General features: G+C 62.3%; 41 protein-coding genes (1 of these 41 cut by a window edge). 22 read left to right on the top strand and 19 right to left on the bottom strand.

The annotated features are described in order from the left end of the window. Nucleotides 1-276 carry the final stretch of an XrtA/PEP-CTERM system TPR-repeat protein PrsT gene (gene prsT, locus AC1RRC_RS03680; RefSeq protein WP_493053896.1) on the top strand. 2,511 nt of this gene lie to the left of the window's left edge, so only the last 276 of its 2,787 coding nucleotides appear in the window; its start codon lies beyond the left edge, outside the window; the stop codon is at nt 274-276. A gap of 4 nt (nt 277-280) precedes the next feature. On the opposite strand, the gene AC1RRC_RS03685 is transcribed toward prsT, so the two are convergent. Both AC1RRC_RS03685 and AC1RRC_RS03690 read right to left on the bottom strand, forming a co-directional pair. Beyond that, nucleotides 281-1,921: an FAD-binding oxidoreductase gene (locus AC1RRC_RS03685; RefSeq protein WP_493053897.1), complete on the bottom strand. Its 1,641-nt coding sequence runs from the start codon at nt 1,919-1,921 to the stop codon at nt 281-283. Next, a complete protein-coding gene (locus AC1RRC_RS03690) occupies nt 1,918-2,658 on the bottom strand; it encodes an N-acyl amino acid synthase FeeM domain-containing protein (protein WP_493053898.1) in 741 nt (246 codons plus the stop codon). The genes AC1RRC_RS03685 and AC1RRC_RS03690 overlap by 4 nt, the downstream gene beginning before the upstream one ends. 225 nt (nt 2,659-2,883) lie before the next feature. Here AC1RRC_RS03690 and AC1RRC_RS03695 point away from each other — a divergent pair, with 225 nt between their 5' ends. The 4 genes from AC1RRC_RS03695 to AC1RRC_RS03710 all read left to right on the top strand — a co-directional run bounded on the left by AC1RRC_RS03695 (nt 2,884) and on the right by AC1RRC_RS03710 (nt 7,403). After that, nucleotides 2,884-3,798 carry an EDSAP-1 family PEP-CTERM protein gene (locus AC1RRC_RS03695; RefSeq protein ID WP_493053899.1) on the top strand — a complete coding sequence of 305 codons (915 nt, stop codon included), beginning with the start codon at nt 2,884-2,886 and terminating at the stop codon, nt 3,796-3,798. Nucleotides 3,799-3,931: 133 nt separating this feature from the next. Next, nucleotides 3,932-5,509, top strand: coding sequence for an XrtA system polysaccharide chain length determinant (locus AC1RRC_RS03700; protein WP_493053900.1), 1,578 nt, complete (start codon nt 3,932-3,934; stop codon nt 5,507-5,509). 16 nt (nt 5,510-5,525) lie between these two features. Continuing rightward, complete coding sequence (locus AC1RRC_RS03705) at nt 5,526-6,230, top strand: XrtA-associated tyrosine autokinase (RefSeq protein ID WP_493053901.1); 705 nt, start codon at nt 5,526-5,528, stop codon at nt 6,228-6,230. A 30-nt stretch (nt 6,231-6,260) separates the two neighbouring features. Further along, complete coding sequence (locus tag AC1RRC_RS03710; protein ID WP_493053902.1) at nt 6,261-7,403, top strand: glycosyltransferase; 1,143 nt, start codon at nt 6,261-6,263, stop codon at nt 7,401-7,403. Nucleotides 7,404-7,494: 91 nt separating this feature from the next. Here AC1RRC_RS03710 and prsR read toward each other — a convergent pair whose 3' ends face one another. Continuing rightward, entirely contained in the window at nt 7,495-8,841 is a 1,347-nt protein-coding gene (prsR, locus tag AC1RRC_RS03715) for a PEP-CTERM-box response regulator transcription factor (RefSeq protein ID WP_493053947.1), read from the bottom strand. A 201-nt stretch (nt 8,842-9,042) separates the two neighbouring features. Here prsR and nadB point away from each other — a divergent pair, with 201 nt between their 5' ends. Next, nucleotides 9,043-10,656, top strand: a complete 1,614-nt coding sequence (nadB, locus tag AC1RRC_RS03720) for an L-aspartate oxidase (protein WP_493053903.1) — start codon at nt 9,043-9,045, stop codon at nt 10,654-10,656. 143 nt (nt 10,657-10,799) lie between these two features. Here nadB and AC1RRC_RS03725 read toward each other — a convergent pair whose 3' ends face one another. From AC1RRC_RS03725 to AC1RRC_RS03735, 3 genes are all read right to left on the bottom strand, one after another. Further along, on the bottom strand, nt 10,800-11,582 hold the full coding sequence (locus AC1RRC_RS03725; protein WP_493053904.1) for a substrate-binding periplasmic protein: 783 nt from the start codon (nt 11,580-11,582) through the stop codon (nt 10,800-10,802). Then, on the bottom strand, nt 11,563-12,312 hold the full coding sequence (locus AC1RRC_RS03730; protein WP_493053905.1) for a substrate-binding periplasmic protein: 750 nt from the start codon (nt 12,310-12,312) through the stop codon (nt 11,563-11,565). Before AC1RRC_RS03730 ends, AC1RRC_RS03725 begins: the two co-directional genes overlap by 20 nt. A gap of 87 nt (nt 12,313-12,399) precedes the next feature. Further along, the gene (locus AC1RRC_RS03735) at nt 12,400-14,487 is read right to left on the bottom strand and encodes a 3-hydroxyacyl-CoA dehydrogenase NAD-binding domain-containing protein (protein WP_493053906.1); all 2,088 of its coding nucleotides are present in this window, start codon (nt 14,485-14,487) and stop codon (nt 12,400-12,402) included. A gap of 126 nt (nt 14,488-14,613) precedes the next feature. Here AC1RRC_RS03735 and AC1RRC_RS03740 point away from each other — a divergent pair, with 126 nt between their 5' ends. Continuing rightward, nucleotides 14,614-15,123, top strand: a complete 510-nt coding sequence (locus tag AC1RRC_RS03740; protein ID WP_493053907.1) for a chemotaxis protein CheD — start codon at nt 14,614-14,616, stop codon at nt 15,121-15,123. 5 nt (nt 15,124-15,128) lie between these two features. Here AC1RRC_RS03740 and AC1RRC_RS03745 read toward each other — a convergent pair whose 3' ends face one another. The 6 genes from AC1RRC_RS03745 to AC1RRC_RS03770 form a co-directional block, all read right to left on the bottom strand. Further along, nucleotides 15,129-15,824, bottom strand: coding sequence for an ABC transporter ATP-binding protein (locus AC1RRC_RS03745; RefSeq protein ID WP_493053908.1), 696 nt, complete (start codon nt 15,822-15,824; stop codon nt 15,129-15,131). Next, nucleotides 15,824-16,591: an ABC transporter ATP-binding protein gene (locus AC1RRC_RS03750; protein WP_493053909.1), complete on the bottom strand. Its 768-nt coding sequence runs from the start codon at nt 16,589-16,591 to the stop codon at nt 15,824-15,826. Before AC1RRC_RS03750 ends, AC1RRC_RS03745 begins: the two co-directional genes overlap by 1 nt. After that, nucleotides 16,588-17,892, bottom strand: a complete 1,305-nt coding sequence (locus AC1RRC_RS03755; protein WP_493053910.1) for a branched-chain amino acid ABC transporter permease — start codon at nt 17,890-17,892, stop codon at nt 16,588-16,590. Before AC1RRC_RS03755 ends, AC1RRC_RS03750 begins: the two co-directional genes overlap by 4 nt. Before the next feature lie 35 nt (nt 17,893-17,927). Further along, nucleotides 17,928-18,869 carry a branched-chain amino acid ABC transporter permease gene (locus AC1RRC_RS03760; RefSeq protein WP_493053911.1) on the bottom strand — a complete coding sequence of 314 codons (942 nt, stop codon included), beginning with the start codon at nt 18,867-18,869 and terminating at the stop codon, nt 17,928-17,930. Nucleotides 18,870-18,995: 126 nt separating this feature from the next. Next, the gene (locus tag AC1RRC_RS03765) at nt 18,996-20,231 is read right to left on the bottom strand and encodes a branched-chain amino acid ABC transporter substrate-binding protein (protein WP_493053912.1); all 1,236 of its coding nucleotides are present in this window, start codon (nt 20,229-20,231) and stop codon (nt 18,996-18,998) included. Nucleotides 20,232-20,308: 77 nt separating this feature from the next. Next, entirely contained in the window at nt 20,309-21,949 is a 1,641-nt protein-coding gene (locus AC1RRC_RS03770; RefSeq protein ID WP_493053913.1) for a 3-(methylthio)propionyl-CoA ligase, read from the bottom strand. A 188-nt stretch (nt 21,950-22,137) separates the two neighbouring features. On the opposite strand from AC1RRC_RS03770, the gene AC1RRC_RS03775 reads away from it, so the two are divergent. The 10 genes from AC1RRC_RS03775 (at nt 22,138) to AC1RRC_RS03820 (ending at nt 29,757) form a co-directional block, all read left to right on the top strand. Further along, entirely contained in the window at nt 22,138-23,646 is a 1,509-nt protein-coding gene (locus tag AC1RRC_RS03775) for a protein adenylyltransferase SelO (RefSeq protein ID WP_493053948.1), read from the top strand. A 15-nt stretch (nt 23,647-23,661) separates the two neighbouring features. Beyond that, nucleotides 23,662-24,060, top strand: coding sequence for a peptide-methionine (R)-S-oxide reductase MsrB (gene msrB, locus AC1RRC_RS03780; RefSeq protein WP_493053914.1), 399 nt, complete (start codon nt 23,662-23,664; stop codon nt 24,058-24,060). Between the two features lie 13 nt (nt 24,061-24,073). Then, a complete protein-coding gene (locus tag AC1RRC_RS03785) occupies nt 24,074-24,709 on the top strand; it encodes a septation protein A (RefSeq protein WP_493053915.1) in 636 nt (211 codons plus the stop codon). Continuing rightward, nucleotides 24,709-24,978, top strand: a complete 270-nt coding sequence (locus AC1RRC_RS03790) for a BolA family protein (RefSeq protein WP_493053916.1) — start codon at nt 24,709-24,711, stop codon at nt 24,976-24,978. Before AC1RRC_RS03785 ends, AC1RRC_RS03790 begins: the two co-directional genes overlap by 1 nt. A 90-nt stretch (nt 24,979-25,068) precedes the next feature. Continuing rightward, nucleotides 25,069-25,848: a peptidylprolyl isomerase gene (locus AC1RRC_RS03795; RefSeq protein ID WP_493053917.1), complete on the top strand. Its 780-nt coding sequence runs from the start codon at nt 25,069-25,071 to the stop codon at nt 25,846-25,848. A 66-nt stretch (nt 25,849-25,914) separates the two neighbouring features. Next, nucleotides 25,915-26,682 (top strand): peptidylprolyl isomerase, encoded by a 768-nt coding sequence (locus tag AC1RRC_RS03800; RefSeq protein WP_493053918.1) that lies wholly within the window; start codon nt 25,915-25,917, stop codon nt 26,680-26,682. Between the two features lie 103 nt (nt 26,683-26,785). Further along, nucleotides 26,786-27,472, top strand: a complete 687-nt coding sequence (locus tag AC1RRC_RS03805; RefSeq protein ID WP_493053919.1) for a DNA alkylation repair protein — start codon at nt 26,786-26,788, stop codon at nt 27,470-27,472. A gap of 69 nt (nt 27,473-27,541) precedes the next feature. Continuing rightward, nucleotides 27,542-28,615 carry an MORN repeat-containing protein gene (locus AC1RRC_RS03810; RefSeq protein ID WP_493053920.1) on the top strand — a complete coding sequence of 358 codons (1,074 nt, stop codon included), beginning with the start codon at nt 27,542-27,544 and terminating at the stop codon, nt 28,613-28,615. Nucleotides 28,616-28,748: 133 nt separating this feature from the next. Continuing rightward, nucleotides 28,749-29,537 (top strand): class II aldolase/adducin family protein, encoded by a 789-nt coding sequence (locus AC1RRC_RS03815; RefSeq protein ID WP_493053921.1) that lies wholly within the window; start codon nt 28,749-28,751, stop codon nt 29,535-29,537. Further along, the gene (locus AC1RRC_RS03820; RefSeq protein ID WP_493053922.1) at nt 29,509-29,757 is read left to right on the top strand and encodes a 4-oxalocrotonate tautomerase; all 249 of its coding nucleotides are present in this window, start codon (nt 29,509-29,511) and stop codon (nt 29,755-29,757) included. The genes AC1RRC_RS03815 and AC1RRC_RS03820 overlap by 29 nt, the downstream gene beginning before the upstream one ends. 117 nt (nt 29,758-29,874) lie before the next feature. On the opposite strand, the gene lplT is transcribed toward AC1RRC_RS03820, so the two are convergent. Together lplT and purL are read right to left on the bottom strand one after the other, a co-directional pair. Beyond that, nucleotides 29,875-31,137, bottom strand: a complete 1,263-nt coding sequence (lplT, locus tag AC1RRC_RS03825; RefSeq protein ID WP_493053923.1) for a lysophospholipid transporter LplT — start codon at nt 31,135-31,137, stop codon at nt 29,875-29,877. A gap of 134 nt (nt 31,138-31,271) precedes the next feature. Continuing rightward, a complete protein-coding gene (purL, locus tag AC1RRC_RS03830; protein ID WP_493053924.1) occupies nt 31,272-35,312 on the bottom strand; it encodes a phosphoribosylformylglycinamidine synthase in 4,041 nt (1,346 codons plus the stop codon). A gap of 326 nt (nt 35,313-35,638) precedes the next feature. Between purL and AC1RRC_RS03835 the strand changes: the two genes are divergently transcribed. Then, entirely contained in the window at nt 35,639-37,312 is a 1,674-nt protein-coding gene (locus AC1RRC_RS03835; protein WP_493053925.1) for a response regulator, read from the top strand. After that, entirely contained in the window at nt 37,312-38,949 is a 1,638-nt protein-coding gene (locus AC1RRC_RS03840; protein ID WP_493053926.1) for a response regulator, read from the top strand. Before AC1RRC_RS03835 ends, AC1RRC_RS03840 begins: the two co-directional genes overlap by 1 nt. Before the next feature lie 394 nt (nt 38,950-39,343). Here the strand turns inward: AC1RRC_RS03840 and AC1RRC_RS03845 are convergent, their stop codons facing one another. The 3 genes from AC1RRC_RS03845 to AC1RRC_RS03855 form a co-directional block, all read right to left on the bottom strand. Further along, nucleotides 39,344-40,066: a hypothetical protein gene (locus AC1RRC_RS03845; protein WP_493053927.1), complete on the bottom strand. Its 723-nt coding sequence runs from the start codon at nt 40,064-40,066 to the stop codon at nt 39,344-39,346. A gap of 15 nt (nt 40,067-40,081) precedes the next feature. Continuing rightward, complete coding sequence (locus AC1RRC_RS03850; RefSeq protein ID WP_493053928.1) at nt 40,082-40,465, bottom strand: hypothetical protein; 384 nt, start codon at nt 40,463-40,465, stop codon at nt 40,082-40,084. A 202-nt stretch (nt 40,466-40,667) separates the two neighbouring features. Beyond that, nucleotides 40,668-44,282, bottom strand: coding sequence for a hydantoinase B/oxoprolinase family protein (locus tag AC1RRC_RS03855; protein WP_493053929.1), 3,615 nt, complete (start codon nt 44,280-44,282; stop codon nt 40,668-40,670). A gap of 105 nt (nt 44,283-44,387) precedes the next feature. Here AC1RRC_RS03855 and AC1RRC_RS03860 point away from each other — a divergent pair, with 105 nt between their 5' ends. Next, on the top strand, nt 44,388-45,914 hold the full coding sequence (locus tag AC1RRC_RS03860) for an NAD(P)H-hydrate dehydratase (protein ID WP_493053930.1): 1,527 nt from the start codon (nt 44,388-44,390) through the stop codon (nt 45,912-45,914). Between the two features lie 16 nt (nt 45,915-45,930). Here AC1RRC_RS03860 and AC1RRC_RS03865 read toward each other — a convergent pair whose 3' ends face one another. Further along, nucleotides 45,931-46,629, bottom strand: a complete 699-nt coding sequence (locus tag AC1RRC_RS03865; RefSeq protein ID WP_493053949.1) for an ABC transporter ATP-binding protein — start codon at nt 46,627-46,629, stop codon at nt 45,931-45,933. Nucleotides 46,630-46,636: 7 nt separating this feature from the next. Here AC1RRC_RS03865 and AC1RRC_RS03870 point away from each other — a divergent pair, with 7 nt between their 5' ends. Beyond that, nucleotides 46,637-47,284: an arylesterase gene (locus AC1RRC_RS03870; protein ID WP_493053931.1), complete on the top strand. Its 648-nt coding sequence runs from the start codon at nt 46,637-46,639 to the stop codon at nt 47,282-47,284. 8 nt (nt 47,285-47,292) lie between these two features. Next, nucleotides 47,293-48,348, top strand: a complete 1,056-nt coding sequence (gene mnmH, locus AC1RRC_RS03875; protein WP_493053932.1) for a tRNA 2-selenouridine(34) synthase MnmH — start codon at nt 47,293-47,295, stop codon at nt 48,346-48,348. Nucleotides 48,349-48,696: 348 nt separating this feature from the next. Here the strand turns inward: mnmH and AC1RRC_RS03880 are convergent, their stop codons facing one another. Further along, a complete protein-coding gene (locus tag AC1RRC_RS03880) occupies nt 48,697-50,634 on the bottom strand; it encodes a SurA N-terminal domain-containing protein (RefSeq protein ID WP_493053933.1) in 1,938 nt (645 codons plus the stop codon). Nucleotides 50,635-50,879: the final 245 nt, after the last annotated feature.

Below are 50,879 nucleotides of genomic sequence, written 5' to 3' on the forward strand. Positions count from 1 at the left end.
GCGGAAAAAGCCCATGCGCTGGCGCCGGCCAATCCCGCCATTGCCGATACGCTGGGCTGGATCCTGACGCAGCAAGGCCAGTCCGGACGCGCCGTGCCATTACTCAAAAAAGCCACGGACAGCGCACCGGAGGCGGGCGACATCCGCTTCCATTACGCCAGCGCCCTGCTGCGCGCCGGCGAACGCAACGAAGCCAAGCGCCAGTTGCAGCGCCTGCAGTCCGACAGCAGCTACCGGCAGCAGGCGGAAGTGCGCGCCCTGCTGGCCGGCCTATAGCGGCCTATGGCGGCCGCACAGCACCGGGCGGCGGCAGATAGCGGCCCGGCGCAATGAGATTATCCGGGTCCAGCGCGGCCTTGATACGGCGCACGGTGCGCCAATAGCCATCACCGGCCGGATCCAGCGCCGCCATCGACTGCAATCCGACCCGGTATGGCAAATACCCCGCCGCCATCAAGGCGTCGAACAGCGCATGGTAGCAAGCCTGGGCATCGACGCATTCCTGCGCATTGTCCTTGTCATAGGCCACCGTCAGTACGCCGCCCAGCGCGCGCTCGGTGATCATGCTGAAGGTGGCAAACAAGTCAAAGCCATGGCGGACGAACAGCGGTTCGGCCAGCGCCATGACCGCTTGCAAGTCCGCGCCCCGCATCGGCAGCACCGGCGACAGCCACAGCAAACCGCAATTGTCGCGCGCGGGATCGGCGCCGACGGGAAAGTCGGGCGGCAAGCCGCCCTGGCGCCGCCAATAGGCGCCGGCAAGGAAACGACCGTCCGGCACACCCCGGTTCATATTGAACAGCGAACGCCCCAGCGCCACGCGGCCCGCCAGCTTGCGGCCGGCCGGCGTCGCCCCCAGCAGGCGCGCCGCCGCGCCGGCCAGCGCCAGCCGCCGTTCGTCGATGAAGCGCGGCGCCAGTCGCAACGGCGCCAGCGCCTGGCGCAGCGCATGGCGCGCCGCCGCCACCTGGCGTGCGCTGCCATACAGTGCGCCGGACACCGTCCACGCAGGAATACCGGCCGCGTGGCAGAGCGACGCGCGCACGTCCGACGGCAATGGCCGAGTGGCGATGTCGCGCGGATATGTCATGCCGCCCGACAGCACCCGCAAGTCATTGCCAATATGGATCACCGAACGCAGCGTGCCATCCATGCGCAGCGGGCGCAGCGCATCGACCACCACCGCCGCCCCGTCATGGCGCGGCACACTGCACAGGAAGTGCGCCAGCGCCGCGGACTGCGGCATCAGCCACAAACCAAGACTGGTGACAATGCCCAGCCCGGACTGGGTGAACAAGCCGTCAATCCACGGCCCCAGCCCATACGGGAATGCACGGGCGGCGCGCGCATGCGGGTAATGCGTGTAGCCGGTCGCGGCAATGTCGCCGTCCGCCAGCACCACTTCCATGCCGCACACTTGCTGCACCCGGTTGCCATACGGCGAGTGGCCGAAACCGCGCTCCAGGATATTGCCCACCAGGCTGGTATCGGGGCCGGCCCCGGTGCAATCGAGCCAGTACGGCAAGCCTTGCGCGGCAAGGAACTGCGACAACTGGCCCTGGGTGACACCGGGTTCGATCACCACATAGCCCAGTTCCGCATTGGCTTCGAGAATGCGGCGCATGCCGGATAAATCGACGATCACCTGGCCGGGCAACACCGCGCACGCATCGCCATATCCCCAGTTGCGGCCGGTACTGACCGGATACAGCGCGGTGCGGTGCCTTGTGGCGATGCGGACCGTGTCCACCACCTGGGCGCGGCTTTGCGGCAGCACCACCGCGGCCGGCCGCGCTGGCCACGATGCGGTGCTGCTGGCGTACGCGTCCAGGGTGGCGGAATCCGATCGCACTTGCGTCTCACCCAGCAGCGCGCGCCACTGCGCCAGCGCCTCCGCCAACCGGCCGGCAGCCGTACTCATCCCTGCCCCCGCATCAGCCGCGCGGTGATTCCCGCCTCGTCGCTGGCCGGGAAGAAATACGGATAAAAGGAACGTTCATCGCCATGCTTTTCCATCAGGCCGCCATAACGCTGGATTTGATCGCCCATATGGTCCAGGTCCAGCCGCAACAGCACGGCAGGCGCCCCCACCCGTGAACAGTTGCGCTGCGTGCCGCAAGGGCTGAAGCCCAGCATGCGGCGGTAAAACATCACGTGGCGCGGATTGACTTCGATCACATAATCCGTATGGCCGTGGATGTGGCGCGCATACAGGTAAGAGATGTGGATCAGGCCGGCAAAGACGCGCCGCGACGCGCCCTTGTCGATCGCCAGCCGCGATGGTTCACACAGCCGCCGGCCCTGGCCACGCAAGTGGTCCAGTTCGTGCCGGAAATTTTCGTCGGCGGGCAATCCCAGCACCGGATCATCCAGGCACAGCGACATGGTGCCCACCGTCGCGCCGCCGGCTTCCGCGTACAGCGTAATGCGGTTGGGGCCATGCACCGCGTGCGGATCCACGTCATAGCCGCGCCAGCCATACATTTTTTTCAGCAACACACTGGCCGCCTCCCGTTCCCGGCGTGAATTCGCCAGGCGCAAATGAAATACCTGGCGGTCGATTTCATGGTCTTCCGCCGGGTCGTGGGCGGCCTCGCCGATGACCATCTCGCGCATGCCGGGGCTGTCTTCAAAAGAAATAATCGTGTCGTTGTCCACAGTACCTCCCTTTGGTTTTGGGCACTTGGACCGGCCTCCGGCAAAAAAGTTCCCGCCGCCGGCACGATAGGCGCGGCAGTGTCGCCTTTCTTCACAATCCACCGCACCCGCCGCGCAGCGCAGCGCCAAGCCACTGTTTTACAGGCCTTTTCAACGCAGGCACGGATGCTGCTGTACAGGGATAACCGCAAGCCATGCGGCCAACCATGAAAGGAACAGCACACCATGAAAACCACGAAACTCTTGCTGGCGGCGGCCGCCGCCCTCGCCGTGGCCGGTCCTGCCAGCGCCTCGACCTTTGCTTCCGCCATCCTGGACATCACGGATTTCAAATTGCTGCATGCATCCGGCGCCGATTACGCTGTCGGCAATTTTGCCAATCTGGCCGGCACCAATGACGCCCACGCCACCGCGCAATTGAACGGCGTATTCGCCAACGCCGCCGACTCCCGTTCCATCCTGGCCGCCGTGCCGCCCAACGTCGCTCAGCAATGCCTGGGCGCCTGCATGCCGATCGCGGCCGACACCTTTACGCCGATTGCCGGTCTGCCCCCCATCATCAGCACCTATGGCCACGCGGACCAAAAACTGACCGGCTCATCCATCATGATCGGCGCCACGCCGGCCGGCGCCCACGCCTCGACGCGGGCTGACGCATCCACCGCGGTCAATGCGGTGGCGTCCGGCAATTCCGACGTCGGCACCTCGACCACCTTCCGCTTTGTGATGGGGACGTCCGACACCATGACCGTCTCATTCATGGGCAATCCCTACACGCGGGCGCTGGTCACGCCCGGCTCGGGTCCGGTCTCCAACGCCAATGCCCGGCTGTCCTGGTCGATCAATATTCTCAACGTCACCACCGGCGCCACTGAACTGGCCTATGCGCCGAATGCGCTGAACGCCGGCAGTATCCGCAGCGCCACCCACGCGGCGCCGGCCGACCTGATCTATGCCCCGGGCGCCAGCGCGTTTTCCGCCACCACCGGCATGCTGATGGCCGGCAATGAATACCAGATCACCATCAACCACAACTCACTGGCCAACACCCTGCAGGCCGTACCTGAACCCGCCTCGTTGGCATTGCTGGCAACGGGCTTGCTGGGCATGGGATTCCTGGGCCGCCGGCGCCGCGGCTGAGCGCTGCGTTCCCCCCTGGAGTTGCCTTGATGCCGCTCAATCCCCGTGGAAACTCGGGCCGGGCGGCACGGCGCCCTTCCTATAATCGATCCACAGGCCGCCACGGGCGCTGCCCATCTTGCTGGGACGATTTATGGAAGAGTTAATACAGCAACTGCAGACCGCCGCCCACTGTGTCTGGAAGTACCGCTGGCTCACCACCGCGGTTGCTTGGCTTTGCGCCCTGGCCGGCTGGACCGGCGTCGCCATGCTCCCGAATGCTTACCAAACCTCGGCCCGCGTGTTTGTCGACACGCAAGGCATCTTGAAACCATTGTTGTCCGGCATGACCAGTGTTCCCAACGTCGAACAGCAAGTGGCGATCATGAGCCGCACGTTGCTCAGCCGTCCCAACATCGAGCGCGTCATGCGCATGGTGGACCTGGACGTGCGGCAGACCACGGCGCGCGATCATGAAATCCGGATGGAAGAATTGTTGAGCCGCATCCGCATCGCGGGGACCGGCAGTTACGACATATACACCATCACCTACATCGACCGCGATCCGCGCCTGGTGCGCGATGTCGTCCAGTCGCTGCTGGCGATCTTCGTGGAAGGAAGTTTCAGGGGAAAAAAAGGGGAATCGGAAAAAGCCGTGCAATTCATCGATGAGCAGATCAGCACCTACGAAGCCAAATTGCAGGCGGCCGAGGAGTCCGTCAAAGACTTCAAACTGCGGCATAACGCGCTGTTGCCGCGCCCAGGCCAGGACTATGGCGCGCAAGTACAACAATCGGCCGATGCCCTCAATACCGCGCGCCTGGAATTGCTGGAAGCGGAACAGGCGCGCGATGCGATCCGCCAGCAAGTGCCGGCCATGGCGTTGCATGCGGCAGCGCCCGTGGCACGGCCCGCCGGAGGGCCGCCGGCCATCGATGAAGCCGAACTTGAGGTGCGCATTGCCGCGATCTACAAGACGCTCGACGCACTGCAGTTGCAGTACACCGAACAGCATCCCGATGTCATTGCCGCGCGCCGCCTGCTGGCGCAACTGGAACAGCGCAGGGCGGACCACGCACTGGAACCGCCGCCCACCGACGATCCGGGCCGCCGCTACAGTCCCATGCTGCAGCAAATCAAGGTGGCGCTGACGGACGCGGATGCGAAGGCCGCCGCCTTGCGGGCCCGTGTCCGGGAACTGACCGTGCGCCACACGCGCCTGGAAGGCCAGAGCAAGGCTGTCCCGGAACTGGAATCGCAACTGGCGCAATTGAACCGCGACTACCAGATCAACAAGGAAAACTACGAAAAGCTCATCAGCAAGCGCGAAGCGGCCAAATTATCCGGCAACCTCAGTTCAACGCAAGAAATGATGAACTTCCGCATTATCGACCCACCCACCCTGCCGGCGCGCCCGGTCAGCCCGAATCGCCTCCTGCTCAACAGTGGCGTGCTGGCGCTGGCGCTGGCCGCCGGCCTGCTTGCCGCGCTGGCGGCCAGCCGCAGCCGGCCGAATTTCGACAGCTTGCGTGAATTACGCAATTTCAGCCACCTGCAGGTGATCGGCATGATCGCCATGCACTGGACACCCGCCCAGCTGCAAATGCGCCAGCGCAGCCGGGCCGGATTTGCGGCGTTGCTCGGTGGCTTGTTGCTGTCCTATGGCGCGTTGATGGCGTACACCGTCGCCAGCAATGGTATGGCGGGCGTCACTGGATGGCCCGCGCGCTGACCGGAAGGTACTTATCATGCGCATCGGCAACTTCCCCCGCCCGGCCCCGGCCAACGCCACGGTTCCGACCGTGCCGGTCCATGCCGTGGTGGCGGAAGAATTCAGGATCATCAAACGTCCCTTGCTCAGGAAGCTGCGGGATGGCGATGGCGCCCGGTGCAACCTGATTGCCGTCACCAGTGCCGCGCATGGCGAGGGAAAGAGCTTTTGCGCACTGAACCTCGCGCTGAGCATGGCCATGGAACGGGATACCACCGTCTTGCTGGTCGATGCCCACATGGCCTCGCCTTCACTGCCGGCCATGCTGGGCATACCGGATGGGCCGGGCATGATGGAACTGTTGATGGATGACACGCTCAACGCCGCCGACGTGATTGTCCGATCGAGCCTGCCGACCTTGAGCGTCCTTCCCGCTGGCAAGACCCACCACCATGCCGCCGAGCTGCTGGCCAGCCGCGACATGGAACGGTTACTGGCCGAACTGGCCTCGCGCTATGCGGACCGCATCATCCTCTTCGACACCGCGCCCTTGCTGGTGACGACGCAAGCCAGTGTGCTGGCGGCGCAAATGGGCCAGGTGGTGCTGGTCGTCGATGCCGAAACCACCACCCATGCGGCGCTGGCCGAAGCGCTGCGCCACCTCGAGCCCTGTCCGCATATCCACCTGGTTTATAACAAGGCCCGTGTCAAGCCGGCACTGCCGGCTTCCCGCACGCGGTAACTCCTACCGTAACCGCAAGGAGCAGATGCGATGGCAATGCCCACCACCACCACGCCACTTGCCCGTCAGGCGGACTCAGCCTGCGTCCCCCTGGTTGTCCATATCACCGATACGCTCGACAGCGGCGCCGATGAAAGCCTGCTATGCCTGCTGCATCAAATGCCGCCCGGGCGCTACCGCCATCTCATCATCGGCTGGCGCCATGGGGCGATGTGGGAGTTGCGCCATAGCGGCCACGTGGCCCAAGTCGTGCAGGTGCCCGCCTCAAGCCGTGACATGGCGCCGGACAGCGGCGCCCGGCTGGTCTGGCTGTTCCAGCGCTTGCGTCATTTGCGTCCGGCACTGATCCATACCCGCAGCACAGCGCTGCAATGGCTGGCAGCGGCGGCCGGTGTCCCGGTCCGCTTGCATGGCGCCAGCGCCAGCGGACACGCGCCATCCCGCCACGGCTTGCGCAGCTGGCTGCGCAAGCTGCTGTCGCCGGCCATGCCGCCGCTTGCCCATCTGGCGGTCGATTGCGCGCAATTCCACCCCCGGCTGAGTCCAGCGGCCGCATTGGGCCCGGCCGGATTCCTGTGCGACGGCGCATGTGTGATCGGCAGCGCCGGGCCGATGGATCGCGCCCATGGGCATGTGCGGCTGGTGCAGGCATTCCTGCAGTTGCTGGCGGACCATGGCACGGCCGTGCCGTTGCGGCTGCTGATCATCGGCGACGGTCCCGAACGCGCGGTCTGTAAAGATTTGCTGGCGGCGGCCGGCGCCAGTCACCTGGCCTGGCTGCCCGGCCAGCGCGACGACCTCGCCCGCCTGATGCGTATCATGGATGTCTATGCGGCCCCGGAGTGCGCGCCGGATTCGGGCCTGCACCTGCTGCAGGCGATGGCCAGCGGCTTGCCGGTGGTCGCCTGCCAGGGCGGCGCGCACAGCCGGCTGGTGCAAACCGGCTGGAGCGGTGCGCTGGTACCGCACGGCGACGCCGCCATGCTGGCCGATTCCCTGGCCGATTACGCCAGGGTCGCGGGACTGGCGCGGCGCCATGGTTTGCGCGGCAGGCGCCAGGTGTTAAGCCATCACAGCCTGGCAACCGTGGCGCAGCACTACACGCAGCTGTATGACAGCCTGATACCGCGCCCGGAACCTGCCACATGGGAACACTGGGCACGGCTTAAATAGCCGGGCCCGGCCTAAAAACCAGCCGATGGGCCAGCCTGGCGAAACAAGCGCCCATCCCCCGGCCGGCATCGCACGATGCCGGCCATGATGTTCACCGTATGCCGTGATGGCTCATCAAGTCGTACAGCGTGGGCCGGCTAACGCCCAGCAATTCCGCCGCACGCAGGATATTGCCGTCCACCCGGCCCAGGGCCTTGACCATCACGCGGTATTCGGCCGCATCGCGCGCCTGGCGCAAATTGATATTGTCGTCCACCTCGGTGCCAGCTTCCGGCAAACCCAGGTCTTCCAGCAGGATCACCGGTCCTTCGGCCATGATGACGGCGCGCCGGATGCAATTTTCCAGTTCCCGCACATTACCGGGCCACGGGTGCGCTTCGATGGCGGCCAGCGCTTGCGGATGGAATTGCAAATGGCGCCGGGCACTCGCGCAGCAGCGGTTTTTCACATGGTGCGCCAGCAACAGCGCATCGCCGCAGCGATCGCGCAGCGGCGGGATCGCCAGCACGATTTCACTGAGGCGGTAATACAAATCTTCGCGGAACGCGCCCTGCGCGACTTGCGCCTGCAAATTGTGGTGGGTGGCGCAGACCACCCGCACGTCGACCGGGATTTCATGCCGCCCGCCGACCCGCTCAATCACCCGTTCCTGCAGGAAGCGCAGCAATTTGCCCTGCAGCGCCACCGCCATATCGCCGATTTCGTCGAGAAAGAAAGTGCCGCCGTGGGCCAGTTCGATCTTGCCCTGCATTTGGCGGGCGGCGCCGGTAAACGCGCCTTTTTCATGGCCGAATAATTCGCTTTCCAGTAATTGCTCGGGAATCGCGGCGCAATTAATCGCAACGAAGGCGCGGCGCCGGCGCGGACTGAGCTGGTGTATACCCCGCGCCAGCACTTCCTTGCCGCAGCCCGATTCACCCAGCAACATCACACTGGCCGATGTCGGCGCGACCTTTTCCACGTCGCGGCACAGCTTGAGCATGCCGGCATCGCGCGAGATCAGGCCGGCCAGCGGAGAATCCTGCTCGATCTGCAGCATGCGCTTGTGTTCCACCTGCACCGCATGCAGGAAAAACGCCCGTTGCACCATCAGTTGCAACACATCGAGTTCCACCGGCTTTTGCTGGAAGTCGTAAGCCCCCATGGCGATGGCTTTCAAGACGTTGGCGCGGTCCTGGTTGCCGGACAGGATAATGACTTTGGTTTCCGGCGCCGCCGCCAGCATGTCCGCCAACAGCGCCAACCCCACCGTGGCGCTGTCGGGCTCCGGCGGCAGTCCCAGGTCCATGGTGACAACGGCTGGCTGGTGGCGCCGCAAATGCGCCATCGCCTGTTCCGGATTGCCAGCCACCAGCACGTCATAATCGTCCAGGCCCCACCGCAGCTGGCGCTGCAAACCCGGATCGTCTTCCACTAAAAGCAGTTTTTTCCTGGTCATCATTTGCCTCCCAACGGTGGATGCACCACCGGCTTAACGGTGGCTTAGCCATCATCCGCCCGGCGCGTGGCGCAGTTTTGCGCCGCCGCAAACCAGCCTGCGGCGCGCCGTGCGCCGGCCGAAAATGACCGTTCCATGACAGGGAAGCGGCAAATCGCTTATAGTCTTACTTCTCTCGAGCAAACTTGACGATTTAATTCAATGAAATTCGATGTCGCTATCGTCGGCAGCGGGCTGGCCGGCTTGTCGGTGGCCTTGCACCTGGCGGAAACCCGCAAAGTCGCAATCATTTCCAAACGCCAGTTACTGGATGGCGCCAGCAATTGGGCCCAGGGTGGCATTGCCGCCGTGCTCGACTCCGGCGACAGCCATGACCAGCACATCACCGATACGCTGGTGGCGGGCGGCGGCCTGTGCGACGAAGCGGCGACCCGCTTTATCGTGGAAAACGGCCGCGCGGCGATTGAATGGCTGATCGAACAAGGGGTGCCGTTCACCCGCGACGACAGTGCGGAAATGGGTTTCCACCTGACCCGCGAAGGGGGCCACAGTCAGCGCCGGATCATACACGCGGCCGACGCCACCGGCCACGCCGTGCAAGTGACCCTGGAACAGAAAGTGCGCGCGCATCCGAACATCAGCCTGTTCGAACACCATTGCGCCATCGATTTGATTACCTCCGACAAGCTGGGCCCGAAATCGGCGCCGCACAGCGCGCAGCCGCATTGCCATGGCTTGTATGTCCAGGATGTGAATACCGGCGACGTGCACACGGTGGCCGCCGAGCATACCGTGATGGCGACCGGCGGCGCCGGCAAGGTCTACCTGTACACCACCAATCCGGACACCGCCAGTGGCGACGGCATCGCCATGGCGTGGCGCGCCGGCTGCCGCGTGGCCAACATGGAATTCATCCAGTTCCATCCGACCTGCCTGTACCACCCTTACGCGAAATCGTTCCTGATCACGGAAGCCATCCGTGGCGAAGGCGGCTTGCTGAAATTGCCGCCGGAAGCCGGCGCCGCCGCCGGCAGCCGCTTCATGCTGGCGCACGATGAGCGCGCCGAACTGGCGCCGCGCGATGTGGTGGCGCGCGCGATCGACTTTGAAATCAAGAAGCGCGGCCTGGATTATGTCCACCTCGACATCAGCCACAAGCCAGCCGAGTGGCTGATGGAACATTTCCCGACGATTTATGCGCGCTGCCTGGAGCTGGGCATCGACATCACGAAGGAACCAATTCCCATCGTGCCGGCGGCGCACTATACGTGCGGCGGTGTGGTGACGGATTTGTCCGGCCGCACCGACTTGCCGGGCCTGTATGCCGTCGGCGAAACCGCCTACACCGGCCTGCATGGGGCCAACCGCCTGGCTTCGAATTCGCTGCTGGAATGTGTCGTGATCGGCCGCGCGTGCGCGCAGGACATCGAAGCCAAGGAACGCACCGGTACGCCCTACCTGCCGGACTGGGATGAAAGCCGTGTCACGGATGCCGATGAAGAAGTGGTGATTTCCCATAACTGGGATGAATTGCGCCGCTCGATGTGGAATTACGTCGGCATCGTGCGCACCACGAAACGCCTGGAACGGGCGCAGCACCGGATTGCGCTGCTGAAAGAGGAAATCGACGAGTATTACCGCAATTTCCGCATCACCAGCGATTTGCTGGAATTGCGCAACCTGGTGGACGTCGCCAGCCTGATCGTCAACAGTGCCTTGCAGCGCCGTGAAAGCCGCGGCCTGCACTTCAGCCGCGATTATCCCGAGACCCTGCCGAAGGCATTGCCGAGCGTACTGACGCCGGACCGCCGCTGAGGCCACACCAGGATTGTGCCGGGACAGCCCTCAGGGCTGGTTAGGGCTGGTTTTAGGGCCGGTTTTAGGGCTGGTTGGGGTCTGGTTTTCGGGCCGGATTCAGGGCTGAACCACGGCTGAATCATGGCTGAACCGCAGCTGAATCATGGCTGATCAAGGCCATGGCGCAGCAACAGCTTGCGCCATTCGCCGCTGTCGACCAGGCGCTGGAATTGCGTGTCGAAGCCGCGCCGCAATCCATCGTGGCTGCCGCCCGGCGGGAAGGCAAAATATGCATCCTGCACGTCGATCGGCGGAGGCAAACCGGCCACCACGCCCACCAATCCCAGGCGGCTCAGCACCATTTCCGTATCGCGCCGGGTGCTGGCAAACAGTTGTACGTGGCGGTGCGCCACCATGCGCAGGCCGCTTTCCACGCTGTTGGTCACGCTGATCCGCAATGCCGGCCGCGCCTGGTCAAACGCCGCGCCATACACCCAGCCGTTCAGGACCGCGACCCGCTGGTTCGCCAGCGCGGCATAGTCGCCCTGCCACGTGGCCGCACGATCGGTGCGCGCATAAAATACCAGGCGGTCCTGGAAAAACGGCAACCGTGAAAAGGCCATGACACGCTGGCGCTCCGCTGTCCGGTAGGGCGCCGCCAGGATATCGGCCTGGCCATTGGCGACCAAGGCCTGGGCCCGCGCCCATGGATACAATTCAAAGCGGACCGTGTGTCCCAGTTCGTGCGCAATCTGGCGCACGATTTCCGGCCCGATGCCGACGATCACGCCTTCCGCATCGCGCTCATAGACTTTTTCAAAATGCGTGCTAACCACCAGCAATTCGCGCGCCCACAGCCATCCCGGACCGCACAGGGCGCACGCCAGTGCGCACCAGCGCAGCAGGCCGGCCAGGCGAACGCGGCTACGGGACGATGACTTCATGGCGCTGCCCCAGTTTCCGCAACTCGCCACTGTCGGCCATGCGCTGGAACGCGGCATCGAAGTCGCGCCGCAAGGCGTCGAACTGGGGCTCGCGCGGGAAGGCAAAATAGCCTTCCTGCACATCGATCACCTTGGGCAGCATGGCGATCTGGCCCGCCAATCCCAGCCGGCCCAGCACGGGTTCCGTGTTGCGGCGGTTGCTGGCGAACAGGTTGACGTGCTGGTGCACCAGCATTTTCAAGCCGCTGTCCACGCTGTTGGCCACGCTTAGCCGCAACTGCGGCCGCGCCTGGTCAAAGGCGTTGCCATAGGCCCAGCCATTGAGCACGACAATGCGCTGCTCGCCCAGGGTCGCCAAATCGCCGTTCCAACTGGCATTGGCGTCGGCGCGCGCATAAAACACCATCTGGTCCTGGTAAAACGGCAGCCGCGAAAACGCCATGGTTTGCAGCCGTTCCGGGGTTTTATAGGGGCCGATGAGGATATCGGCCTTGCCCTGGGCGATCAGGGCCTGGGCGCGCGCCCAGGGATACAGTTCGAAGCGCACGGTATGGCCCGTGCGCTGGGCCAGGGCCCGCACAATTTCCGGGCCCAGCCCAATGATTTCGCCTTCCTGGCCGCGCTCGAACACCCGTTCGAAATGCGCGCCGATTGCCAGCAATTCGCGCGCCGACGCCAACGGCGTGGCGCCCAGCGCCGCGACCAGCATGGTTGCCAACAGCTTCCGCATAAGCTCCTCCCAGTGGCCCCATCATAACATCGGGGCCCGGGAAGGCAATCGGCGCGTGGCGCGGCCGCCGCACCACGCCAGCGCTTGTCAGCCGTTGAAGCCCTTGCCTTCCGCCGCCAGCTTCACCAGCAGCGGGGCCGGTTTCCAGGCGTCGCCGTGGCGTCCGCCCGCCATGCGCTCCATCGCCGCCAAGACGTTCGGCAAGCCCACCGTGTCGGCATAGAACATCGGGCCGCCGCGGTGCAGCGGGAAGCCGTAGCCGGTCAGGTACACCATGTCGATATCGGACGCGCGCAGAGCAATGCCCTCTTCCAGGATCAGCGCCCCTTCATTGACCAGCGCATACACCAGGCGCTCGACGATTTCCTGGTCGCTGATCTTGCGGCGTTCAATGCCGAGATCGGCCGAATGCTGGACGATCATCGCGTTCACCGCCTCATTCGGGTAAGCCTTGCGGTCGCCCGCCTTGTAGTCATACCAGCCGGCGCCGGTTTTCTGGCCAAAGCGGCCCATCTCGCACAGCAAGTCCGCGGTTTTCGAATACGTGATTTCCGGCGATTCCACGTAGCGGCGCTTGCGGATGTACCAGCCGATATCGTTGCCGGCCAAATCGCCCATGCGGAACGGACCCATGGCAAAGCCGAATTTCTCCACCGCCTTGTCCACCTGTTCCGGCAGGCAGCCTTCCTCCAGCAGGAACCCGGCCTGGCGGCTGTATTGTTCGATCATGCGGTTGCCGATAAAGCCGTCGCACACGCCCGACACCACCCCGGTCTTTTTCAGCTTTTTCGACAGCGCCAGCGCGGTCGCCAGCACATCCTTGCCGGTCTTCGCGCCACGCACGATTTCCAGCAGCTTCATCACATTGGCGGGGCTGAAGAAGTGGGTGCCGATCACATCCTGCGGGCGGCTGGTGAACGCGGCGATCTGGTCCACGTCCAGGGTCGACGTGTTCGACGCCAGGATCGCGCCCTGCTTCATGACTTCATCGAGTTTGGTGAACACGGCCTGTTTGACGCCCATGTCTTCGAACACCGCTTCGACGACGATATCGGCATCGGCAATCTCGGCATAGTCCAGCGAACCGGTGATCAGCGCCACGCGCTGTTCAAACTTCTGCTGCGTCAGCTTGCCTTTTTTCAGGGTGTTTTCGTAATTCTTCCGGATCGTCGCCAGGCCCTTGTCCAGCGCCTCGGCTTTCATTTCCAGGATCGTGACGGGAATGCCCGCATTGGCGAAGTTCATGGCAATGCCACCGCCCATGGTGCCGGCGCCGATCACGGCGGCTTTGGCAATGGTGCGCACCGGCGTGTCGGCGTCCAGGTCCGGCACTTTGCTGGTCATGCGTTCGCTGAAGAAGGCGTGACGCAGGGACTTCGATTCATTGGTCTGCATCAGCGCAATGAAACGCTCGCGCTCGAACGCCAGGCCATCGTCGAATTTCCTGGTCACCGACGCCGCCACGGTTTCCACGCATTCCAGTGGCGCCGGGAACGGGCCGGCCATGGCCTTCACGGTATTGCGGGAAAACTGCAGGAAGGCTTCATGGTTCGGGTAATCGACATTGCGGTCGCGCACTTTCGGCAGCGGCCGGACCGCGGCGACTTTTTCAGCGAACGCAATCGCCTGTTCCAGCAGGGGCGCGTCAAGCCCGAACACCGCGTCGAACAAGCCGCTGCCGGCGAGTTTTTCCGACAGCACCGGGGCGCCGGACACGATCATGTTCAGCGCCGCTTCCAGCCCCAGCACGCGCGGCAGGCGCTGCGTGCCGCCGGCGCCCGGCAACAGGCCCAGCTTGACTTCCGGCAGCGCGATTTGCGCACCCGGCATCGCCACCCGGTAATTGCAGCCCAGCGCCAGTTCCAGGCCGCCGCCCATGGCGACCGTATGGATCGCCGCCACCACCGGCTTGGTCGATTCTTCCACGGTGCGGATCAGCGAGTGCAGCGACGGTTCCGCCAGCGCTTTCGGCGAATTGAATTCGCGGATATCGGCGCCGCCGGAAAACGCCTTGCCGGCGCCGGTAATGATGATGGCGCTGACGCTGTCATCGGCCAGCGCGCGGCGCATGCCCTGCACGGCGGCAGTACGGGTTTCCAGCCCCAGGCCATTGACGGGCGGGTTGTTCAGCGAAATGACGGCTACGGTGCCGTGCACGTGGTAATCGGCGCTCATGTCTCTTCCTTATTGTGTGAACAGGTCGGCAAAACCAAACTATAACGCAAAAACGAACGGTCGTATTATTTTTTTCTCGGTCATGCTGTGGTACTGTGCGGAGAGGCGATATCGCGGAGGAACAGGATGGCTGGCGACAGGATTATTCAGCACGTCAACATGGGTCAATTGCTGACCGGCAGGGGCAATACCCGCCTGGTGGCGGTGCTGGGATCGTGCGTCGGACTCGCCTTCCTGTGGCCCAATGGCAATCGCTGCGCCCTCGCCCATTGCGTGCTGCCGCATGCGCCGCCGGAGGAAGGCGGCATGGGGGCGCGCTATGTGACCCAGGCCGTGCCCTCGCTGCTGACCGCCATGGGGGTCACCATGGCCGACCGGCAAGACGTCGACGTGGTGCTGGCCGGCGGCGCCAGCATGTTCGGTCCCGGCAGCGCGCTGTTGCAGGTGGGCCGCCAAAATATCGTCGCGGCCCTGTCGACCTTGCAGCAATTCGGCTTGCGCGTGGCGTGCAGCGACCTGGGCGGCTTTGCGGGACGGCAATTGATCGTCGATTGCGGCATGTACACCTGCTTCGTGAAACCCATCATCGCGCCCGCCTCGGAAGCGCCGGCGCCGCCCCAACTGTTGCGGCGCTGACGCCCTCATACCTCGAGCCATTCCTTGCGGACCGCCGCATCGGCGCGCAACTGTTCCGGGGTTCCTTCGAACACCATCGTCCCGTGGCCCATCACGTACACGCGCTGGGCAATATCGAGGGCAATCGCGAGTTTTTGTTCGACCAGCAGCACGGAAATGCCCTTGTCGCGCAGCGCCTGCAAATAATCAGCAACTTGCGCAACGATCTTCGGCGCCAGTCCCTCGGTCGGTTCATCGATCATGATCAAGTCCGGGTCGCCCATCAGGGTGCGGCACAGGGTCAGCATTTGCTGCTCGCCGCCGGACAACACGCCGGCCGCCACCGCGCGCCGCTCTTCCAGCCGGGGAAACATGCGGTACATGTCCGCCAGGGTCCAGCGCGGCGCGCCTGCCCCTTTTTTTTCACCCAGCAACAGGTTTTGTTCCACCGTCAGGGTGGGAAACACGTCGCGGCTTTCCGGCACATAGCCCAGTCCCTTGCGCGCCACCTGGTACGCTTTCAAGCCCAGGATTTCCTCATTGCGGAACCGGACGCTGCCCTGCGCCTGGACCTGGCCCATGGCGGCTTTCACCAGGGTGGAGCGGCCGGCGCCATTGCGCCCCAGCAGGCTGACAATTTCACCGGGCCGCACTTGCAGGTCGACCCCATGCAGCACATGGCTTTTGCCGTAATACGCTTGTAAACCACGGATGTCCAACATCAGGCCACCTCCCCATGTGCGTCACCCAGGTAGGCCGCCTGCACCTCCGGGTTGGAGCGGATGCGCTGCGGCGTATCGCAGGCGATGACTTCCCCGTACACCAGTACCGCAATGCGGTCGGCCAGCCCGAAGACCACGCCCATGTCATGTTCCACCATTAACAGTGTTTTCCCCACGGTGACCTTTCGGATCAATTCCACCGCCGCATCCGATTCCGAGCGGCTCATGCCGGCGGTCGGCTCGTCCAGCAAGATCACGTCGGCCCCGCCGGCGATCGTGATGCCGATTTCCAGCGCGCGCTGTTCGGCATAGGTCAACACCCCGGCCAAGGTGTGCCGCTGGCGCTGCAAGCCGATCAATTCCATGACTTCCTCGGCCCGCGCATGGGCGTCGCGCAACCCGGACAACAGGCGCCAGAACGCATAGCGGTAGCCCAGGTGCCACAGGACGGCGCAGCGCAGGTTTTCATAGACCGACAAATTCGTGAACAGGTTGCTGATCTGGAAGCTGCGCGCCAGTCCAAGCCGGTTGACCTGGTACGGCTTGCTGCCGGCAATGTCGCGGCCATTGAGCAAGATGCCGCCCGAGGTCGGGGCAAAGCGCCCGGACACCAGGTTGAACAAGGTGGATTTGCCCGCGCCATTGGGCCCGATCACGGCCAGCCGTTCGCCTTTCTCCACCTGCAATTGCGCGCCACGGATGATTTCCGACTTGCCGAACTGCTTGCGGACGTCCCGCAGTTCCAGCGCATAGGGATGGTTATTCATGCGTTCCTCCGTATCATGTCGGCAATCACGGCGCCCGCCGCATCCCACGCTTGCGCAAACCCCGGCCGCGCCAGGCGCCAACCGGTCATGCCAACCGCCAGCAGCGCGCCGGCCAGCAGCCATGGCCCCGCAGCGTGGGTATCGACCAGCACGCCAAACAGTTTTTTCTCCGGGCCGTTGATGGCGTCCTGCGTCACGTGGTACGTCATTTCAATCGCCAGCACCAGCCCGGCAACGCCGACCAGCACCGCCGCCGACAGCCGCGCCAGCGGCGCCGCGATGCGCCCGAATTGCCCGAATTTGGCGGTACGCAGCAACAGCATCAGCAGCGAGCCCAGGCCGCCCGGCGCGAAGCGCACCAGCACCACGAAGAACAGGCCGAGGTACAGTTGCCAGGCCGCCGTATAGTCCGGCAACAGCACGGAAAACAGGATGCCCACCACGCCGCCCAGCAGCGGGCCGAAGAAGAAGCCGATGCCGCCAATAAAGGTGAACAACAGGATCGCGCCGGACCGCACCGCGCTGACATTTTCCGCGCTGACGATCTCAAAATTGATGGCCGACAGGCCGCCCGAGACGCCGGCAAAGAACGACGACAGCACCACCACCAGGTAGCGCACCCAGCGCGTGTCGTAGCCGATGAATTCCACCCGTTCCGGATTGTCGCGCACCGCGTTGATGATGCGGCCCAGCGGCGTATGCGTGTAGGCATACGCCGCGGCGGTGCAGATAAACAGCCAGCCCGCGATCAGGTAATACACTTGCAGTTGCGGGCCATAGGTAATGCCGAACACTTGCCCGCCATAGACCCGGTTGGTGGTGATGCCGCCTTCGCCGCCAAAGAAACCGGGAAACATCAGCGCGCTGGCAAACACCAGCTCCACCAGCCCCAGCGTAATCATGGCAAAGGTGGTGCCGGCCTTGCGCGTGGTGACATAGCCGAACAGCACGCCAAAGCCCATCCCGGCCACGCCGCCGGCCAGCGGGATGAGCGTCACCGGCACGCTGGCCTGGTTCATTGCGTGGGCGGCAAAGAAGGCGCCCAGCCCGGCATAGACGGCATGGCCGAACGACAGCATGCCGCCCTGTCCCAGCAACATGTTGTAGGACAGCCCGAACAGCATGACCGTCCCCATTTGCGACAGCATGGTCAGTCCGCTGCCCTTGTTGAACACCATCGGCGCGGCCAGCAGCACCAGCGCATAGGCGCCCCACAACAGCCAGCGCCCCAGGTTCAGCGGAGTGTAGGTGAGTGACTGTGCCACGGGATGGGCCACGGAATTCGGCAATGTATTCGTCATAACGTTCGCCATTGAGTTCGCCATTGAGTTCGGATTCATTCGCGCGTCCCCAGCAAGCCCCGGGGCCGGAAGATCAGCATCAGCACCAGCAAGACATACGGCAAGATGGCCGCCGTCTGCGCGATGGTGATGTTGAGCAGCGCGTGATGTTGTCCGGCGCCGCCCGCCATCCCCAGCACCGCCAGCAAGCCGCCCAGTGTGTGGTCCAGCGCCACGGCGGCGGTCTGCATCACCCCGATCAGCAGCGACGCGATGAACGCGCCGGCCAGCGACCCCATGCCGCCCACCACCACCACCACGAAAATGATGCTGCCAACCGTGGCCGCCATGGCCGGCTCGGTGACGAACACCTGGCCGCCTATGACGCCCGCCAGCCCGGCCAGCGCGCTGCCGCCGCCAAACACCCACATGAAGATGCGCGGCACGTTATGGCCCAGCGCCTCTGCCGCTTCCGGGTGGGTCAGCGCGGCCTGGATCACCAGCCCGATACGGGTCCGCGTCAGCAACAGCCAGGTGCCGCCCAGCATGGCCAGTGCGACGGCCATCATGAAGGCGCGGTACTTGGGGAAACTGGTGGAAAACAACGTGAACAGCGGCCCGTCCAGCGCGGCCGGCAGCGGATAGCGCAGCGCCGTGCGGCCCCACACCAGTTGCACCAGTTCCACCGCCAGGTACGACAAGCCAAAGGTAAACAGCAGTTCCGGGATGTGGCCATACTTGTGCAGGGGCCGCAAGCCATAGCGCTCCACCAGCGCGCCCAACAGTCCCACCGCCAGCGGCGCCAGCACCAGCGCGGGCCAGAAACCGATGCGGCTGGCAATGGTGTAGGCGATGTAGGCGCCCAGCATATAAAAAGACGCGTGCGCAAAGTTCAGCACGCCCATCATGCTGAAAATCAGGGTCAGGCCCGATGACAGCATGAACAGCAGCAAGCCATAGCTGATGCCGTTCAACAGCGTAAACAGTGTGAATTCCATGAAAAACCCAAGCGTGAGAAGGGGCGCCGTCCCCCTGTGCGGCGGGGACGGTGGACCGTGGGTCGAAGGGACGGCGCGGCGGCCGGTTGATCGTACCGGCATCACCGCGCCAGCACTATCGGGGTATCAGGCGCCGGGCCGCTTCATCTGGCACGAGGTCGGCTGGCCCGCCACATAGGCATCGATCTTCTTGTCCATGCGCCAGCCATAACCCGTGTTTTCCTGGTCGTACTTGATGTCCTTGCCATTGGTCTTGGTCCAGGTGCCGATGTACAGGTTTTGCTGCAGTTGGTGGTCGGACTTTTGCATCATGACCTGGCCGTTCAGGGAGGCGGTTTTCATGCCTTCCAGCGCAAACGCCACCTTGACCGGATCGGCGGTCTTCGCGGTTTTCACGGCCTGGGACAGCATGGCGATGATCGAATGGGTTTGCGCCGCATAAAAGTCATCGTTGTACTTGGCCTTGAACGCGTCCACCACCTCCTTGCCGCTGAGCGATTCGTTGTTCGCCAGCCAGTTGCCGATGATTTTCGTGCGCTCGGCGCCGGCCGCGCCCATCGCGGTCGGCACCCCGGTCGTGATGCCGTAATAGGTATAGAAATTCGCCTTGAGGTCCGCATCCTTGGCGGCGCGGATCAGCAGCGCCAGGTCCGCGCCCCAGTTACCGGTAATCACACTGTCGGCGCCGGACGCCTTGATCTTGGCGATATAGGGCGAAAAGTCCTTGACCTGCGCGATCGGGTGCAGATCGTCGCCGGCGATTTTCACGTCGGGCCGCTTGCGCGCCAGGTATTCCTTGGCGGCGCGGCTGACGGCACGGCCAAACGCATAATCCTGGCCGATAATGTAGACCGACTTGATGCCCTTGTCCGGCGCCATGAAGCTGGTCAGCGCTTCCATCTTCATGTCGGAATTCGCATCGAAGCGGAAGTGCCAGAAGCTGCACTTGGCGTTGGTCATGTCCGGATCGACGGCGGCGTAATTGAGATAAATGATTTCCTTGCCGGGATTGCGGTCATTGTGCTTGTTGATCGCGTCCAGCAGCGCCAGCCCGACGCCGGAGCCATTCCCCTGGGTGATATAGCGGTAGCCCTGGTCGATCACGGTTTTCAGCTGAGTCAGCGCTTCCTGCGGACTGCCCTTGTTGTCAAAGCCGGTGACTTCGATGGTATTGCCATCGCCGGCCCACTTGCCCTTGTTGGCCATGTCGGCGATGAGCTGGAAACTCTTCAGCTGGTTTTGTCCGACCGGCGCAAACGGGCCGGACAGCGGGTCGATGAAAGCGATTTTGACTGTTTCCGCGCTGGCGGCGGCGCCAAACAGGGCAAAACCGGCTGCAACTGCAAGGGTGCTGCGTTTCATGTCTCCTCCTTGATTGTATTGTCCGCACCGGCTTGGACGCCGGTGCGGTGGATCACCGTCCTGCTACACCATCCCACTTAAACCGTCGGCAGCTTGTAGTCCTTATAAAGGTCGCGCAATTTGTTTTTCTGGACTTTCCCGGTGCCGCCCAACGGCAGCGCATCCGTGAACACCACATCGTCGGGCAGCCACCACTTGGCAACCTTGCCCTCGTAGAAGCCCAGCAGTTCGTCGCGCGTCACCGCCATGCCCGGGCGGGTCACCACCACCAGCAGCGGCCGTTCATCCCACTTGGGATGGTGCACGCCGATGCAGGCGGCCTGCATCACGGCCGGGTGCGAGACCGCGACGTTTTCCAGGTCGATGGTGCCGATCCATTCGCCGCCGGACTTGATGACATCCTTGCTGCGGTCCGTGATCTGCATGTAGCCGTCGGCGTCGATGGTGGCCACATCGCCGGTCGGGAACCAGCCGTCCCGCAGCGGATCGCCGCCCTCGCCCTTGAAGTAGCCGCTGACGATCCACGGCCCCTTGACCAGCAGGTGGCCATACGAGACGCCATCCCACGGCAATTCCTTGCCATCGTCGTCGACGATCTTCATGTCGACGCCGTACACCGCGTGGCCCTGCTTTTGCAGGATGCGGCGCTGTTCGTCCTGCGGCAACGCCAGGTGCTTGGCCTGCAGGGTGCAGGCGGTGCCCAGCGGCGACATTTCCGTCATGCCCCAGGCATGGATGACTTCCACGTTGAAGGTGTCGAGCAGGGTATTCATCATGGCCGGCGGACAGGCGGAACCGCCAATCACGGTGCGGCGGAAGCTCGAGAACGTCAAGCCGTTTTGCAGCGCGTGGTTGATCAGGCCCAGCCACACGGTCGGCACCCCGGCGGAAAACGTCACCTGCTCGCTCTCGAACAATTCATACAGCGACTTGCCGTCCAGCGCCGCGCCCGGGAACACCAGCTTGGCGCCGTTCAGCGGCACCGAGTACGGCAAGCCCCAGGCGTTGACGTGGAACATCGGCACCACGGGCAGCACGGTATCGCGCGCCGACACGTTCAGCGCCGACGGCATGGCCGACGCGTACGCATGCAGCACCGTGGAACGGTGCGAATACAGCGCGCCCTTGGGGTTGCCGGTGGTGCCGGACGTGTAGCACAGCGTGCTGGCGGCGTTTTCATCGAATTGCGGCCACTGGTAGTCGTCGCTGTGCGCGTCGATCAAGTCTTCGTAGCTGCGCAGGTCCGGGATTTTCGTTTCCGCCGGCAACCGGTCGCGGCCCGCCATCAGCACATAGCTGCGGATGGTTTTGCAGTGCGGGGCAATGGCTTCCACCAGCGGCAAAAACGTCAGGTCGAACAGCAGCACCTGGTCTTCGGCGTGATTGGCGATGTACGCGATCTGTTCAGGATGCAGACGGGGATTGATGGTGTGCAGGACGGCGCCGGAACCGGACACCGCGTAATACGCTTCCAGGTGGCGGTAGCCATTCCAGGCCAGGGTGGCGACCCGGTCGCCCATTTGCACACCGAGCGCCTGCAGCGCATTGGCCAGGCGCTTGGCGCGCTGGTGGCACTCACGGTATGTATAGCGGTGCAAGTCGCCTTCAACCCGGCGCGAAACAATTTCACTGTTGCCAAAATGCCGGGCCGCAAATTCGATAATGCTCGAGATTAGCAACGGCTGGTCCATCATCTGTCCCATCAGGGGTGGCGCCATCTTGTCTCCTTGTGTTTTTAGTAAAGTTATTTTCGAACGCGCGTACTATTTTCGTCAAACTCTTTTGATGCTGCGATGCACCAATTGTCCCTAAAATGACTAAAAACAAACAGTGGTTACTGGTTGTAACAGCAATAGTAATCCCGCTTCGGCCCCACCTAGAATCCGCCTAGGCTAAAATCAGACAAATCCTATTCGTACACTGCACTGGAATCGCCATTAAACAACTGTCCCTGCAGCACTCGTTCGCGAGCCTGCCCCCTGATTTTTACACCCGATTGATGCCGACCCCGCTGCCCCAGCCTTACCTGGTGGCCGCGTCAGACAGCGCCGCGGCGCTGATCGGCCTCGATGCCGCCGCGCTGGCCGAGCACAGTACGCTCGAGATCCTGGCCGGCAATGCCATTCCCGACCAGGCCCAACCGCTGTCCGCCGTGTATTCCGGCCACCAGTTCGGCGTCTGGGCCGGCCAGCTCGGCGATGGCCGCGCGATTTTGCTGGGCGAGGTGGCGACGCCGCAGGGCCCGATTGAAATGCAATTGAAAGGCGCGGGCCTGACGCCCTATTCCCGCATGGGCGATGGCCGCGCGGTGCTGCGCTCATCGATCCGTGAATTCCTGTGTTCGGAAGCCATGGCCGCACTGGGCATTCCGACCTCGCGCGCACTGGCGGTGGCCGGTTCCGACCAGGGCGTGGCGCGGGAAACCATGGAAACGTCGGCGGTGGTGCTGCGCATGGCGCCCACCTTCATCCGCTTCGGTTCCTTTGAGCACTGGTTTTACCGCAACCAGCCGGAACAGATCAAAACGCTGGCCGATTATGTGATCGACCGTTTTTATCCAGCCTTGCGCGACGCGGAGAACCCCTATGCGGCGCTGCTGGACACCGTGACACGCCGCACGGCCGAACTGATCGCGCACTGGCAAGCGGTCGGCTTCATGCATGGCGTGATGAACACCGACAACATGTCGATCCTCGGCGAGACCATTGATTACGGCCCGTTCGGCTTCATGGAAGCGTTCGACAGCAACCATATCTGCAACCACAGCGATCACCAGGGCCGCTATTCCTATGGCAACCAGCCGCAAATCGGCCACTGGAATTGCTATGCGCTGGGCCAGGCGCTGCTGCCGCTGATTGGCGACGTGGAAACCACGCAAGCCGCGCTGGACGTCTACCAGCCCGTGTTCGCGGCGAAAATCGATGCGCTGCTGCGCGCCAAGCTGGGCTTCGCCACCGCCGAAGACAGCGACCGCGACTTGTTTGACGCCATGTTCGGCCTGCTGCATGACAACCGCCCGGACTTCACGCAATTCTTCCGCCGCCTGGGCAATTTGCAGGTCGAGGCCGACACTACCCCGGAAGGCAACGCCCACCCGGATGCGCCGCTGCGCGATTTGTTCCTCGACCGCACGGCGTTTGACGGGTGGGCGCAGCGCTATCGCGCGCGCCTGCGGCAGGAGAACAGCATAGACTCGGTGCGCAAGGCCGCCATGGACGCGGTCAACCCGAAATACGTGCTGCGCAATTACCTGGCCCAGGTGGCCATTGAAAAAGCCCAGCAAAAAGACTTTACTGAAGTGGCGCGTTTGCTGACCGTGTTGCGGCGCCCATTCGACGAACAGCCGGAGCATGAAGCCTACGCGGCCCTGCCGCCGGACTGGGCATCCCATCTCGAAGTCAGCTGCTCGTCCTGAGCCGGAGGAACCATTATGAGTGACAAAGTTGTCAAAACAGACGCCGAATGGCGCGCCATGCTGGACCCGATGCAATACCAGGTCACGCGCCACGCGGCCACCGAACGCGCGTTTACCGGCCAATTCTGGGACCACCACGCGCACGGGATTTATACCTGCGTCTGCTGCAATACGCCGCTGTTCGCGTCGGACACCAAGTTCGATTCCGGCTGCGGCTGGCCCAGCTATTTTGAGGCACTGAATCCGGACAATGTGATCGAAGTTACCGACCGTTCCCATGGTATGCTGCGCACCGAAATCATTTGCGCCGTGTGTGACGCCCACCTCGGCCATGTTTTCCCGGACGGCCCGCCGCCGACCGGCCTGCGCTACTGCATCAATTCGGCGTCGCTGCGCTTTGAACCACAAGACTAATTAAAGAAGTTTCATGAAGAAAATACTGTTCGACTTTTTCCCGCTGCTGGTGTTTTTTGGCTGCTATAAATATGGCGGCATGCATCCCGACGCCACGGCGGCGCTGGTCAATGCCTACCTGTCCGGCGTGATGGCGGGCGGCACCGCCACGGCGGAACAAGCGCCGATGGTGCTGGCCACCATCGCCGGCATGCTGGCCAACGCCGCGCAAATCGTGTACCTGCTGGCGCGCGGCCGCAAAGTCGACTTCATGCTGTGGCTGTCGCTGTTCTTCTTTGTCGTGTTCGGTGGCCTGACCATTTACTTCCACAACGAAATCTTTATCAAGTGGAAGCCGACCCTGATTTACTGGTGTTTCGGCGTGGGCTTGCTTGGCGCGCGCTACCTGTTCAACCGCAATGCGATCCGCCAGACCATGGGCGCGCAACTGGAATTGCCGGACGACGTGTGGGAACGCCTGAACCTGATGTGGACCGCGTTCTTTATCAGCCTCGGTTTCATCAACCTGTTTGTCGCCTTCGTCCTGTTCAAAGGCGATACGCCGTCATGGGTCAGCTTCAAGGCCTTCGGCGCCACCGCCCTCACCTTTGTATTTATTGTTGGGCAGACTTTTTACCTGGCTAAATACATTAAGGATGAGGAGGCATAATGGATACCCGTATTGAACGCATCGAACAGCGCTTGCGCGCCGCGCTGGAACCATTGGAAATGACCCTGGAAGATGAATCCGCATTGCACGCCGGCCATGCCGGCGCGGCGTCCGGCGGCGGTCATTACCAACTGCGCATCGTTTCTGCCAAATTTGAAGGTTTGAAACTCGTCATGCGACATCGTCTCGTGTATGATTCCGTGCACGATATGATGCGTGGGGAAATCCACGCATTAGCCATTACCGCAGTGGCACCGTCCGAAGTATGAAACCATGCGGCGATTGGGATAGAACGAGTTTTGCGATCACCTTCCTCACCGCCGCTTTTTCAAGAACTTTATCCCTTAGGATTTGAAACAATGAATTTGAAGCCAGCCCGTTTGCTGATCGCACTTATCGCCGTAGTTGCGGCGCCTGCGTTTGCTCAAAATGTTGCGGTCGTCAATGGCAAAGCCATTCCGTCGGCGCGCCTGGATGCCATGGTCAAGCAAGTGGTCGCACAAGGCCGTGACCAGGATTCGCCTAAACTGCGCGATGCAATCAAGAAACAGTTGATCGGCCAGGAAGTGCTGGTTCAGGAAGCAACCAAGCAAGGTTACGACAAGAATGCTGAAGTCAAGGCTGCCCTGGAAGATGCCCGTCAGCAAATCCTCGTCAACGCGCTGGTGATGGACTATGTCAAGAAGCACCAGGTATCGGACGCTGAAATCAAGGCCGAATACGATGCGTTCGTGGCACAGAATGGTGGCAAGCAATACCACCTGCGTCATATCGTGACGGAAACCGCTGCGGAAGCGGATGCGGTTATCGCCAATCTGAAAGGCGGCGCCAAGTTTGAAGACCTGGCAAAAACCTCGAAAGACACCGGCACCGCGTCCAATGGCGGCGACCTGGACTGGGTTAATCCAAAATCGGTACCAAAACCATTCGCCGACGCGTTCGTTGGCTTGAATAAAGGCCAGGTCACCGAAAAAGCCGTGCAAACCCCGAATGGTTTCCACGTGATTAAAGTCGACGAAGTCCGCGACGCCACCCTGCCATCGCTGGAAGAATTGAAAGCGCAAGTGGGCAATGAAGTCGCACGCAAGAAAGTCATGGCTTACCAGGACGAACTGGTCAAGAAAGCCAAAGTTCAGTAATTGATATTGCCGTCATCAAGGCGCCCTGCGGGGCGCTTTTATATTGCCGATAATAGTGAGAGACAGATGAAACGTACCCTGATTACCCTGCTGGCCTTGGCCGCCGCGCCTGCAATGGCCCAAAACGTGGCCACCGTTAATGGCAAAGCCATTCCTTCCGCTAAACTCGAAGCCGCTGTCCAGCAATACACGGCGCAAAGCCGCCAGCCGGATTCGCCGGAATTGCGCGCCGCCATCAAAAAAGAATTGATCGCCCGCGAAGTATTGCTGCAGGAAGCCATGAAACAAGGCGTTGGCATGCGTCCTGAAGTACAAGGCGAACTGGATAAGGCCCGTACTCAAATCATGGTTAACATGATGATGCGTGATTTCCTGAAAAAGAATGCCGTGACCGACGCGGAAATCAAGAAGGAATATGACGCGGCCAAAGCACAGCAAAGTGGCAAGGAATACCGCGCCCGCCATATTCTGGTGGAAACTGAAAAAGAAGCCACCGACATTACCGCCAAGCTGAAAGGCGGCGCGAAATTCGAAGACTTGGCCAAAGGCACCAAAGATACCGGTTCCGCAGCCAATGGCGGCGACCTGGGCTGGTCCGCTCCTGGTTCGTATGTGCCGGAATTCTCGGCAGCCATGGTGGCATTGAAACCAGGTGAATTGACGGCCGCCCCAGTCAAATCGCAATTCGGTTATCACGTGATCCGCCTGGAAGAAGTGCGCGAAGCGCAATTCCCGCCGCTGGAAGAAGTCAAGGAACAAGTGGCGGAATCGGTGAAACAGCGCAAGCTGATCACCTTCCGCGATAACCTGATGAATAAGGCAGTCGTGAAGTAATTACGCCGGCTTTCAATGAAAAGCGCTTCTTCGGAAGCGCTTTTTTATTGCCGGTATATTCGTGGCGCAACCAACTCCCGCGCGTCTCATACCATTAATCGGCATGATCGCGCCATTATCTGGCATAATTATCAACATGGACCTCCAATTCATCGGCGATATCCGCGCCACCCTGCTGCCGCTGGCCGACCCGGAGCGGGCGCCGGCCATGCGCGCCTACATGCGTGACCGTTTTGATTTCCTCGGCATTGCCACGCCGGTGCGGCGGGCCGCGGTCAAGCCAGTATTGAAACGTCTGCCGCCCGGAGAATTACTGGTTCCCACGGCGCGGGCATTATGGGCATTGCCGGAGCGTGAATTTCATTATGCGGCGCTTGATATGCTGGCGCTGCACTGGAAACAATTACAGCCGGCCGACATTCCCGATTTAATCGCATTAGCGCGGATCAACGCATGGTGGGACAGTGTCGATGCCATGGCTGGGATTATTGGCGATGTATTGCGTCATCAGCATGACCATATGGATGACGCCATGATGAACAGCGATTTCTGGGTCCGCCGCATCGCCCTGCTGCACCAATTAGGCTGGCGCAATAAAACCGATGCGGACCGGCTATTTGCTTATTGCCTGTCGCTGGCGCACGAAAAAGAATTCTTTATCCAAAAGGCCATCGGCTGGGCCTTGCGCGATTACGCGCGGCATGCGCCCGATGCGGTCCGTGCGTTTACAGCCCGGCACAAAAGCCGGCTGGCCCCGCTCAGTTATCGGGAAGCGAATAAGCATTTGTGAGAATTCGATAGTTTTGGCGCCGGCGCGCCCCCCTATAATGCGGCTCTTTTCCCTTGATACTGTATTGCCATGCGCCGTCCCGCTTTTTCTTCATGCACCGCAGCACTGATCACGTCCTTGTTCAGTGGCATCGCCAGCGCTGAAACCCCATCGCCAGCCGATCAATATATCGGCAAACCGGATTGCCGCGTCGTCAATCCCCGCCCTGTTGCTGATGAATACATTACCTGGAGCGGCGCATGTAAAGAAGGATTTGCCGACGGTAATGGCATCCTGCTCTGGTATGTCAATGGCAAGGAAGATTCCCGCTACGAAGGCGGCATGCAACGCGGGCGGAAACATGGCCCCAGCGCGCAACAGGATGCCGACGGGACGATTACCTGGGGTAATTACGCGGAAGGCAAACGCCACGGCAAAACCCATATCGAGCGTGAAAATGCCTTTACCCTGGACGCCACTTTCGAACGCGGAAAAATTACCGGAACCGTTACCGCAAAATATATCTCGGGAAATAAATACGTGGGCGGCTGGGGGCCGCATGGCCCGGAAGGCGACGGCACGATGGACTATGCCACCGGCGGCAGTTTTACCGGCTATTGGAAAGATGGGCAATGGTACAGTGACGGCATGCTGACCTACCCCAACGGTATGCGGCGCGAACCGCAATCGGCGATTGCCGTGACCGAAGGCAAGCCGAAGGAAGCGCGCAGCGAACATAAGCTGGCGCGCGACATGAATTCCCTGTACCGCATGCAGCCGCTGGTGTACGGCGCCAGCGTGCCGTTCAACAAGGGTTACAAGGATTTATCGGAAGCCGACCAGCGTACCGTGCGCAGCTGGTTCCCGGTCTTGCGCGACGACGATGTTCCCCCGTATCCGGTCAAGGGCAGCGCCGACATCTTCAAGGCGATCGCCGCCGCCCATGGAAAATATGGCGACAACGGCGCGTTATGGATGGATGTGCTGATCGATGAACAGGGCGTGCCGAAAGACGTCATGGTGCGTCGCTCGCCCGGCAAGGAAGTCAGCGAGTTTGCCGCCAGCGTTTTACTGGTCAGCAAATACACGCCGGCGCAATGCGGCGGCAAACCCTGCGCCATGCGCTTCCCGATCCGGCTGGATTTGCGTCCCGCGCAGTTTTAATCGGGAGCCGGCATGAAGCGTGCGTCAATATTTTTCGGTGGGTGCGTAAGGTGGAAAACTGATATGCCGGAAGACATAAGCTTCATTCCCATCCTGATATAACCACCATGGCGCCGGCTGCTACTCTGGCGTCATGGACAGACTCTCGACCCCAGGCCAGGCAGCCCATGCCGCCATTCAACTCCCCGCCATCACCACGCCCGCCGAATGGCAAACCCGCGTGGACCTTGCCGCGTGCTATCAGTTGTGCGCACTGTATGGCTGGGATGACGGCATTTACACCCACATTTCCGCCGCCGTGCCCGGCGAACCGGGCCACTACCTGATCAATCCGTTCGGCATGCGCTTCAATGAAGTCAAGGCGTCGAACCTGGTCAAGGTGGACAGCGATGGCAACGTTGTCGGCGCTGCGCAATACACCGTCAACCAGTCCGGCTTCCGCCTGCACGCCGCCGTGCACAAGGCGCGCCCCGACGTGGCCTGCGTGATGCACCTGCATAACCTATCCGGCATTGCCGTCGGCATGCAGGAAACCGGCTTGCAGCCACTGTCACCTTATGCGCTGCGGTTTTATGGCGAACTGGCCTACCACGATTACGAAGGCATCGCCATGACGGACGATGAACAGCTGCGCCTGACGCAAAACCTGGGTTCGCGCCACGCGATGTTGCTGCGCAACCATGGCAGCCTGACGGCCGGCCGCACCATCGCCGAAGCGTTCGTCCTGATGGAAACCCTGGACCGCGCCTGCGATGTGCAATTGCGTGCGCAAGCGGCCGTGGTGCCGTTGCGCCAGCCTTCGGAAGCCGTGTGCCTGACGGCGCACTTGCAACTGCTCGGCGACGGTTCGCCGGAAGGCGCGCTGGAGTGGCCATCGCTGCTGCGCCGCCTCGATGCCGCCAGCCCCCAATACCGTACCTGATCGACAAGTCACGTATCAACACCAGGAGAAACCCATGCCAACCATCAACGTCCAACTGTTCGAAGGCCGCACGCCGGAACAAAAACGCGAATTCGTCAAAGCCGTGACGGAAGCCACCGTGAAAACCCTGGGTTCCTCGCCGGAATCCGTCGACATCCTGCTCCACGAAGTCAAGCGCGAACACTGGGCCACCGGCGGCAAGCTGTGGTCTGACCAATAAGTGTCACTCACCGGGGTCAGACCCGGTTTATGACAAAAGCGGACATCTCCCCGTCGGAAATGTCCGCTTTTGTCATATTTGGGGTCTGACCCCAGGGTGTGACATCGGTCAGGCGAATCAGTGACCACCTTCCCCGATCAGCGCCACCGAATCAAACTGGCGCTGGTTCGAGGCGTGCCGCAGGGTGATCAACACCATGATGCCCGCCACGAACAGGCCGAACAGCACGATGATCACATCGAGGTCCAGGTTCAGGCTCAGCATCAGCGCATACGTTCCCAGCATGGCGAGGATGGAAATGTTTTCATTGAAGTTTTGCACGGCAATGGAACTGCCCGCGCTCATCAGCACATGGCCCCGGTGCTGCAGCAGCGCATTCATCGGCACCACGAAGAAGCCGGATAGCGCGCCGATCAGGATCAGCAGCGGATAGGCCAGCGACACGCTGTGTACCCACGGCATCACCATCACGATCAAGCCCATGGCTATACCAAACGGCAACACTTTCAGTGCATCTTTCAAGCGGATCAGGCGGGCGGACAGTATCGCGCCCGCCGCAATGCCGATCGCGACAATGCCAACCAGCCGCGTAGCGCGGTCATAAGGCATGTTCAGCGTCTTTTCCGCCCATTTCAACACAATGAATTGCAGGGTCGCGCCCGCGCCCCAGAACAGCGTCGTGACCGCCAGCGACACCTGCCCCAGCTTGTCGCGCCACAGGATGCGCACGCACTCGCTGAAATCGCCCAACATCCGCACCGGATTGAACACTTGCCGGCTATAACGCGCGCCGGTATCGGGAATGAACATATTGAACAGCGCGGCAACGATGTACATGGCCGCCGTCACACACAGCGCCGCTTCCGGCGCAGTGTCGATACTGGTCTGCAGCATCGGGAAATCCAGGCCCAACAGCAAATCCGCCGTATGCTGGCTCACCAGCCAGCCGCCCATCACCGTGCCGAAGATGATCGACATCACCGTTAAACCTTCGATCCAGCCATTGGCCGGCACCAGCTTTTCCGCCGGCAGCAATTCAGTGAGGATGCCGTATTTGGCCGGCGAATAGACCGCCGCGCCGAAACCGACGACGGCATAGGCCAGCACCGGGTAGATCCCGTAAAACAGCATGGCGCAGCCGGAAATCTTGATCAGGTTCGCGATGAACATCACGCGCCCCTTCGGTATGGCATCGGAAAACGCGCCGACATAGGCCGCCAGCACGATATAAAACAGCACAAACGATTGCTTCAGCATCGGCGACACATAGGCCGGACTGTTCATCCGCGTCAGGATGTCGATGGCGATGAACAGCAGCGCGGTGTCGGCCAGCGACGAAAAGAATTGCGCCGACATGATGGTATAAAAGCCACGATTCATTGGTTTTTCGCAAAGCCGGAGAGGCGTGCTTTATACCATGAAGCAATGTATTCCACCATGATGAGAAGCTTAAAACCAAACCGGGCAGATGGTTTCCCACCTGCCCGGCCTGTTTTAACACCTGTTACCGGAACTTAGCCGATGAACTTGCGCGCGTTACGGAACATGCGCATCCACGGCGAATCCTCGCCCCAGCCATCCGGGTGCCACGAGTTTTGCACGGTGCGGAACACGCGCTCCGCGTGCGGCATCATCACCGTGAAGCGGCCGTCGGCGGTGGTGACCGACGTCAGGCCCTGCGGCGAACCATTCGGGTTGAATGGGTAGACTTCGGTGGCGGCGCCACGGTTGTCGACAAAGCGCAGCGCGGCGATGGCGTCGCCAATATTGCCGGTCTGCGAAAAGTCCGCATAGCCTTCACCGTGCGCGATCGCGATCGGGGTTTGCGTGCCGGCCATGCCCTGGAAGAAGATCGACGGCGAATCCAGCACTTCCACCATCGAGAAGCGCGCTTCGAATTTTTCCGATTTATTCGTCGTGAACTTCGGCCACGCATGCGCGCCCGGGATGATGGATTTCAGGTTGCTCATCATCTGGCAACCGTTGCACACGCCCAGGCCGAAGGTATCCTTGCGGGCAAAGAACGCGGCAAACTGGTCCGACATCGCCGGATTGAACAGGATCGACTTGGCCCAGCCTTCGCCGGCGCCCAGCACGTCGCCGTACGAGAAGCCGCCAACGGCGATCACACCCTGGAAGTCCGCCAGGGTAACACGGCCGGCGATCAAATCGCTCATGTGCACGTCGATCGCGGCAAAGCCGGCCTGGTGCATGACCCACGCGGTTTCAATGTGGGAATTGACGCCCTGCTCGCGCAAGATCGCCACGCGCGGACGCGCGCCGGTCGCGAGGAATGGCGCCGCGACATTGTCTTGCAGGTCGAACGTGACCTTCGGCGTCATGCCGGGATCCTGTTCGTCCAGCAGGCGCTCGAATTCCGCATCGGCCGTGGCCGGGTTTTCCCGCATGCGGGAAATGCGCCACGACGTTTCACTCCACAAGCGGTGCAGCGCGGCACGCGGCTGGGCGTAAATGATTTTCGCGTCACGGGTGAATTCCACCACACCACGGTCGTTCAGCTTGCCGATGATATGGCTGCAGGCGCCCAGGTTGAAGGTGCGCAGCACGTCCATGACTTCCGATTTCTCGGTGGCGCGGACCTGGATCACGGCGCCCAGTTCTTCATTGAACAGCGCGCGCAGGGTCTGGTCATTGCGGCGTTCGCCGACTTGCGCGGTCCAGTTTTTCGCATCGCCGTGGTCGGCGCCATGGCCCTCTTCCAGGGTCAGGATGTCCAGGTTGACCGACACGCCGGCACGGCCGGCAAAGGCCATTTCCACCAGGGTGGTGTACAGGCCGCCGTCGGAACGGTCGTGGTACGCCAGCAGCTTGCCCTCTTTATTCAGTTGCTGCACCGCGCCGAAGAAGCCTTTCAAATCTTCCGCGCTGTCCACGTCCGGGCTGACGTTGCCCAGCTGGCCCATGACTTGCGCCAGGCTCGACGCGCCCATGCGGTTTTTGCCGCGGCCCAGGTCGATCAGGATCAGCGAGGTGTCGCCCAGGTCGGTGCGCAGTTGCGGCGTCAGTGTTTTACGCACGTCGTACACTTGCGCAAAACCGGACACGATCAGCGACACCGGCGAGGTCACGGCTTTGGCTTCGCCCTCGTCGTTCCAGGTGGTGCGCATCGACAGCGAATCCTTGCCGACCGGGATCGAGATGCCCAGGTCCGGGCACAGTTCCATGCCGATGGCTTTCACGGTATCAAACAGCGCGGCGTCCTGGCCAGGTTGGCCGCACGCGGCCATCCAGTTGGCGGATAGCTTGATGTTGGAAATATCGTCGATCGGCGCGGCGGCCAGGTTGGTGATGGTTTCACCCACCGCCATGCGGCCTGATGCGGGCGCGTCGATGACCGCCAGCGGGGTGCGTTCGCCCATCGCCATCGCTTCGCCCACATAGCCTTCATAGCTCAGGGTGGTCACGGCGCAGTCCGCCACGGGCACTTGCCATGGACCGACCATCTGGTCGCGCACCGACATGCCGCCCACGGAACGGTCGCCAATAGTGATCAGGAACGATTTGTCGGCCACGGTCGGCAACAGCAGCACGCGCCTGGCGGCTTCTTCCAGCGCCACGCCCGTCAAATCCAGCGCCGGGTAATCGTTTTGCACGTGGTGCACGTCGCGCAGCATTTTTGGCGGTTTGCCCAGCAACACGTCCATCGGCATGTCGACCGGCGAATTGCCCAGTTCATTGTCCACCAATTTCAACTGGCGCTCTTCGGTCGCCACGCCCACCACCGCGAACGGGCAGCGCTCGCGTTCGCACAGGGCCTGGAACAGCGGCAGACTCTCTGGCGCGATCGCCAGCACATAGCGCTCCTGCGATTCGTTGGACCAGATTTCTTTTGGCGACATGCCGGATTCTTCCAGCGGCACCTGGCGCAAATCAAAGATCGCGCCGCGCTTGGCGTCGTTGGTGATTTCCGGGAAGGCGTTGGACAGGCCGCCGGCGCCGACGTCGTGGATCGAAATGATCGGGTTGCCGTCTTCCAGCTGCCAGCAACCGTTGATGACTTCCTGGGCGCGGCGTTCCATTTCCGGGTTGCCGCGCTGCACGGAGTCAAAGTCCAGGTCCGCCGTGTTGGTGCCGGTCGCCATCGACGACGCGGCCGCGCCGGCCATGCCGATGCGCATGCCGGGGCCACCCAGCTGCACCAGCAGCGAGCCGACCGGGATGTCATTTTTGTGGGTGTGCTTGGACGAGATGTTGCCGATACCGCCGGCAATCATGATCGGCTTGTGATAGCCAAACACGGTGTCGTGGGCGCCGGCGTATTGCTTGCCGACGTTTTGTTCGTAGGTACGGAAGTAGCCGCCCAGGACCGGACGGCCGAACTCGTTCGAGAACGCGGCGCCGCCCAGCGGACCGTCAATCATGATTTGCAGTGGCGAGGCAATGCGGTCCGGCTTGCCGTACACCTGCGCGCCAGCGCGGCCATCGACCGGCGCGGTCACGGCTTGCGCATTTTCCCAAGGCTGCACGGCTTCCGGCAACATCAGGTTCGACACCGTGAAACCGGCCAGGCCGGCTTTCGGCTTGGCACCACGGCCGGTCGCGCCTTCGTCGCGGATTTCACCGCCGGCGCCGGTCGAAGCGCCAGGGAATGGCGAAATCGCGGTCGGGTGGTTGTGGGTTTCCACTTTCATCAGCGTGTGGATCAGCTCGGACGAGGCGCCGTATTCGTGGCCTTCACCGCGCGGGAAGAAACGGGTGACTTCCGACCCTTCCATGATCGACGAGTTGTCGCTGTACGCCACGATGGTGCCTTTCGGCTGCTTTTCGTGGGTGTTCTTGATCATCTTGAACAGCGACTTGTCTTGCGCGACGCCGTCGATGGTCCAGTCGGCGTTGAAGATCTTGTGGCGGCAGTGTTCGCTGTTGGCTTGCGCGAACATCATCAATTCCACGTCGGTCGGATTGCGCGCGGCTTTGGTGAACGCGTCCAGCAGGTAGTCGATTTCATCGTCCGACAGCGCCAGGCCCAGGTCCGTGTTGGCTTTTTCCAGCGCCATGCGGCCCGCGCCGATCACGTCGATCGATTCCAGCGGACGCGCTTCCAGTGCGCCGAACAAGCCGGCCGCTTCGTCGGCGTGGCGCAGCACGGATTCGGTCATGCGGTCATGCAGCAAGGCGCCCACCAGTTGCGCCTGTTCCGCCGACATCTTGCCGGCGCCGATGCCGGTGCCGAGGAAACCCGCCTTCAGGTGGACACGGTAGGCCACGCCGCGCTCGACACGGTGGATGTGCGCCATGCCGCAGTTGTGCACGATATCGGTGGCTTTCGACGCCCATGGCGAAATGGTGCCAAAGCGTGGAATCACGACGAATTCTTCGACCGGGCTGTCATGGTGTTCGGCATGGGCCGGTTCGCCATAAGTCAGCAAGCCTTGCAGGCGCTGGTGGTCGTCATCGGACACCGACACGGCGTCAATGAAGTGCAGGTAGCGCGCCTGCACGCCGACGACGGCTGGCAAGACGGCTTGCAGTTGGTTGAGGAGGCGTTGGCTGCGGAAGGCGGACAGGGCGTTGGAACCCGGCAAAATCAGCATGGTGGGGAGCTTGGTTAGGCGACTTGTGGCCGCGGATATTAAAGAGAAAACGAGAAGTCTGTGGTGCTTAAAATCCGTTGCCCGGCATTATACCTTTTTCACACTCTCCCGGACAGGTCCGGCCTGTGACGCGCGGTACGGGAAATTGCTTGCCTGACACACCACAGTGCCCTCAAAGCAACATTTTTTACCGCCCTCACCCTAAAGTCGCGCCCAGCTGTGCCGAAAAACCAGCAAGCACGCCTTTTTTACCTATCCTTAGAGTATGCTGGAGCAAAGTTTCCTGATGCCCGCTTGTACCTCCGCCAGGCCTATGAGAGCAAACTATGCCAGACTATAGCAACCTGTCCGTCTTGATCATCGACCCCAACCAGGGCATGCGCGCCAGTCTCCACAACATGCTGAGCATGTTGTACATCACCAAGGTGGACGACGCCGTCAGCGCCGGGACGGCAATACGCCAACTCAGCAAGAAATCCTATGATGTGATCCTGTGCGAGTACGACCTCGGCAGCGGGTCCGGCGATTCAGGCCAGGATGGCCAGCAATTGCTGGAAGACTTGCGCAACAATAAAGTCATCGCCCAGTGGACCATCTTCATCATGCTGACCTCGGAAGGGGTCTATGGACGCGTGATCGGCGCCGCCGAATTGCTGCCCACCGATTACATCCTGAAACCGTTTACGGTGGAGACACTGTCGCAGCGCTTTGGCCGGGCCATCGAGCGGCGCGCCATTTTCCTGCCGGTGTACCAGCAAATCGGCCAGGGCAAGGTCAAGGAAGCGATCGCCGCCTGTCTCGCCGCCGAGATCGCGCAACCGCGCTATGCCGCCGACTTTGCCCGGTTGCGCGCGGAATTGCTGCAATCGACCGGCCAGATCGCCGCCGCCGAACTGGCCTACGCGTCGGTCTTGCAAACCAAGCAGATCGGCTGGGCCCAACTGGGACAGGCGCGCTGCATGTATTTATTGAAACGCCACTCGGAAGCGCAAACCGCACTGGAAACCCTGATCGCCGGCAATCCGAAATTCATGGCGGCCTATGATTTGCTGGCGAAAGTGCACCGCGCGCAAGGCAACGACGAAGGCGCCAAGCATGTGCTGCAAGACGCCATCGCGATTTCCCCCAACATGGTGGGGCGCCTACGCAACCTCGGTGAAGTGGCGCTGGCCACCGGTGACGTGGAAGGCGCGGAAAAGGCCTACAAGCAGGTGGTGGCCAAAGCCAAGTATTCGGAATTCCGCGACCCGGAAGATCATTTGAACCTGGTGCGCGCGCTGGTCACCAAGGGCGACGCCAACGGCGCGGCCAGCGTGGTGCGCGACCTGGAGCGGTCGCTCCGTGCCAGCCCGAACGTCGATGTCTGCCGCGCTTTTTCCGCCGCGCTGGTGCAGGAAGTAAATGGCAATGCGGAAGGCGCAGTGGCGGAACTGTCCACGGCGCTGGCGGCATTGGGCGAAGCGCGCGTCTCGAATACCCTGAAACTGGGGCTGGCGCAGTCGCTAATGTCGAACCAGATGGACGACCAGGCGAATACCCTTTTTTCAGCCCTGACGGCGGACGCCGGCAGTGGCATCACCGATGCGCAAGTCGTTGCGCTGTGCGAAAAAGCCGGACGCACCGACATGGCCGAACGCTTTGGCAAGAATGTCGATTCCGAAGTCGACGCGATGGTGCGCAAGGCGGCGGAAAAATCCCGCTCCGGCGATTTGCGCGGCGCGGTGGCCGTCATGCAGGAGGCGCTGCGCCGCCGCCCCGACAATACCGGCCTGTGGGCGGTGGCCTCCACCGCCATGCTGCGCCAGATTACCGACATGGGCTGGGACGGGCCGCTGGCGGCCCAGGCTGCCGGGCTGCTCAAACGCATCCGTGAAGATAATCCCGGCCACCCCTTGCTGGCCGGCTTGATTGCCCAATACCAGGCGGCCCGCCAGAAGTACAATGTCGCTCCTCCGGCTACGGCTGCACCGCCGCAGCCAGCCCCCGTTGAAAGTCGCTGATGCAGGATTACGCAGAATTAAACGTTTTATTGATCGACCCCAGCCAGGCCATGCGCACCAATTTGCGCGGCATGCTGAATCAGGCAGGTATTGTCCGCATTGAAGACGCGCTGTCGGCCGGCACCGCCATCCGCCAGATCAGCAAGAAACAGTACGATATTATTTTGTGCGAGTATGACTTGTCCGGCGGCGTCGGCGACGGCGGACAGGATGGCCAGCAATTGCTGGAAGACTTGCGCCTGCACGATATCCTGTCGCGCTGGTCGATTTTTTTCATGCTGACGTCCGAAGGGGCAAACAGCAAGGTGGTCAGCGCGGCCGAACTGGCGCCCAACGATTACATCCTGAAGCCCTTCACCCTGGAAATCCTGTTGCAGCGCATTTCCCGCGCGATCGGCCGCCGCGCGGCATTCGCGCCGGTCTATCAATTGCTGGACCAGGGCATGGTGCGCGAAGCGATCACCGCCAGCCGCGCCGCCGAAGGCAGCCATCCGCGCCTGGCCACGGAGTTTTCCCGCTTGCGCGCCGAGTTGCATTACGGCCTGGGCGAACTGGGCGAAGCCGAACTGATTTACCACACCATCCTGGCCGGTCGCTCGATCGGCTGGGCCCACCTGGGCCTGGCGCGCTGCCAGTTCGGCACCTTGCGCTACGATGAAGCGGTACTGACCCTCGATAAGCTGATCGGGCAAAATCCGAAATTCATGGCGGCCTACGATTTACTCGCGCGCACCCACGAAGCGCTGGGCCAGGCGGCGCAAGCCAAGCGGGTGCTGGAAGAAGCCGTCGCGATCTCGCCGCACATGGTGCACCGCCTGCGGCACCTCGGTACCGTGGCCCTTGACGCGGGCGACCCCACGGCGTCGGAAAAAGCCTTCAAGCAAGTGGTGGCGAAAGCCAAGTACTCGGAATTCCGCGACCCGGAAGACCACGTCAACCTGGTCAAAGCCCTCATAAAAAAGGGCGACCCGAACCAGGCCGGCGGCGTGATCCGCGACCTGGAACGCTCACTACGCGGCAACGACAACCTGGAGGCATGCCGCGCGATTTCCTCGGCGCTGCTGATGGAAAGCATGGGCAACGGCAATGCCGCGATTTCCGAATTGAATGCCGCGGTGGCGGCAGTCTATGGCGCGCGCGGCCTGTCGCGCCGCATACGGCTGGGACTGGTGGATTCGTGCCTGCAATACAAGCTGGACAAGGATGCCGCCGGCGTCGTGATCGGCATGATGAACGACGATGACGACGCGCTGTCGCTGGAAGACGCGGTGGGCGTGTTTGAAAAAGCCGGCCGCCACGACCTGGCGCGCGGCGTCGGCGAAACCGTCAACCTGCAGGTCGGCGAATTGCTCGACAGCGCCGCCAACCAGATGGAGCAAGGCGACCACAAATCCGCCGTCTCCACCCTCAGCCTGGCGCTGCGCAAGGCGCCCAACAACTTGCCGGTGCTGTACGCCACCATCGGCGCCATGGTGCGCCAGCTCGACGAACTGGGCTGGGAAGCCGGCACCGGCGAACAGGCCGGCGTGCTGTTGCAGCGCCTGGCCCGGATCGATGGGGACAATGCGGAATTCGACCGGCTGGTGCAGCAGTATTCGGGCACACAGCGCAAGTATGGGATTTCGACAACAGCGTAAGATGGTTACTTGTTGACAGGGCCGCCTCCTTTTCGTCTCCCGAAGAACAACGCGGCCACCGCCAATATCAGTGGCGAGACAACAAATAAGACCAAAAACCAGGCCGGTGGCCAGGAACGCATGGCTGTGTCCCCGCCCAGCATGGGCAGCGGACCAAAGGAAAAGAGGTGTAATGTCGCAACTGCCAAACTTCCCAAAAGATAACGTTTGCTTAGCCACGGCGTTAGCGCACTGCATCCAATCAGTGCCACGACTGCGACAATCCAGCCAACCCCTGGCATTCCAATACTAAGCAGGATGGCGACAACCGATAAAACAACGCAAAAAACGCCAATCCAATTAAGAGATCGGCGTTTGGCGTGAGATTTTGGAATTTCACGCATAGCGCGGCAAATTACCGCAATTGCGCTGCCAGCGATATTGCGCTGACATGGGCAGCAGCTTTCGACTGCGTGCCTGGGGCAAGATCGGGGCTAAATGTCAACATATGAAATTTACCGCCGTCGACCCAAACAATTTCTTCAATTGATTGGCCATTGTCGCCGGCAATCACTTTTGAAATTGCCGATTGGCCGTTAACGCGCGTGTTAACCATTTCTTTTGCCATATAGAATTTACCACCCGTTGCCGAGAGATCATATTCAGTCAGGCGTACCACGCCGCCTTCGACTTGCATGAACCGTTCCACACCGGTCCAAGCTTTGCCGACTTTGGTACCGACCGGTGCTGCAACGATCAGCTTGCTATTGTTGAGAACAGCGGCCTTGAAACCCAAGTTCAAACTCGACAGGTCTTTATATACTTCGGGCAAAAGCGGCGCATCGGCTTGTTGTTTCTGGCCAGTGTGCAATCGGGTGGCAAGTGCGCTCTTGGCTGCATTCAAGTGCAAAGAAAATCCCTTCACCTTTTCCGGTGCATTTTCAACTTTACTAAAACCGTCCGATGCTTTGGATCCAACGCCTTTCTGCAATTTTTCCAACTCGCCTGCCGGTGGCGTCAGCGGCATTTTGTCCGAGCTGACGAGTTCGACGGCCGCATTCCCGGCATTAACTTGAGCAGGGCTTGAAAATGCGCTTGACGTCGCGCACGCAATAAGAAAAGCAACATATTTCTTCATGGCATGTCCTTTATATTACCAGTATGGGAAAAAATAACCCAGATTACAGTTATTCGTTTGCGTACGTCCCATGTACAGGGTGCCATAGCCACTTATCCACATATAATGGTCGCCGACAACATAAGCACCGCCTGAGAACCCTTCACCCCAATGCAGCGCCGCAGAACGGTAGGTTTGTTCCCATCCTGTTGAAATGGTAGGCTCCCATGCGCCATTTCTAAAATGATAGCCATATGTCCAGAGCCAATAGGAATTTCCCGGCCAATCCCAGGAGATACTTTCGTTATTGGCGCAATTTGCCCGGCTAAAAAAGGTGATGCCTGCCTGTGATGGTGCGCATGCAAGCGCCGAACTGCCAATTAACGCGCACAGCACGGCCTTCTTAAACTTCACTTTCATAAGTTTCCTTGAAGAAGATGAGATCGGTAGTACGAATAGAACAATATCAATATAACATGTTTACATATTTTCAACATGATGTTTTTGATAATATTTTAGCCGTGGTCCGCCGGGCGCCGGACGTGCAGCAGCATGCATGGTGCCCCCACCCTGGAGCGTGCCCTACAGTGGAAGCATTCCCCCGAGTGCTGCCGACATCGCCTTAGTTTGAGGCGTCACTGCCTCCATAACCGCCGCCGCCCGGCGTCTCCACCACAAACACATCATCCACGTTCATTTCAGTCTTGCCGATATGCCCCAGGTGCTCAACCGACCCGTCGGCCCGCAGCACATAGTTGCGCCCCTTGCCGCCATCGCCGCCGCCAGCCATGCCGAACGGCGCATAGAGCCGGTTGTTCGACAAAATCGCCGCCGTCATCGGCTCCAGGAAGCGCATTTTACGGATGCCGCCGTTGCCGCCCTTCCACCGCCCGGCGCCGCCGGAACCGTCGCGGATGGCGTAGCTGTCGAGCCGCACCGGGAAGCGGAATTCCAGCACTTCCGGATCGGTCAGGCGTGAATTGGTCATGTTGGTCTGCACCACCGACGTGCCATTGAAACCGTCCCCGGCGCCGGAACCGCCGCTGATGGTTTCGTAATACTGGTAGCGCGCATTGCCGAACGTGAAATTGTTCATGGTGCCCTGCGACGCGGCCAGCACACCCAGCGCGCCGTACAGCGCATTGGTGATGCAGGTCGAGGTTTCCACGTTGCCCGACACCACCGATGCGGGATAGTGCGGGTTCAGCATCGAGCCGGGCGGGATGATGACGTTCAGCGGTTTCAGGCAACCCGCGTTGAGGGGAATATCGTCATCGACCAGGGTGCGGAACACATACAGCACGGCCGCCATGCACACGGCGGACGGGGCATTGAAATTGTTGTCGAGCTGGGACGAAGTCCCCGTAAAATCGATGTCCGCGCTGCGGGCTTCGCGGTCCACCCGCACCGCCACCTGGATCTGCGCGCCATTGTCCAGCGACAGCGTAAAACCGCCGTCATGCAGCGCGCTGATCACGCGGCGCACGGCTTCCTCGGCGTTATCCTGCACATGGCGCATGTAGGCCTGCACCACGTCAAGGCCGAAGTGGGCCACCATCTTGCGCAATTCATCGACGCCCTTCTGGTTGGCGGCGATTTGAGCGCGGAAATCCGCCATGTTCTGGTCGGGATTACGGGCCGGCCATTTGGCGCCGGCCAGCAGGGCCCGCGCCTCGGCGTCGCGCAGACGGCCGCCCTCCTTGCCATCGACCAGCTTGAAATTATTGATCAGCACACCCTCGTCGTCGATGCTGCGCGAATCGGGCGGCATCGAGCCCGGCGTGGTGCCGCCGATGTCCGCATGGTGGCCGCGCGATCCGACATAGAACAGGATCGTTTGCTCCGCCTCGTCGAACACCGGCGTAATCACCGTCACGTCCGGCAAGTGGGTGCCACCGTTATACGGGTCGTTCAACATGAAGACGTCGCCCGGCGCCATCTTGCCGGCATTTTCCCTCATCACCGTCTTGATGCTCTCGCCCATGGAACCCAGGTGCACCGGCATATGCGGCGCATTGGCGATCAGGTTGCCGTCCGCATCGAAGATGGCGCAGGAAAAGTCCAGGCGCTCCTTGATGTTGACCGAATAGGCCGTGGCTTGCAGCCGCAGGCCCATTTGCTCGGCGATCGACATGAACAGATTATTAAATACTTCCAGCATCACGGGATCGGCCGTGGTGCCAATCGCGCGCCGTTCCGGCAGCGGCAGCACGCGGCGCAGCACCAGGTGGTCTTGCGGCGTGACCTGCGCCTGCCAGCCAGGCTCCACCACCGTGGTCGCATTGGCTTCCGCAATGATGGCCGGGCCGTTGACGATATCGCCAATGCGCGTATCGCCGCGGCGGAACAACGGCGCATCATGCCACTGCCCTGCCCCGTACATGCGCACCATGCTGTGCGGGCGCAAGCCGCCATCGCGCGGCAATTGTTCCGGCGCCTGAGGCGGCGGCGCGTCGGATGCGCCCACCGCCTCCACCGACACCGCTTCGACGATCAGCGCCTTATGCGGCATCAGGAACGAGAAACGCTTGCGGTAAGCCGCTTCGAACTGCGCCTGCATGCCGTCCCGGCTATCGAACAGCACGATCAGCGCGGAATCCGTGCCCTCATAGCGCAGGTGCACCCGCTCGATCAGGGTGATGCGCTCATCGGCCACGCCCTGGCGCAGCAATTCGGCGCGGGCTTCCCGGCCCAGCGCATCGAGGCGCTCGCGCAGTGGCGCCTCGACACCCGCTTCCATGCGGATTTCCAGCGCCTGTTCCCGCATCGCGGCCTGGTCGGCCAGGCCCATGCCATAGGCCGACAGCACGCCGGCCAGTGAGTGGATGAACACGGATTTCATGCCCAGCGCATCGGCCACCAGGCACGCGTGCTGGCCGCCGGCGCCGCCAAAGCTGGTCAACGTGTACTCGGTGACATCGTGGCCGCGCTGCACGGAAATTTGCTTGATCGCGTTGGCCATGTTACCGACCGCGATTTCAATGAAGCCGGCCGCCACCTCGTCGGCGCCGATCGGTTTGCCGGTCGCGGCGCGGATCCGGGCCGCCATGTCGGTGAAGCGCTGTTTGACGGTGTCGCGGTCCAGCATCTGCCTGCCATCGGCGCCAAACAAGCGCGGAAAATGCTCCGGCTGGATTTTGCCCAGCATGACGTTGCAGTCCGTGACCGCCAGCGGGCCGCCACGGCGGTAACTGGCCGGACCCGGGTTGGCGCCCGCGCTGTCGGGGCCAACACGGAAGCGGCTGCCGTCGAAATGCAGGATGGAACCGCCCCCGGCCGCCACCGTGTGAATACTCATCATCGGTGCGCGCATCCGGACGCCGGCCACCTGGGTTTCAAACACGCGTTCGAATTCGCCGGAATAATGCGACACATCGGTCGACGTGCCTCCCATGTCGAAGCCGATGATTTTTTCGAAGCCGGCCAGGCGGCTGGCGCGCACCATGCCGACAATCCCGCCGGCCGGGCCGCTCAAGATCGAATCCTTGCCCTGGAATGCACGGGCATCGGTCAGGCCGCCGTTCGATTGCATGAACTGCAGGTTCACGCCCGGCAGTTCACTGGCCACCTGGTCGACATAGCGGCGCAGGATCGGCGACAGGTAGGCGTCAACCACCGTGGTGTCGCCGCGCGCCACCAGTTTCATCATCGGGCTGACCTGGTGCGACACGGAGATTTGCGTAAAACCGATATCGTGCGCCATGTCCGCCACGCGTAGCTCGTGCGCACTGTGGCGGTAGCCATGCATGAAGACGACGGCCAGCGACCGCAGGCCGCTGTCATAGGCGGCCTGCAGGCCGGCGCGGGCCGCGCCCTCGTCGAGCGGCGTGACCACGTCGCCGTGCGCGCCGATGCGCTCATCGATTTCCACCACGCGGGAATACAGCAATTCCGGCAACACGATATGGCGTTCAAACAGGCGCGGACGGTTTTGGTAGGCGATGCGCAGCGCATCGCGGAAGCCGCGCGTGATGGCCAGTGCGGTCGGTTCGCCCTTGCGCTCGAGCAGCGCGTTGGTGGCAACCGTGGTGCCCATTTTTACCGCCTCAACCTGGGCCGCCGGCACTGGCTGCCCGGTGGCAACACCCAGCAAATGGCGTATCCCGGCAATCGCCGCGTCACGGTACTGTTCAGGATTCTCGGACAGCAGCTTATGGGTACGCAGTGTGCCGTCCGGCATGCGCGCCACGATATCAGTGAATGTGCCGCCACGGTCGATCCAGAATTGCCAGTCCATGTGTCCCCCAGGGAATGTAGAAGGGCTTATTGTAGTGCGCCAACATGGCGATCCGCCACGTTAATTTGGCGTTAAAATGAAACACTCTCATCATGGAAACCGTACATGAATCCACTGTATTCTGTCGCTGAAATCCGGGATATCGAACACGCCGCGGCGCAGCGTTTGCCGGCCGGCGCCCTGATGCAGCGCGCCGGCCAGGCGGCGGCCAACGCGGCGCTGGACATGCTGCCGTTTTCCACCAGCCGCGCCAAAGTCCTGGTGCTGGCGGGGCCCGGCAACAATGGCGGCGATGCGCTGGAAGTGGCGGCGCACCTGGCCTTTGCCGGTGCGCAAGTGTGGGTGCAGCATTTCGGATGCGAAGAGCCCGGCGGCCACTGCAGCCTGGAACGGGAAGCGGCCTTGCAGCGCGCCCGCGCCAGCAAGGCCAAGTTCGAGCGCCTGGCGCCGGCAATGCTGGCGGAACAGGACTGGAACCTGGTGATCGACGGCCTGTTCGGCATCGGTTTGACACGGGCCATCGAAGGCGAAATGCGCGCGCTGGTGGAAGCTGTCAATGCCTTGCCGTGCAACCGGTTTGCGCTGGATATCCCGAGCGGGCTCGATGCCGATACCGGCGCCATTGTTGGGGGCCATGCGGAGCCCGGCGGGGTGGCGGTGCAGGCGACGCACACCATCACTTTTATCGCCGACAAGGCCGGCCTGTACACCTGTTCCGGGCGGGATTACTCGGGCGACGTGCAGGTGGCGCGGCTTGATATCGATGCGGCGCTGTACCCGTCCACGCGCTGCCACCTGAACGATGTGAAATTCTTTGCGCGCCATTTGCGCAAGCGGCGCCACGATACGCACAAGGGCAGCTTCGGCAATGTCGCGGTGTTGGGCGGCGCGCCGGGCATGGGCGGGGCGGTGACGCTGGCCGCGCGGGCCGCGCTGATGTCCGGCGCGGGGCGCGTCTTTGCGTGCCACGTCGACACACCGCCAGCGTATGACAGCGCGCAGCCGGAATTGATGCTGCGCCGCGCGCAGGATTTCGCGCTGGACGGCGCCGTCATTGTGGCGGGCCCGGGCCTGGGCAACAGCGGCGACAGCCTGGCCGCGCTGGCGCGGGCCGTCAACAGCACTGCCCCGCTGCTGCTTGACGCCGATGCCCTCAACTTACTGGCGCAGGATGCCGCGCTGCAGGCGACGGTCGCGGAACGCGCGGCGCCCACTGTCCTCACGCCGCATCCACTGGAAGCGGCGCGCCTGCTGGCCATCTCCGCTGGCGAAGTCCAATCCAACCGGCCCGGCGTGGCGCGCGACCTGGCGGTGCGGCTGCGCGCGGTGGTCGTCTTGAAGGGTTCGGGCACAGTGCTGGCCAGGCCCGATGGCCACACCGTCATTAACACCACCGGCAACCCGGCGCTCGCGACCGCCGGCACCGGCGACGTACTGGCCGGCCTGTGCGGCAGCTTGCTGGCGCAGGGCTGGCCGGCGTGGGAAGCGGCGCTGTCCGCCGTGTGGCTGCACGGCATGGCGGCCGATGTGCTGGTCACCGAGGGACTGGGGCCGATCGGTGTGACCGCCAGTGAACTGGTGCCGGCCATCCGCACCGCGTTGAACCGGATGGTGCAGATGCACGGGCGCTGAGCGCTTGCCTGGTCGCTTACATCAACCGTCCGGCGGCGATCGTCATGGCCCGCCCGCAGCGCGCCGCCACGGCCGGATCGTGCGTCACCAGCACCAAGGTCGATCCCTTCTCCCGGTTCAACTCAAACATCAAGCCGATCACCGCATCCCCGGTCGCCGCATCGAGGCTGCCGGTGGGCTCATCGGCAAACAGCAGGGGCGGCTCGCCAACAAAGGCGCGCGCCAGCGCCACCCGCTGCTGTTCACCGCCGGACAGGAATTTCGGATAGTGGCGCAGGCGCGATGACAGCCCCACCCGCGCCAACATGGCCTGGGCTTTGCTCTTCGCGGCCGGGTCTCCCGCCAGCTCCAGTGGCAGCATGACGTTTTCCAGCGCGGTCAGGTGCGCCAGCAACTGGAAATTCTGGAACACGAACCCCAGCTTGGCTTTGCGCAGCGCGGCGCGGCCGTCTTCGTCCAGGGCATAGATATCGCTGCCGTGCAGCATGACGGTGCCGCTGGTCGGAGTGTCCAGCCCCGCCAGCAAGCCTAGCAAGGTGGATTTGCCACTGCCGGACGCCCCGACAATCGCGACCGTTTCACCGTGTTGCACTGTAAAATCCACGCTGTGCAATATAGTCAGTTCCCCGCTGGCATCGGCCACGGTTTTACCGAGACCGGCCACGGCAATGGCCAAGCGGGGACTGGAATCATCATCATTGATCGGAATGGACATATCAGGCATGTTGGAATGTATTCGTCGTTTGTGCCACACGCTGTGGCTGCCGCTGGTTGCGGCACTGTGCCTGGGCATGGCCCCGAGCGCTTATTCTGCACCAAAAAAAGTCCTGGTGGTGGGCGATAGCCTGTCGGCGGAATATGGCCTGGCCGCCGGCACTGGCTGGGTGGCGCTGCTGGGCGATAAACTCAAACAACACAAGCTCGAGGCCAATATCGTCAACGCCAGCGTCAGTGGCGAGACCACCAGCGGCGGCCGCACACGGTTGCCCGCCCTGCTCAAGAAGCACAATCCGGACATCGTCATCATCGAACTGGGCGCCAATGACGGCTTGCGCGGCTTGCCGGTCGCGGCCGCCGAATCGAACTTGCGCGCCATGGTCGAGCAATCGCATGGCGCCGGGGCCAAGGTGCTGCTGGTCGGCATGCGCATGCCGCCCAATTATGGCCGCGATTATGCGGACAAGTTTTTTGCCATGTTCGGATCGCTGAGCCGCGATGTGAAGGCGCCGCTGGCGCCGTTCATGCTCGATGGCGTGGCCGACAAGATCGAACTGTTCCAGCCGGACCGGCTGCACCCGGTCGCCAAGGCGCATCCCATCATCCTGGGCAATATCTGGCCGCACTTGCAGCCACTGCTGAAATCAAAATAAGTATCCTGATGAAATATCCCGAGTTATTGAAGTTCGACGACATCGTCGGCCGCCTGGACGAATTCGACACCCTCATCGATGCGCGCAGCCCGTCCGAATACGCATTGGACCACTTGCCTGGCGCAATCAATTGCCCGGTACTCGACGATGCGGAGCGGATCCTGGTCGGCACCACGTACAAGCAGGTGGGCGCGTTCGAAGCCAAGAAAATCGGCGCGGCCATCGTGGCGCGCAATGTCAGCAAACACCTGGAAGCGCTGTGGCAGGACAAGCCGCGTGAATGGCGCCCGCTGGTGTATTGCTGGCGCGGCGGCAACCGCAGTGGCGCCATGGCGCACATCCTGGCGAAGATCGGCTGGCCGGTGGTGCAGCTGAACGGCGGCTACAAGGAGTACCGGCATTATGTGGCGGCGGCGCTGGAACAACCGCCGGCGTTCGATTTCCGCGTGATCTGCGGCACCACCGGCAGCGGCAAAAGCCGCCTGCTGGAGACCTTGCACACGGTCGGCGCGCAAGTGCTGGACCTGGAACAGTTGGCGGCGCACCGGGGCTCGGTGCTGGGCCGCATTCCCAGCCATCCGCAACCGTCACAAAAAATGTTTGAAAGCGCGGTCTGGGACCGCCTGCGCCGCTTCGATCCGAGCCGCCCGGTGTTCGTGGAATCGGAGAGCAAGAAAGTCGGCGAATTGCGGGTGCCGGCGGCACTGATCGAGCGCATGCGCACCTCGCCCTGCATCGCGCTGCAACTGCCGCGTTCGCACCGCGTGCAATTGCTGATGCAAGACTATGCCCATTTCACGCAAGATGCGCAGGCGCTGAATGAACAGCTCGGCTATCTGACCGCCCTGCACGGCAAGGACAAGATCGCGGCCTGGCAGGCGCTGGCGAACGAGGGCCGCATGCCCGAACTGGTCGACGCATTGCTGACCGAACACTACGACCCGGCCTACCAGCGCTCGATCCACCGCAATTTCCCGCAATTGGCGCAAGGCCAGCTACTGGACCTGCCCGGCATCACTCCGCAAGACTTCCACACCGCCGCCCTGTCCCTCCACACCACCTGACCATCCCCGCCCTCGCCCCCAAGCAACCCGTGGGGTCAGGCGTGCATTGATGCGTTTCTCCCGTGGGGTCAGGCGTGCATTCGTGCATTCGCCATACCTTCAGCCAGAGGGAAAACCACGGCGCCGGGCGGCCTGAGCAGCAAACACGTGTATCGGCACATGCCCCGCCGGTTACCCGCGCAATGCCCCGCTTTTTCCCGCCACCCAAGCCGTGCGGGAAAATCCGAATGCACGATCGCACGCCTGACCCCACAGGTTTTGTGCATGAATGCACGCCTGACCCCATGGTGTAAACAAAAAAACCGCTGAGCGGAGTCAGCGGTTTTGGGGGGTTATGCCAGCGTTTGCTTAGTTGGCGGCGTCAGTCTTCGCGGGGGTCGTTACGCTGCCCAGCATTTTGACTTTGGCCTTTTGCTTCAGGGCGTCCACGTACATGTACAGTTCCTGCTGCGACAGCATGTTACCGATTTGCTGTTGCTCTTCCAGGCGCTGCGCGGGATCCTGCTGGGCCGGCTGCTGTACTTTGCCAATGCGGTACACGCCATAACCCATGCCCGGGATTTCCACGCCAACGTACGCCGGCAGTTTGCTGACGTCGGCTTTCATGATTTCCGCGGCGGCCGCGCCATTGACACCGGCGGGATTGGCACGCGATACCAGCTTGGCCGGCGAGAAGCCCTCGGCCGAACCACTGGCCTTGGCGGCGGCCAGCTTGGCTTCGCCTTCCTTCTTGGCCAGCTTGACAGCTTCTTCCACCTGCACGCGCTGGCGGATGATCGGCTCAACTTCGGCCAGCGGGCGCTTGGCGGCGGCTTTGTATTCAACGATACGGCCCGACACCAGGGTGCTTGGCGCGACTTCCACCGCTTCCGTGTTGCGCTTGTTTTTCAGCACTTCATCGGTGAACAGCGCGGTCAGGAATTTCGCGTTGTTATACGGCGCCTGTGCCGCCGCCGGCGACGGGGTGCGGCTCACGTTCTCGGCGGTTTTGACTTCCAGCTTCAGCTTGTCCACCACCGGCTTCAGGCTGTCCGCCTGTTCATACACGGTGTTGGTAAAGGCTTCCGCCATTTCCGAGTACTTCTTGCCAGCCTTCTGGTTTTTCAAGTCGGCGGCGATTTCTTCCTTCACTTCCGCCAGCGGCTTCACGGCTTCGGCCTTCAGCGACGTGATGGTCACGATGTGGAAGCCGAATTCGGTTTCCACCGGGCCGACGATGTCACCCTGCTTGGCCGCGAAGGCGGCGTCGCCCAGCGATTTCGGCAACGAGGCGCGGTCCAGCGCATCCATGTCGCCGCCCTGTGGCGCCGACACCGGATCTTCCGACTTGGCCTTGGCGATCTTGGCGAAATCGGCCGGCGCTTTCTTGACTTCCGCGGCAATGGCTTCGGCCTTGGCTTTCGCGGCGGCCTTGTCGGCGCCGCTGGCGCCCGCCTTCAGCGCCACCATGATCTGGCTGGCGCGGCGCACTTCCGGCGCGGTGAAGCGCTTGGTGTTGGCGTTGTAATACGCCGCCACTTCTTCATCGGACACCGACACTTGCGACGACACGGCGGCCGAGTTGAACACCACGTATTCGATCTTGGCGTGTTCCGGCGTTTCAAACAGCTTGGCGTTCTTGTCGTAGAACGCTTTCACCATCTCATCTGTGACCTTGACCTTGTCGAGGAACTGCTGCACCGGCAGCGCCAGTTCCTGCACTTCGCGCTCCTGGGCGCCGAAGTCCGACACTTGCTTGGCCACGGCGCGCGGCACAAAGCCCGACAGCGCCACCGAACCGCCGACCTGTTGCGACGTTTCGCTCTTGAGCACCAGTTGCTGGTAGCCTTCCGGCGTCAAGCCTTGCGACTGCGCCAGGATGCGGCGATAGACATCAACATCGATCGAACCATCGGCCTTGAAGATGCCAGGCACGTCCTTGATGGCTTCCAGGATCAGCTTTTGCAGCTTGGCCTGCGACACCGTCAGGTGGTTGCGCGACGCTTCCGAGGTGATGACTTTTTCAGTGATCAGGTCATCCAACACGCGCTGGCGGAACTCCGGCGTATCGAAGATTTTCTGGTCGAATTGCTGCCCCAGGCGCTGGCGGTAATTATCCAGCTGCTTGCGCTGGGCCTGCTCCCATTCCTGGCGCGTCAGCGCGAGCCCGTCGACCTTGGCCAGGGTGTTGGCGCTGTCGCCAGCGCTGTCGTAACCACTGACTCCGACGAAGACAAACGACGGCACGATCAGGATCGCCAGGAGGATCTGCATCAGTTTTTGATGCGTGCGTATAAATTCAAACATGGTCCGCCAATGATGTTGAGTGAAATGGCAAAGGCGGACCCTGGGTCCGCCCGCGCACGCGATTCTACCGTGTGCGTGCGAGGTCGGGCAAGCCAAAACGGCAACAATGTCAAAAAAGCCAAATGACAAAAACCCCCGCAACTTTTCAGCTGCGGGGGTTTCGTGTTCTTGGCGGAGTGGACGGGGCTCGAACCCGCGACCCCCGGCGTGACAGGCCGGTATTCTAACCAACTGAACTACCACTC

This window comes from Pseudoduganella sp. GW821-FHT12E03 (assembly GCF_058807115.1).

Coding starts and splice junctions, on each gene's coding strand:
- AC1RRC_RS03685 (WP_493053897.1), bottom strand. CDS start 1,921: ATGAGTACGGCTGCCGGCCGGTTGGCGGAGGCGCTGGCGCAGTGGCGC.
- AC1RRC_RS03695 (WP_493053899.1), top strand. CDS start 2,884: ATGAAAACCACGAAACTCTTGCTGGCGGCGGCCGCCGCCCTCGCCGTG.
- AC1RRC_RS03700 (WP_493053900.1), top strand. CDS start 3,932: ATGGAAGAGTTAATACAGCAACTGCAGACCGCCGCCCACTGTGTCTGG.
- AC1RRC_RS03705 (WP_493053901.1), top strand. CDS start 5,526: ATGCGCATCGGCAACTTCCCCCGCCCGGCCCCGGCCAACGCCACGGTT.
- AC1RRC_RS03710 (WP_493053902.1), top strand. CDS start 6,261: ATGGCAATGCCCACCACCACCACGCCACTTGCCCGTCAGGCGGACTCA.
- prsR (WP_493053947.1), bottom strand. CDS start 8,841: ATGACCAGGAAAAAACTGCTTTTAGTGGAAGACGATCCGGGTTTGCAG.
- nadB (WP_493053903.1), top strand. CDS start 9,043: ATGAAATTCGATGTCGCTATCGTCGGCAGCGGGCTGGCCGGCTTGTCG.
- AC1RRC_RS03725 (WP_493053904.1), bottom strand. CDS start 11,582: ATGAAGTCATCGTCCCGTAGCCGCGTTCGCCTGGCCGGCCTGCTGCGC.
- AC1RRC_RS03730 (WP_493053905.1), bottom strand. CDS start 12,312: ATGCGGAAGCTGTTGGCAACCATGCTGGTCGCGGCGCTGGGCGCCACG.
- AC1RRC_RS03735 (WP_493053906.1), bottom strand. CDS start 14,487: ATGAGCGCCGATTACCACGTGCACGGCACCGTAGCCGTCATTTCGCTG.
- AC1RRC_RS03740 (WP_493053907.1), top strand. CDS start 14,614: ATGGCTGGCGACAGGATTATTCAGCACGTCAACATGGGTCAATTGCTG.
- AC1RRC_RS03745 (WP_493053908.1), bottom strand. CDS start 15,824: ATGTTGGACATCCGTGGTTTACAAGCGTATTACGGCAAAAGCCATGTG.
- AC1RRC_RS03750 (WP_493053909.1), bottom strand. CDS start 16,591: ATGAATAACCATCCCTATGCGCTGGAACTGCGGGACGTCCGCAAGCAG.
- AC1RRC_RS03755 (WP_493053910.1), bottom strand. CDS start 17,892: ATGACGAATACATTGCCGAATTCCGTGGCCCATCCCGTGGCACAGTCA.
- AC1RRC_RS03760 (WP_493053911.1), bottom strand. CDS start 18,869: ATGGAATTCACACTGTTTACGCTGTTGAACGGCATCAGCTATGGCTTG.
- AC1RRC_RS03765 (WP_493053912.1), bottom strand. CDS start 20,231: ATGAAACGCAGCACCCTTGCAGTTGCAGCCGGTTTTGCCCTGTTTGGC.
- AC1RRC_RS03770 (WP_493053913.1), bottom strand. CDS start 21,949: ATGGCGCCACCCCTGATGGGACAGATGATGGACCAGCCGTTGCTAATC.
- msrB (WP_493053914.1), top strand. CDS start 23,662: ATGAGTGACAAAGTTGTCAAAACAGACGCCGAATGGCGCGCCATGCTG.
- AC1RRC_RS03785 (WP_493053915.1), top strand. CDS start 24,074: ATGAAGAAAATACTGTTCGACTTTTTCCCGCTGCTGGTGTTTTTTGGC.
- AC1RRC_RS03790 (WP_493053916.1), top strand. CDS start 24,709: ATGGATACCCGTATTGAACGCATCGAACAGCGCTTGCGCGCCGCGCTG.
- AC1RRC_RS03795 (WP_493053917.1), top strand. CDS start 25,069: ATGAATTTGAAGCCAGCCCGTTTGCTGATCGCACTTATCGCCGTAGTT.
- AC1RRC_RS03800 (WP_493053918.1), top strand. CDS start 25,915: ATGAAACGTACCCTGATTACCCTGCTGGCCTTGGCCGCCGCGCCTGCA.
- AC1RRC_RS03805 (WP_493053919.1), top strand. CDS start 26,786: ATGATCGCGCCATTATCTGGCATAATTATCAACATGGACCTCCAATTC.
- AC1RRC_RS03810 (WP_493053920.1), top strand. CDS start 27,542: ATGCGCCGTCCCGCTTTTTCTTCATGCACCGCAGCACTGATCACGTCC.
- AC1RRC_RS03815 (WP_493053921.1), top strand. CDS start 28,749: ATGGACAGACTCTCGACCCCAGGCCAGGCAGCCCATGCCGCCATTCAA.
- AC1RRC_RS03820 (WP_493053922.1), top strand. CDS start 29,509: ATGCCGCCAGCCCCCAATACCGTACCTGATCGACAAGTCACGTATCAA.
- lplT (WP_493053923.1), bottom strand. CDS start 31,137: ATGAATCGTGGCTTTTATACCATCATGTCGGCGCAATTCTTTTCGTCG.
- purL (WP_493053924.1), bottom strand. CDS start 35,312: ATGCTGATTTTGCCGGGTTCCAACGCCCTGTCCGCCTTCCGCAGCCAA.
- AC1RRC_RS03835 (WP_493053925.1), top strand. CDS start 35,639: ATGCCAGACTATAGCAACCTGTCCGTCTTGATCATCGACCCCAACCAG.
- AC1RRC_RS03840 (WP_493053926.1), top strand. CDS start 37,312: ATGCAGGATTACGCAGAATTAAACGTTTTATTGATCGACCCCAGCCAG.
- AC1RRC_RS03845 (WP_493053927.1), bottom strand. CDS start 40,066: ATGAAGAAATATGTTGCTTTTCTTATTGCGTGCGCGACGTCAAGCGCA.
- AC1RRC_RS03850 (WP_493053928.1), bottom strand. CDS start 40,465: ATGAAAGTGAAGTTTAAGAAGGCCGTGCTGTGCGCGTTAATTGGCAGT.
- AC1RRC_RS03855 (WP_493053929.1), bottom strand. CDS start 44,282: ATGGACTGGCAATTCTGGATCGACCGTGGCGGCACATTCACTGATATC.
- AC1RRC_RS03860 (WP_493053930.1), top strand. CDS start 44,388: ATGAATCCACTGTATTCTGTCGCTGAAATCCGGGATATCGAACACGCC.
- AC1RRC_RS03865 (WP_493053949.1), bottom strand. CDS start 46,629: ATGTCCATTCCGATCAATGATGATGATTCCAGTCCCCGCTTGGCCATT.
- AC1RRC_RS03870 (WP_493053931.1), top strand. CDS start 46,637: ATGTTGGAATGTATTCGTCGTTTGTGCCACACGCTGTGGCTGCCGCTG.
- mnmH (WP_493053932.1), top strand. CDS start 47,293: ATGAAATATCCCGAGTTATTGAAGTTCGACGACATCGTCGGCCGCCTG.
- AC1RRC_RS03880 (WP_493053933.1), bottom strand. CDS start 50,634: ATGTTTGAATTTATACGCACGCATCAAAAACTGATGCAGATCCTCCTG.